55 protein-coding genes and 1 other RNA gene are annotated in these 55023 nt (G+C 65.6%); 23 read left to right on the top strand and 33 right to left on the bottom strand.

What is annotated here, in order from left to right; genetic code table 11:
• Positions 1–61: 61 nt before the first annotated feature.
• Both ACZBJS_RS20490 and cobS read right to left on the bottom strand, forming a co-directional pair.
• Positions 62–628 carry a histidine phosphatase family protein gene (locus tag ACZBJS_RS20490; protein ID WP_057016219.1) on the bottom strand — a complete coding sequence of 189 codons (567 nt, stop codon included), beginning with the start codon at positions 626–628 and terminating at the stop codon, positions 62–64.
• 70 nt (positions 629–698) lie between these two features.
• Positions 699–1451, bottom strand: a complete 753-nt coding sequence (cobS, locus tag ACZBJS_RS20485) for an adenosylcobinamide-GDP ribazoletransferase (RefSeq protein WP_253624966.1) — start codon at positions 1449–1451, stop codon at positions 699–701.
• A gap of 178 nt (positions 1452–1629) precedes the next feature.
• Here cobS and cobT point away from each other — a divergent pair, with 178 nt between their 5' ends.
• The 3 genes from cobT to ACZBJS_RS20470 all read left to right on the top strand — a co-directional run bounded on the left by cobT (position 1630) and on the right by ACZBJS_RS20470 (position 3649).
• Entirely contained in the window at positions 1630–2643 is a 1014-nt protein-coding gene (gene cobT, locus ACZBJS_RS20480; RefSeq protein ID WP_463439072.1) for a nicotinate-nucleotide--dimethylbenzimidazole phosphoribosyltransferase, read from the top strand.
• A gap of 178 nt (positions 2644–2821) precedes the next feature.
• Positions 2822–3148 carry a hypothetical protein gene (locus ACZBJS_RS20475; protein WP_316396503.1) on the top strand — a complete coding sequence of 109 codons (327 nt, stop codon included), beginning with the start codon at positions 2822–2824 and terminating at the stop codon, positions 3146–3148.
• Between the two features lie 78 nt (positions 3149–3226).
• A complete protein-coding gene (locus ACZBJS_RS20470; protein ID WP_316396501.1) occupies positions 3227–3649 on the top strand; it encodes a hypothetical protein in 423 nt (140 codons plus the stop codon).
• 277 nt (positions 3650–3926) lie between these two features.
• Here ACZBJS_RS20470 and ACZBJS_RS20465 read toward each other — a convergent pair whose 3' ends face one another.
• The 5 genes from ACZBJS_RS20465 to ACZBJS_RS20445 all read right to left on the bottom strand — a co-directional run bounded on the left by ACZBJS_RS20465 (position 3927) and on the right by ACZBJS_RS20445 (position 7590).
• Positions 3927–4337, bottom strand: coding sequence for a VOC family protein (locus ACZBJS_RS20465; protein ID WP_028343957.1), 411 nt, complete (start codon positions 4335–4337; stop codon positions 3927–3929).
• 118 nt (positions 4338–4455) lie between these two features.
• Positions 4456–4992 (bottom strand): SRPBCC family protein, encoded by a 537-nt coding sequence (locus ACZBJS_RS20460; RefSeq protein ID WP_057016262.1) that lies wholly within the window; start codon positions 4990–4992, stop codon positions 4456–4458.
• A 33-nt stretch (positions 4993–5025) separates the two neighbouring features.
• Positions 5026–5436 carry a DoxX family protein gene (locus ACZBJS_RS20455; RefSeq protein ID WP_463439071.1) on the bottom strand — a complete coding sequence of 137 codons (411 nt, stop codon included), beginning with the start codon at positions 5434–5436 and terminating at the stop codon, positions 5026–5028.
• A gap of 511 nt (positions 5437–5947) precedes the next feature.
• On the bottom strand, positions 5948–7225 hold the full coding sequence (locus ACZBJS_RS20450; RefSeq protein WP_316396498.1) for an RNA polymerase sigma factor: 1278 nt from the start codon (positions 7223–7225) through the stop codon (positions 5948–5950).
• Complete coding sequence (locus ACZBJS_RS20445) at positions 7222–7590, bottom strand: YciI family protein (RefSeq protein ID WP_028332829.1); 369 nt, start codon at positions 7588–7590, stop codon at positions 7222–7224. Before ACZBJS_RS20445 ends, ACZBJS_RS20450 begins: the two co-directional genes overlap by 4 nt.
• A gap of 553 nt (positions 7591–8143) precedes the next feature.
• Here ACZBJS_RS20445 and ACZBJS_RS20440 point away from each other — a divergent pair.
• The gene (locus ACZBJS_RS20440; protein ID WP_168859037.1) at positions 8144–9109 is read left to right on the top strand and encodes a 2-hydroxyacid dehydrogenase; all 966 of its coding nucleotides are present in this window, start codon (positions 8144–8146) and stop codon (positions 9107–9109) included.
• Positions 9110–9217: 108 nt separating this feature from the next.
• Here the strand turns inward: ACZBJS_RS20440 and ACZBJS_RS20435 are convergent, their stop codons facing one another.
• Positions 9218–9868 (bottom strand): dihydrofolate reductase family protein, encoded by a 651-nt coding sequence (locus tag ACZBJS_RS20435; RefSeq protein WP_316396496.1) that lies wholly within the window; start codon positions 9866–9868, stop codon positions 9218–9220.
• A gap of 90 nt (positions 9869–9958) precedes the next feature.
• Positions 9959–10618: a TetR/AcrR family transcriptional regulator gene (locus ACZBJS_RS20430; RefSeq protein ID WP_316396495.1), complete on the bottom strand. Its 660-nt coding sequence runs from the start codon at positions 10616–10618 to the stop codon at positions 9959–9961.
• 93 nt (positions 10619–10711) lie between these two features.
• Between ACZBJS_RS20430 and ACZBJS_RS20425 the strand changes: the two genes are divergently transcribed.
• Positions 10712–11356 carry a glutathione binding-like protein gene (locus ACZBJS_RS20425; protein WP_316396493.1) on the top strand — a complete coding sequence of 215 codons (645 nt, stop codon included), beginning with the start codon at positions 10712–10714 and terminating at the stop codon, positions 11354–11356.
• Between the two features lie 185 nt (positions 11357–11541).
• Here ACZBJS_RS20425 and ACZBJS_RS20420 read toward each other — a convergent pair whose 3' ends face one another.
• The 9 genes from ACZBJS_RS20420 to ACZBJS_RS20380 all read right to left on the bottom strand — a co-directional run bounded on the left by ACZBJS_RS20420 (position 11542) and on the right by ACZBJS_RS20380 (position 18734).
• Complete coding sequence (locus ACZBJS_RS20420) at positions 11542–11826, bottom strand: hypothetical protein (protein WP_229190975.1); 285 nt, start codon at positions 11824–11826, stop codon at positions 11542–11544.
• Positions 11827–12227: 401 nt separating this feature from the next.
• Positions 12228–12695, bottom strand: a complete 468-nt coding sequence (locus tag ACZBJS_RS20415) for a nuclear transport factor 2 family protein (RefSeq protein WP_057016209.1) — start codon at positions 12693–12695, stop codon at positions 12228–12230.
• 181 nt (positions 12696–12876) lie between these two features.
• Positions 12877–13326 (bottom strand): tol-pal system-associated acyl-CoA thioesterase, encoded by a 450-nt coding sequence (ybgC, locus tag ACZBJS_RS20410; protein WP_028332822.1) that lies wholly within the window; start codon positions 13324–13326, stop codon positions 12877–12879.
• A 100-nt stretch (positions 13327–13426) separates the two neighbouring features.
• Positions 13427–14044 (bottom strand): hypothetical protein, encoded by a 618-nt coding sequence (locus tag ACZBJS_RS20405; protein WP_076825032.1) that lies wholly within the window; start codon positions 14042–14044, stop codon positions 13427–13429.
• 189 nt (positions 14045–14233) lie between these two features.
• Positions 14234–15151: a metallophosphoesterase gene (locus tag ACZBJS_RS20400; RefSeq protein WP_316396490.1), complete on the bottom strand. Its 918-nt coding sequence runs from the start codon at positions 15149–15151 to the stop codon at positions 14234–14236.
• 235 nt (positions 15152–15386) lie between these two features.
• Positions 15387–16436, bottom strand: a complete 1050-nt coding sequence (gene ruvB / locus ACZBJS_RS20395; RefSeq protein ID WP_316396488.1) for a Holliday junction branch migration DNA helicase RuvB — start codon at positions 16434–16436, stop codon at positions 15387–15389.
• A 193-nt stretch (positions 16437–16629) separates the two neighbouring features.
• On the bottom strand, positions 16630–17247 hold the full coding sequence (gene ruvA / locus ACZBJS_RS20390; protein WP_463439070.1) for a Holliday junction branch migration protein RuvA: 618 nt from the start codon (positions 17245–17247) through the stop codon (positions 16630–16632).
• Positions 17244–17771 (bottom strand): crossover junction endodeoxyribonuclease RuvC, encoded by a 528-nt coding sequence (gene ruvC, locus ACZBJS_RS20385; protein WP_028343970.1) that lies wholly within the window; start codon positions 17769–17771, stop codon positions 17244–17246. The genes ruvA and ruvC overlap by 4 nt, the downstream gene beginning before the upstream one ends.
• 216 nt (positions 17772–17987) lie before the next feature.
• Positions 17988–18734 (bottom strand): YebC/PmpR family DNA-binding transcriptional regulator, encoded by a 747-nt coding sequence (locus ACZBJS_RS20380; RefSeq protein ID WP_016842553.1) that lies wholly within the window; start codon positions 18732–18734, stop codon positions 17988–17990.
• A gap of 213 nt (positions 18735–18947) precedes the next feature.
• On the opposite strand from ACZBJS_RS20380, the gene ACZBJS_RS20375 reads away from it, so the two are divergent.
• Together ACZBJS_RS20375 and ACZBJS_RS20370 are read left to right on the top strand one after the other, a co-directional pair.
• Positions 18948–20714 (top strand): methyl-accepting chemotaxis protein, encoded by a 1767-nt coding sequence (locus ACZBJS_RS20375; RefSeq protein WP_463439069.1) that lies wholly within the window; start codon positions 18948–18950, stop codon positions 20712–20714.
• 127 nt (positions 20715–20841) lie between these two features.
• Positions 20842–22266, top strand: coding sequence for a methyl-accepting chemotaxis protein (locus ACZBJS_RS20370; RefSeq protein ID WP_316396484.1), 1425 nt, complete (start codon positions 20842–20844; stop codon positions 22264–22266).
• Positions 22267–22360: 94 nt separating this feature from the next.
• Here ACZBJS_RS20370 and ACZBJS_RS20365 read toward each other — a convergent pair whose 3' ends face one another.
• The 5 genes from ACZBJS_RS20365 to ACZBJS_RS20345 form a co-directional block, all read right to left on the bottom strand.
• Complete coding sequence (locus ACZBJS_RS20365) at positions 22361–23188, bottom strand: TIGR00282 family metallophosphoesterase (protein WP_253624978.1); 828 nt, start codon at positions 23186–23188, stop codon at positions 22361–22363.
• Positions 23189–23190: 2 nt separating this feature from the next.
• Complete coding sequence (locus tag ACZBJS_RS20360) at positions 23191–23769, bottom strand: 5-formyltetrahydrofolate cyclo-ligase (protein ID WP_057016202.1); 579 nt, start codon at positions 23767–23769, stop codon at positions 23191–23193.
• Between the two features lie 171 nt (positions 23770–23940).
• A non-coding RNA gene (gene ssrS, locus ACZBJS_RS20355) (6S RNA) lies at positions 23941–24101 on the bottom strand.
• Between the two features lie 270 nt (positions 24102–24371).
• Positions 24372–24755, bottom strand: a complete 384-nt coding sequence (locus ACZBJS_RS20350; RefSeq protein WP_028332812.1) for a cell division protein ZapA — start codon at positions 24753–24755, stop codon at positions 24372–24374.
• Complete coding sequence (locus ACZBJS_RS20345) at positions 24752–25072, bottom strand: DUF4164 domain-containing protein (protein ID WP_018269681.1); 321 nt, start codon at positions 25070–25072, stop codon at positions 24752–24754. The genes ACZBJS_RS20350 and ACZBJS_RS20345 overlap by 4 nt, the downstream gene beginning before the upstream one ends.
• A gap of 332 nt (positions 25073–25404) precedes the next feature.
• Between ACZBJS_RS20345 and tkt the strand changes: the two genes are divergently transcribed.
• The 8 genes from tkt (at position 25405) to ACZBJS_RS20305 (ending at position 35272) form a co-directional block, all read left to right on the top strand.
• Complete coding sequence (gene tkt, locus ACZBJS_RS20340; protein WP_229190966.1) at positions 25405–27387, top strand: transketolase; 1983 nt, start codon at positions 25405–25407, stop codon at positions 27385–27387.
• A 160-nt stretch (positions 27388–27547) separates the two neighbouring features.
• Positions 27548–28555 carry a type I glyceraldehyde-3-phosphate dehydrogenase gene (gap, locus tag ACZBJS_RS20335; RefSeq protein WP_016842563.1) on the top strand — a complete coding sequence of 336 codons (1008 nt, stop codon included), beginning with the start codon at positions 27548–27550 and terminating at the stop codon, positions 28553–28555.
• Positions 28556–28734: 179 nt separating this feature from the next.
• On the top strand, positions 28735–29931 hold the full coding sequence (locus ACZBJS_RS20330; protein ID WP_057016200.1) for a phosphoglycerate kinase: 1197 nt from the start codon (positions 28735–28737) through the stop codon (positions 29929–29931).
• Positions 29932–30062: 131 nt separating this feature from the next.
• The gene (fba, locus tag ACZBJS_RS20325; protein WP_168859026.1) at positions 30063–31130 is read left to right on the top strand and encodes a class II fructose-bisphosphate aldolase; all 1068 of its coding nucleotides are present in this window, start codon (positions 30063–30065) and stop codon (positions 31128–31130) included.
• Between the two features lie 313 nt (positions 31131–31443).
• Positions 31444–32469 (top strand): class I fructose-bisphosphate aldolase, encoded by a 1026-nt coding sequence (locus ACZBJS_RS20320; protein ID WP_076825042.1) that lies wholly within the window; start codon positions 31444–31446, stop codon positions 32467–32469.
• Positions 32470–33159 carry a thiamine phosphate synthase gene (locus ACZBJS_RS20315; RefSeq protein WP_316396478.1) on the top strand — a complete coding sequence of 230 codons (690 nt, stop codon included), beginning with the start codon at positions 32470–32472 and terminating at the stop codon, positions 33157–33159.
• Positions 33160–33166: 7 nt separating this feature from the next.
• Complete coding sequence (locus ACZBJS_RS20310; RefSeq protein WP_316396476.1) at positions 33167–34249, top strand: HcpA family protein; 1083 nt, start codon at positions 33167–33169, stop codon at positions 34247–34249.
• A gap of 228 nt (positions 34250–34477) precedes the next feature.
• Positions 34478–35272, top strand: coding sequence for an inositol monophosphatase family protein (locus ACZBJS_RS20305; RefSeq protein WP_057016197.1), 795 nt, complete (start codon positions 34478–34480; stop codon positions 35270–35272).
• A 14-nt stretch (positions 35273–35286) separates the two neighbouring features.
• Here the strand turns inward: ACZBJS_RS20305 and ACZBJS_RS20300 are convergent, their stop codons facing one another.
• From ACZBJS_RS20300 to ACZBJS_RS20290, 3 genes are all read right to left on the bottom strand, one after another.
• Entirely contained in the window at positions 35287–36426 is a 1140-nt protein-coding gene (locus ACZBJS_RS20300) for an AAA family ATPase (protein WP_316396474.1), read from the bottom strand.
• Positions 36427–36542: 116 nt separating this feature from the next.
• Entirely contained in the window at positions 36543–39698 is a 3156-nt protein-coding gene (locus ACZBJS_RS20295; protein ID WP_057016195.1) for a multidrug efflux RND transporter permease subunit, read from the bottom strand.
• A 6-nt stretch (positions 39699–39704) separates the two neighbouring features.
• Positions 39705–40910 (bottom strand): efflux RND transporter periplasmic adaptor subunit, encoded by a 1206-nt coding sequence (locus ACZBJS_RS20290; protein WP_253604559.1) that lies wholly within the window; start codon positions 40908–40910, stop codon positions 39705–39707.
• 538 nt (positions 40911–41448) lie between these two features.
• Here ACZBJS_RS20290 and ACZBJS_RS20285 point away from each other — a divergent pair.
• From ACZBJS_RS20285 to ACZBJS_RS20275, 3 genes are all read left to right on the top strand, one after another.
• A complete protein-coding gene (locus tag ACZBJS_RS20285) occupies positions 41449–42435 on the top strand; it encodes a hypothetical protein (protein ID WP_057016194.1) in 987 nt (328 codons plus the stop codon).
• 16 nt (positions 42436–42451) lie between these two features.
• Complete coding sequence (locus tag ACZBJS_RS20280; protein WP_463439068.1) at positions 42452–43480, top strand: peptidoglycan -binding protein; 1029 nt, start codon at positions 42452–42454, stop codon at positions 43478–43480.
• 483 nt (positions 43481–43963) lie between these two features.
• Positions 43964–44239 carry a hypothetical protein gene (locus tag ACZBJS_RS20275; RefSeq protein ID WP_463439067.1) on the top strand — a complete coding sequence of 92 codons (276 nt, stop codon included), beginning with the start codon at positions 43964–43966 and terminating at the stop codon, positions 44237–44239.
• Between the two features lie 115 nt (positions 44240–44354).
• Here the strand turns inward: ACZBJS_RS20275 and ACZBJS_RS20270 are convergent, their stop codons facing one another.
• Positions 44355–44675 carry a PilZ domain-containing protein gene (locus ACZBJS_RS20270; RefSeq protein ID WP_168859137.1) on the bottom strand — a complete coding sequence of 107 codons (321 nt, stop codon included), beginning with the start codon at positions 44673–44675 and terminating at the stop codon, positions 44355–44357.
• A gap of 321 nt (positions 44676–44996) precedes the next feature.
• On the opposite strand from ACZBJS_RS20270, the gene ACZBJS_RS20265 reads away from it, so the two are divergent.
• From ACZBJS_RS20265 to ACZBJS_RS20255, 3 genes are all read left to right on the top strand, one after another.
• A complete protein-coding gene (locus ACZBJS_RS20265) occupies positions 44997–46511 on the top strand; it encodes an AMP-binding protein (RefSeq protein WP_463439066.1) in 1515 nt (504 codons plus the stop codon).
• Between the two features lie 144 nt (positions 46512–46655).
• Positions 46656–47627: a S1C family serine protease gene (locus ACZBJS_RS20260; protein WP_057016190.1), complete on the top strand. Its 972-nt coding sequence runs from the start codon at positions 46656–46658 to the stop codon at positions 47625–47627.
• 23 nt (positions 47628–47650) lie between these two features.
• Positions 47651–48733 (top strand): carboxylesterase family protein, encoded by a 1083-nt coding sequence (locus ACZBJS_RS20255; RefSeq protein WP_463439065.1) that lies wholly within the window; start codon positions 47651–47653, stop codon positions 48731–48733.
• A 114-nt stretch (positions 48734–48847) separates the two neighbouring features.
• On the opposite strand, the gene ACZBJS_RS20250 is transcribed toward ACZBJS_RS20255, so the two are convergent.
• Together ACZBJS_RS20250 and ACZBJS_RS20245 are read right to left on the bottom strand one after the other, a co-directional pair.
• Positions 48848–49747, bottom strand: a complete 900-nt coding sequence (locus ACZBJS_RS20250) for an SDR family oxidoreductase (protein WP_463439064.1) — start codon at positions 49745–49747, stop codon at positions 48848–48850.
• A gap of 56 nt (positions 49748–49803) precedes the next feature.
• On the bottom strand, positions 49804–50544 hold the full coding sequence (locus ACZBJS_RS20245; protein ID WP_057016187.1) for an SDR family oxidoreductase: 741 nt from the start codon (positions 50542–50544) through the stop codon (positions 49804–49806).
• A 119-nt stretch (positions 50545–50663) separates the two neighbouring features.
• Here ACZBJS_RS20245 and ACZBJS_RS20240 point away from each other — a divergent pair, with 119 nt between their 5' ends.
• Together ACZBJS_RS20240 and ACZBJS_RS20235 are read left to right on the top strand one after the other, a co-directional pair.
• On the top strand, positions 50664–51551 hold the full coding sequence (locus ACZBJS_RS20240; protein ID WP_463439063.1) for a LysR family transcriptional regulator: 888 nt from the start codon (positions 50664–50666) through the stop codon (positions 51549–51551).
• Between the two features lie 63 nt (positions 51552–51614).
• Positions 51615–51821 carry a hypothetical protein gene (locus ACZBJS_RS20235; RefSeq protein ID WP_016841536.1) on the top strand — a complete coding sequence of 69 codons (207 nt, stop codon included), beginning with the start codon at positions 51615–51617 and terminating at the stop codon, positions 51819–51821.
• Positions 51822–51894: 73 nt separating this feature from the next.
• Here the strand turns inward: ACZBJS_RS20235 and ACZBJS_RS20230 are convergent, their stop codons facing one another.
• The 4 genes from ACZBJS_RS20230 to ACZBJS_RS20215 form a co-directional block, all read right to left on the bottom strand.
• Positions 51895–52572, bottom strand: coding sequence for a DsbA family protein (locus ACZBJS_RS20230; protein ID WP_456777802.1), 678 nt, complete (start codon positions 52570–52572; stop codon positions 51895–51897).
• Positions 52573–52608: 36 nt separating this feature from the next.
• The gene (locus tag ACZBJS_RS20225) at positions 52609–53346 is read right to left on the bottom strand and encodes a sulfite exporter TauE/SafE family protein (protein ID WP_051003131.1); all 738 of its coding nucleotides are present in this window, start codon (positions 53344–53346) and stop codon (positions 52609–52611) included.
• Between the two features lie 216 nt (positions 53347–53562).
• Entirely contained in the window at positions 53563–54285 is a 723-nt protein-coding gene (locus tag ACZBJS_RS20220) for an LrgB family protein (protein ID WP_057016186.1), read from the bottom strand.
• Positions 54282–54668, bottom strand: coding sequence for a CidA/LrgA family protein (locus ACZBJS_RS20215; protein ID WP_057016185.1), 387 nt, complete (start codon positions 54666–54668; stop codon positions 54282–54284). The genes ACZBJS_RS20220 and ACZBJS_RS20215 overlap by 4 nt, the downstream gene beginning before the upstream one ends.
• Positions 54669–55023: the final 355 nt, after the last annotated feature.

Genomic DNA, 55023 nt, shown 5'->3' with positions numbered 1-55023 from the left:
TGTCGATGCGTTCCGACCTCTCCCCGCACGCGGGGCGAGGTAAAGCAGAGTCACTGCGCTATCAGCGCCCGTTCACCGCGACCACGCGCCAGGCATCCGGCAGCCGGTCGATCCGCGTCAATGACAGCGGATCGATGACGAAGCGCAGCGCGAGCTCCGGGGCAAGCTCGAGCGCGATCGCAAGGATCGCGCGAATGGTGCCGGAATGCACGACCAGTACGACGTCGCCGGACGGCAGACGCGCGAGCCCTGCCCGCGCCCGCGCGATCTGATCGGCAAAGCTTTCGCCGCGCGGCGGCCGGTTGCTGCCCGGCGATTGCCAGAACGCGCGATAGGCCGCGCCGAGCTCGGCTTCGATCTCGCTGTGACGCCGGCCGGTCCAATCGCCAAAATCCTGCTCGCGAAAGGCGTCGTCCTCCGTTGCCGTGAGACCGAGCTTTGCTGCGGTCTCACGGGTGCGCCGCGCCGGACTGCAGACCGCGCGAGCGTGGGCCGGCAGCCTCGCCTGCAACGACGCGAATGCCGCGGCATCGCCGAGGTCGGCGGGCGCATCCGGCGCGTGGATCACGCCGCGCGGACCGTCCACCGGCGCATGACGGATCAGCCAGAAACGCGTTTCGCGATCCATGTTCCGCTCACGCTTTCATTTTGACGCGTTTTCTTCACGCGAACCGGTCTCCACTTCGCTCGAAAACGCTCTAACCTAACCGCGCCGCGAGCAGTACCAGGATCGTGGTTTCCGCGACCTGCTCCGCACCGCCAAGCACATCGCCGGTCTGGCCGCCGATCTGCCGCTTTGCCACGAGCGCCATGACCAGCGCGCTCACAGCGGCCGCGATCGCCGCCAGCAGCGCGCTGCTGAACGGCAAGGCGAGGATTGCGATCAGCAGCGCGATGCCGGCCGCGACCACGGCAATGGTCCCATCAGGCCTTCCGGCATTGGCGGCGAGCCCGTCCTTGCGCGCGTAAGGCTGGCTGATCGCAATCCATGGCAGCACGCCGCGGCCCAGCGCGTGCGCCGCGATCAGGCTCTGCACCACGAGACCATTCGGAATTGCCGCGAGAGCCGCGAGCTTGGCGGCAAAGCTCACCACCAGCGCCAGCGCGCCGTAAGTGCCAAGCCGGCTGTCACGCATGATCTCGAGCTTGGTCGCGACATCGCGGCCGCCGCCGAACCCGTCGGCGACATCGGCGAGCCCGTCCTCATGCAGCGCGCCGGTGAGCAGCGCACCGCCGCCGAGCGCGAGCGCCGCCGCGGCGAGATCCGGCACACCGATCGCCCGCAGCAGCAGGCAAAACAGGCCGATCGCCGCCCCGATGGCGGCCCCGACCAGGGGAAACAGCCGCTGCGCCCGCGCAAAGCTCTCCGTCCGCGCGCCGTCCGGATGCGGCATCGGCAGGCGGGTCAGGAAGGCGGTCGCGGTCCGGAGATCGTCGAGCCATTGATTCATGGTGAAGGCCTGGAAATTGGGCTAAAGCGCGACGAGATCGGGCTCGACCTGATCGCGCTTTAGCTTCTTGTTAGGGCATGATCTCCGCGCAAATGCTACGCATTTGTCGCGAGGGAAAACCGCTTCACACGTTTCCGGATCATGCATTAGCTTGCGGCCCGCTCGACGAGGGAATCGCATGCAGTTCAGTACTCTAGACGACATCCGCGGCTTTTGTCGCGACCTGCCGCAGGGCGACGAGGCCAGTGCCGCGGCCGCCACGCAGCGCCAGCAGTACCTGACCAAGCCGCCGGGAAGCCTCGGCCGCCTGGAGGAGGTTGCGATATGGCTGGCGCGCTGGCAGCGGCGTGAGATGCCCCGGCTCGACCACGTCACGATCGCCGTGTTCGCCGGCAATCACGGCATCGCCGAGCGCGGCGTTTCAGCCTATCCCTCCGAGGTCACCGCGCAGATGGTGGCGAACTTCGCCGCCGGCGGCGCTGCGATCAACCAGATCGCCAGGCTTGCCGGCGCCGAGCTGCGCGTCGAGCCGCTCGAGCTGGCGCGCCCGACCCGCGATTTCACGACCGGACCGGCGATGGACGCCGCCGATTTCCTCGTCGCGCTCGATACCGGCTGGCGCACGGTGCCCGAGCAATGCGATCTGCTCGTGGTCGGCGAGATGGGCATCGCCAACACCACGGTCGCCGCGACGCTGTGCGCCGCCTTGATGGGCGGGCGCGGAGTGCGCTGGGCCGGCCGCGGCACCGGCGTCGACGATGCCGGGCTGATACGCAAGCGCACCACGATCGATGCGGCGCTCAAGCTGCATCGCGGCGCGATCGACGATCCGCTCGTCACCGCGATGTCGCTCGGCGGACGCGAGCTCGCGGCGATCGCGGGCGCCGTGCTGGCGGCGCGCGCACGCTGCATTCCGGTGCTGCTCGACGGCTTCGTGGCGACAGCGGCGGTGCTGCCGCTGGCGCGGCTTCAACCCGACAGCCTCGCGCATTGCCGCGCCGGACATGTGTCGGCCGAGCTCGGCCACCGCGAATTGCTGCGCGAGCTCGAGCTCGCCCCCTTGCTCGACCTTAACATGCGGCTCGGCGAAGGCTCCGGCGCGGGGGTTGCGATCCTGCTGTTGCGCGCGGCGCTCGCCTGTCATGGCGGCATGGCGACCTTTGCCGAGGCCGGCGTCTCCGACGCTGACTGAGGCTCCCGGGAGAGCCGGAGGGTTCCCTCAAAAAAGCCGGTGCATAGCGTCGGCGCGGGTTGACAATCTTCGCGTGTGTAGCATGACCTCTGCGCGTTGGAGGCCTAACCTTCGCGGCGGTGGGACGCCGGCTGGCGTCTCAGCCGTGCTGAACCAGATACCGGGGAGAAATCACCTCATGTCGGGCGTTCTCATCAATCTGATTATTCAGGTCATCAGCGGAGCCGTCGGCGGCAATGTCGCGGCGGGAGCGGCCAAGTACATCGATCTCGGCACGCTCGGTAACACCATCGCAGGCGCCATCGGTGGCGGCGCGGGCGGACAGCTTCTGGGCATGCTGATCCCGCTGCTCGCCAATTCCGGCGCGACGCCTGACATCGGCAGCATCATCGGCCAGGTCGCCGGCGGCGGCGTTGCCGGCGCCGTGCTCACGGCGATCGTGGGGGTCGCTCAAGAACCGCGCGGCCTGAGCCACCTGCTGTCGCGACCGGGACATCGGTCTTGACGATGCCCCATTCCGGCGCGAGCCTTCCAGCTTGAGATGCGGCGGCACCTCGATCGCCTCGTGGCAGGGATTGCGCGCATGAAAATACTTGTCGCGGCGGCAGCTCTCTGCGCAACGGTTAGCTGCGCGCAAGCCGAGGTTCGTATCCTCGCCAGCCCTGGCGGGCAGGTCGGCCCGTTCATCGAGCTGTTCGACAAGGTGCGCGAGTCGGGCGAGCGCGTCGTGATCGACGGGCCCTGCCTGTCCGCCTGCACCCTGGTACTCTCGATGGTGCCGGGCGACCGCATCTGCGTGACGCGGCGCGCCGTGCTCGGCTTCCACGCCGCGCGCTCGATCGACCAGCGCGGCCGCACCTATGCAGAGCCGGAAGCGTCCGTGGCGGTGCTGCAAGCCTATCCGGCACCGGTGCGCGGGTGGATCGCCCGCCGCGGCGGCCTGACCTCGCGCCTGCTATTGCTGCGCGGCCGCGAGCTCGCGGCGATCTATCCGCGGTGCAGGTGAGATTTGCAGCCTGTAAAGTGTCGTAGCCCGGATGAAGCGAAGCGCAATCCGGGGGACTGCCGGCGCGGATTGGGTGCCCCGGATTTCGCTGCGCTCCATCCGGGCTACGGCTCCCATCCCGTCATCCTGAGGTGCGAGCCTTGCGGTGCACTTGCACCGCTGGGCGAGCCTCGAAGGATGCACGGCCACAGCCGGGCCGTCGTGCTTCGAGACGGCCGCTACGCGGCCTCCTCAGCATGACGGGTAGGGAATGAGCTCGGCGGAATAAGCCGCCAGCCTACATCCCCTGCGGGCAGTTCACCATCCAGGGGATGCCGAACTGATCGACGCACATGCCGAAGCCGTTGGAGAAGAAGGTCTTGCCGAACGGCATCGTCACCGTGCCGCCCTCGGACAGCGCCTTGAAGCGGCGTTCGGCTTCCGCGGGATCCTCGACCTGCAACGCGACGTGGAAGCCCTGCGGCTTCTGGAAGTGGCCGGGCGGGGCGTCGGAGGCCATGATGATCTCGCCGTCGATCGTGAGGCGGGCGTGCATGATCTTGTCTTTCCAGCCGGGCGGCGTCTGCATCTCCGCACTGCCCTCGCCGTAGGGGAAGGTGTCCTCGATCCGGGCGCCGAGAACCTTCTCGTAGAATTTCAGCGCGGCGCCGCAATTGCCGTCGTAGGAGAGATAGGGGTTGACCTGCATCGCATGCTCCCTTGGGTCATTCGAGCCTCGCCCCGGTGGTACCGGAACGAGGGCTCCGGATTGTCATCTTGACGCGTTTTCCTGACACGAACCGGTAACCACCTCGTTCGAAAACGCGCTACTTTTCAGTCAGCTTCTTCAGATTGGCGAGACCGACCTCGAAATCCCTGCCGATCATGCGATCCAGGTTCATGAACACCTGCATCACCTTCGACATGAAGACGGCCGGACCATACATCGTCCATGTGACGCTGGTCGCATTTCCCTGCGGCAGCATTGTGAACTCGGCGGTGTTGTGGCCTTCGAACGGCTTGATGAAGTCGAGCTTGATGACGATCTTCGACGGCGCGGAGGATTGCAGGATCTCCATGCGGCCGGCGCCGACATTCTTGTTGCCGTCCCAGGCATAGGCCGCACCCTGCCCGCGCCCGGCGCCGCCATAGATCCGCTTCATGGCCGGATCCCGGTTCTCGTAGGGCGACCACAGCGTCCACTGATGGAAATCGTCGATCAATGGAAATATCCGCTCGGCCGGCGCGTTGATGCTGATCGCACGCGTGACGCGGAGCGTGCCCGGCTTGGTCGCCGCGAGGATGAGGATGACGGCGATCGCGACGCCGAGGACAATCGCGATGATGGCAATGGTCTCCAACATGACAGTCTCCACAAGGATGGATTGAACAATACCTCACCGGCGAAATGGAAGCATTGCGCGCAGATTGCCGTCGCGCAGATAGAGCCCGCCCCACAGCATCAGGCCGAGATAGAGCCCGAACAGCGTGTGGGTGAACAGCGGGCTGCCGATCCGCACATGCGATGCGATCGCGCCGCCGAGATACCCGGTGAGCAGGATGGCGCCGAGGAGCGAGGTCGGCGGCACCGAGTAGAGCAGCGTGCAAACGATGGTGATGATGCCGAGGCTGCGCGCCAGCGCATCACTCGCGCCGAAGCCCATCCTGTCCATGGTCTCGGTGACGACCGACAACGGCACCAGCTTGATCGCGCCGTCGAACAGCAGGAACAAGACGACCACGCCGCTCATGACGCGGCCGGTGATGCGGGCGGGCTTTGAGACTTCGGTGTCGACGATCGTCGGCATGACAGGCTCCGTAACGCTTGGTGATGCTCTCTGCCTTCATGACGAACGGCGGAGTACGGGGCCGACAAGGCGGGCGAAGATTTTTTCGGAAGTCAGGCAGAGTCGATTGAGAGCTGCGACGAGCTCCCTCTCCCGAACCAAGACGTGGATACCCGGCACCAGGCCGGGCATGACGAGTTTGTGGAGCTATCGAGCCCATATGCGACTGCCCTGCACTCGCGGGAGAGGCGTGTTGCCAAAATATCGAAAACAACCCCATGCAAAGTAGCCGGCGGCGGCCGGCGTTCGACCGGGCTGCGTTCGACCGGGCTGCTTGACACGTCGGGCAACCCAGGGATATATTTCCAATATTCCGAAATCGCGCAGACGCACGCTCGCCCCCCGGGGGCATACGGCATTCGCGCGCTTCTGTACGCGATGTTTCCCTGTCGTCATGACCGCCAGCCATATGCGATAGCCCTGCGCTTGCGGGGGAGGTGCAGCGAGTATGCCGGTGCGCTGTTGCTGACCGCTACTTCGCCTTCGCGTTGTGCGGCTGGCTGTCGCGCATCAGGCGGTCGATATGCATGCGGATGTGGGCGGCTTCGGCTGTGGTGTTGGCGAGCGCGATGGCGCGGTCGAAGGCGATGCGGGCGTCCTCGTTGCGGCCGAGCTGCATCAGGAAGGCGCCGCGGACGCCGAAATAGTGGAAGTAGTTGGCAAGCCGCGGCGCCAAGGGCTCGATCATCTCGAGCGCGGCTTCCGGCCCCTTTACCTTGGAGACCGCAACGGCGCGGTTGAGCGTGATCACCGGCGACGGCTGCATGACCTCGAGCGCGCCGTACAGCAGATCGATCTGGGTCCAGTCGGTATCCTCGGGCTTTTCCGCACGGGCGTGCAGCGCTGCGATCGCCGCCTGCACCTGATACGGCCCGCTGCGGCGGTGGCGCATCGCCTTGTCGATCAGCGCGAGGCCCTCGGCAATCTGCTTCTGATTCCACAGGCTGCGGTCCTGGTCGTCGAGCAGGATCACCTGGCCATCGGCATCGAAGCGCGCCTCGGCGCGGGCATGCTGCAGCAACAACAGCGCCGTCAGCCCCATGATCTCCGGCTCGCTCTGGAACAGCCGCAGCAGCAGGCGGGCGAGACGAATCGCCTCCTCGCACAGTGGCGCGCGGATTTCGGCGGTGTCGCCGCTCGCCGAATAGCCCTCGTTGAAGATCAGATAGATCATCGCCGCGACCGAGGCGAGCCGCTCGCTGCGCTCGACCGCACCCGGCGTCTCGAACGGTACGTTGGCATCGGCGACGCGCGCCTTGGCCCGCGTGATGCGCTGCTCCATCGCGGCTTCCGAGACCAGGAAGGCGCGCGCGATCTGCTTCACCGTGAGACCTGAGACGATGCGCAGCGCGAGCGCGATCTGCTGCGTCGCCGGCAGATCCTTGTGACAGCAGATGAACAGCAGCCGCAGGATGTCGTCGCGGTAATGCGAGCCGTCGAGCCGCTCGGCGATCTCGTCCTCGGCGTCGTCGAGGTCGGAGATCGCCTGGTCGTCGTCGGGCAGCGGCTGCTGCTTCTTGTTGCGGCGGACCTCGTCGATCGCGACGTTGCGGCCGACCATGATCAGCCACGCCGCGGGATCGCGCGGCGGGCCGTTCTGCGGCCAGCTCTTGAGCGCCCGCAGGCAGGCGTTCTGGAACGCCTCCTCGGCGGTGTCGAGATTGCGGAAGTAGCGCAGCAGGGCGCCGACCGCCTGGGGACGCGCGGACGTCAACGCAGCATCGATCCAGGCGGTGTCGGTCACGCTCACGCCTTGGTACCTCCCTGATTGAAGTAGCCGACCGGGCGGATCTCATAGGTGCCGCCGGGATTGGCCTCGCCGAGGTCGCGCGCGATGTCGAGCACCTCGTCGAGGTTCTTGCCCTCGACCAGATAGAAGCCGAGCAGTTGTTCCTTGGTTTCGGCGAACGGGCCGTCCAGCACCAGCGGCGGGTTTTCCTTGCGCAGCGTGGTGGCCGCGGTGGTCGGCAACAGCCGCGCCACCGGGCCGAGCTTGCCCTGCTTGGCGAGCTTGTCCTGCACGACGGACAGTTTCTGCATGACGGAGGCGTCGTGTTCCTTGCTCCAGGAGCCGACCATGTCTTCGTCATGATAGCAGAGGATGGCGTACAGCATCGAAAAGGCATCTCCGTTCATTGCAAGAACGAACGATTATGCCCGCTGCCGACAGGGGGCGCGAAAGAAATTTAGGTTCCGGATGCCGACGGTGGATTTTGATCGGGACTTCATGGCGAGCTTCGACGGACAGGACGTTTGTCGCGGCGACGGCGCGTCAGGCCGTCGCCGCGGCGATGAACGTGCGGTTACCAATTGACGCCGTCGCGGGCGGCGATCCAGCGTGCCTTGGCTCCATCGCTCTCGCGGTGGCGGACGTGGCTCCTCGTCAACGGACGGGATCGCCTGCCGCCGCGGAGACTCCCCGGGTTGCGCCTGGGCCTGCGATGGGGCCGGCTGGGCCTCGCTCTGCGTTGGAGCAACGGCCGGTCGAGCCTGAGCCGGCGTGCCGGCGTTTGCGAGCACGGGCGTGAATCGCGGCGACGGCGGAGCGGATGAAAGCCGACACCAGGATCAGTTTGCGCATGGAAGTTCTCCCCTGTTGATGGCAGGAGATGAGAGCGGGCCGGACCCGCTTTGTGACATACATCACATAGACGTTGGAGGTATCGGGATGGGTAAGGGCGCGCTCGCGCTGCTGATCAATGGCGGCTCGGAAAACTGGTCGTCGGCGCGCTGGAAGGCGCGGTTCGACGCGATCTGCCCGGACCGCCGCGTGGTGCTGCTGCCGGATGGCGCGCTCGATCCCGCCGAGGTGCACTATGCGGCGGTGTGGAAGCCGAAGCCGGGCGAGCTCGCGGTATTCAAGAACCTGCGCGTCATCTTCAATCTCGGCGCAGGGGTCGACGCGCTGATGGCCGATCGCTCGCTGCCCGACGTGCCGCTGGTGCGGGTTTCGGTCTCCGATCTCACCGACCGCATGACCGAATATGTCGTGCTGCACGTTCTGATGCATCACCGCCAGGAGCTCTATTTGCGCGAGTCGCAGCGGGTGAAGCGCTGGGCGCCGGACTATCAGTGGGCGGCGAGCGCGATCACCGTCGGCATCATGGGGCTCGGCACGCTCGGCGCCGCCGCGGCGAAGGCACTGCGCGCGCTCGGCTTCCGCGTCGTCGGCTGGAGCCGCAGCGAGAAGCGGATCGACGGCATCGCCTGCTATCACGGCGCGGACGGGCTCGACGCGTTCCTGCGCGCGACCAACATCCTGGTCTGCCTGCTGCCGCTGACGCCGGACACAAGGCATGTGCTGAACCGCGATGCGTTCGCGAAGCTGAACCGCGAGAGCCCGCTCGGCGCGCCCGTCATCATCAATGCCGGCCGCGGCGGCCTGCAGAACGAGGCCGACATCCTGCGCGCGCTCGATGACGGCACGCTGGGCGCCGCCTCGCTCGACGTCTTCGAGACCGAGCCGCTGCCCGAGGCGAGCCCGTTCTGGAGCCATCCGAAGGTGGTGCTGACGCCGCACAACGCCGCCGACACCGACGCCGACGAGATCTCGAAATATGTCGCGCAGCAGATCGCGCGCTTCGAGGCCGGCGGCGCGCTGGAAAACCTCGTCGATCGCAAGCGGGGGTATTAGCGCCGCCGCCCATCCCGGCAACGAGTTCGGCGAGCCGGTCGGAGGCGAGCTCGACGCTCTTCTCGATGCCGGAATTGAGGTGACGCTGCTGACGCAGGCGTGAGCGGTTTAGGATTTGCGCGCGAAGGTGACGTGGGTCGCGTGCGGGCTCGCGACATGCGCGACGACGGCATAGCCGAGGGCGGGCAGATCGATGCCCGCGAACAAACTCTCGCCGGCGCCGAGCACGACCGGCGGCAGCACCAGCTGCAGCTCGTCGAGCAGACGCGCCTGCAGGAATTGACGCACCACCGAGACGCCGCCGCCGACGCGGATATCCTTGTCACCGGCAACCGCGCGCGCCCGCTTGAGCGCCGCGAGCATGCCGTCGGTCACGAAATGGAACGTGGTGCCGCCTTCCATCTCGATGTCGGGCCGCGCGTGATGGGTCAGCACGAACACCGGCGTGTGGTACGGCGGATTGTCGCCCCACCAGCCTTTCCAGGCATGATCCGGCCATGGTCCGCGGATCGGGCCGAACATGTTGCGGCCCATGATCCAGGCGCCGATCCCCTCCATCGACTTGCGTGCGATCTCGTCGTCGAGACCGGTGGTGCCGCCGTCCTGGCCGGTCATCGCGCGAAAGGTTCGCGTCTCGAAGAACCACGCGGCAGGCAGCGCCAGGCCGCCGACGCCGAACGGATGTTCGAGGCTCTGATTCAGCGCCGCGCCAAATCCGTCGATCGAGACCGTGAATACTGAAGTCCTGACTTTTCCCATGATGTTCCGCTTCCGTGAGTGGGGGGACCTTACGGAAGACGGGCGGGAAAGCCAGCGGTCGACATTTGCCCGGCAAGAAAATTTGCGCGGCTATTTCGCGCCGCACAGCACGTCGATGGCGCCCTTCACGATCGCCTCGAGCTCCTTGCGCGGCACGCGGGCACGGGCGCGGATCGCGATGGTGTGGATGGTGGCGGAGGCCAGATGCGCAAGCGACGCCGGATCGGTCCCCTCAGGCAGTTCCCCGCGCTCCTTGGCGTGGCGGAAGCAGATGCCGAACGCCTTGTCGAGCTCGGTCAGGCCCTCGACCACCATGGTGCGGATGTCCGGATCCGACACCGCCTCGGACGCCGCCGTCATCACCGTGAAGCAACCGCGCGGGCCGGACTCGCCGGACAGATAGATGTCGAGCGCGATGCGATAGATGCGCTCGAGCCGCTCGCGCAGCGGCGCGTCGGCGCGGAAGATATCGACCATCGCGGCGCGCGCATCATCGCGATAGCGCTGGTAGCTCTTGATGTAGAGCTCGCGCTTGTCGCCGAACGCGCCATAGAGGCTCGGCCGGTTCATGCCGGTCGCAGCGCTCAGATCATCGAGCGAGGTCGCGGCGAAGCCGTCGCGCCGGAACAGATCGAGCGCCTTGCCGAGCGCGACATCGGGCTCATACGCGCGCGGCCGCCCGCGGCGCTTCGGCGCAACCGGCCCCGCGATTTTGGCAGCAGTTGGCGGCCTCTTACTTTTTTGTACCATTTCGCATTTAATTCCTTGACGCGACCAATATTATCCAAGACAGTACAAAAATCAACAACGGCCGGACCCCCGCGCCAGACCCTGGAGGCACCCATGGACCTTTATTTCTCGCCCCTCGCCTGCTCGATGGCGACCCGCGTCGCGCTCTATGAAGCGGGCCAGCCGGCCAACTATCTCGAGGTCGATCCGAAGACCAAGGCAGTGCGCAACGACGGCTCCGACTTCAGCAAGGTTAACCCGCTCGGCCTGGTGCCGACGCTGCGCACCGACGACGGCGTCGTGCTGACCGAGAACGCCGCGATCCTGCAATATGTCGCCGACCAGTTTCCGCGCGCCGGCATCGGCACCGCGTCGAACGCCGAGCGTTCAAAGCTGCATCAATGGCTGTGCTTCATCGGCACCGAGCTGCACAAGGGCCTGTTCCTGCCGCTGCTCGACAAGAAGGCGCCGCCGGAAGCCAAGACCTATGCGCTGGAGAAGTACGTCTCGCGGCTCGACTATCTCGAGGACCACCTGAAGGGCCGCGACTACCTGCTCGATCATTTCAGCGTCGCCGACGCCTATCTCGTCACCGTGATCAACTGGACCATGGCAACGCCGCCGATCGAGCTCGCGAAATGGCCGGCGCTGAAGGCCTATTACGAGCGCCTGCGCGCCCGTCCCTCGGTCGCGAAGGCGATCGCGGAGGAGTTCGAACTCTACAAGGCCGAGATCGCGCGGCATAAGGCTGCGGCGTAGGGTTTCTTACGACGGAGGCACTGTCTTCTCTCCCTCTCCCCGTTCTTACGGGGAGAGGGTTGGGGTGAGGGGCTGCTTCCGCGAGTTGCGAATGCGGTGAGACCTGTACCCCCTCACCCGGATCGCATCTTGCGATGCGATCCGACCTCTCCCCGCAAGCGGGGCGAGGTGAAGGGGTGCCGCGGTCAGCATCCTCGGCAAATCGAAAGCTTGCGCTTATCGAGCTCCCCGGCTGCAGGCTTCCCCTTCCCGCCGGGAGGGGACGGCATCTCTAGAAACACCGGCATGAAGTATTTCCATTCATCGTAGTATTCGGCCGGCAAGGAATATGGCTGGCATAGCGTGATCGCTTGCAGCGCGCTCTTGCGATAGGCTTGGGAGTAGTCTGACACGGCCGGACTGTTCTGCGACGACACCGACGGTTGCTCCGCCAGCGAGCCCTCGCGCGTCAGCCTGATCTCGAGAACCAACTTTATGTTCGCTGCCTCGTCCCCAACGGGGGCAGGTTTACGTCAACACTTGGTGACCTGAGAGCGAAACAGCGGCCCCCATTTTGCGGAATGGTCTGCGCTGCTCTGCGCAGCCGCGGGCTGGGCAAGGATGAGAGCAGTCGCGAGCAAGAGGCCTGCCAGCACTACGGCTGTAGAACGTTCAATTGGCATGTAATGGATCCGGCGGACGCGGTGAGGTTACAATCGCCGACCAGCATAAATCAGCCCTCTTCGAGACGCGCAAACGTTTTCGATGAGTCCCCACAACGACCCGTAGCCCCGGATGGAGCGCAGCGCGATCCGGGATCGACCGCACAACAGGAGAGATCGTCCCGGATCTCGCTTCGCTCCATCCGGGCTACAAGGCTACGGAGAGCCGATCAGAACGGCTCCTGCCCCAGGCCCGGCACGTCGGCCGGACGCGGGCCCGGGGCGGGCCAATGGAAGCGGCGGTCCTTCTCCGAGATCGCGATGTCGTTGATCGAGGCCTCGCGGCGGCGCATCAGGCCGTGCTCGTCGAACTCCCACTGCTCGTTGCCGTAGGAGCGAAACCAGTTGCCGCCGGCATCGTGCCATTCGTACTGGAAGCGGACTGCGATGCGGTTGCCGTCGAACGCCCAGAGATCCTTGATCAGGCGATACTCCTGCTCCTTTTCCCATTTGCGGGTCAGGAAGGCCACGATCGCTTCGCGGCCCTGAAACACCTCGGAGCGGTTACGCCAGCGGCTGTCCTCGGTATAGGCGCCGGCAACCCGAACCGGGTCGCGCGAATTCCAGGCGTCCTCCGCCATGCGCGCTTTCTGCGCGGCGGTCTCGCGGGTGAAGGGTGGTAGCGGCGGGCGTGACATTGGCGATCCCTCGTTGTTTACAGCGCAATCTAGCGCTGCGTCCCAAAGAGTCGATGGGGCGTTTCCTATCGCCCGATAGTTGGAGCCTATTCCGTTCCGATTGTATCGGAACGGGGCTCCGGATTCGTGTTTTGACGCGTTTTCTTCACGCGAACCGGTACCCACTTCGCTCGAAAACGCTCTAAGCCAGATCGGCCTTCATCAGCGCGCGAATAGCCTTCGGAATCGGCTGCGCGCGGCCGCCGCTGATGAAGGCGACGCGGACCTCGGCCTTCACAAGCACGTCATCGCCGCGCCGGACTTCCTGAGCGAGCATGATGGAGGCGCCCTTCACCGCGATCGGCCAGGTCACGACGTCGAGCACGTCGTCCATCCGCGCCGGCTTGAGGAAGTCGAGCGTCATCGAGCGCACGACAAAGGCGAAGCCGCCGGTCTCCTCCTGCGCTTCATCGAACAGCGCCTGCTGCTCGGCGCCCATCAGGCGGAGATGATTGGTGCGGCCGCGCTCCATGAAGCGCAGGTAATTGGCGTGATAGACGATGCCGGAAAAATCGGTGTCTTCGTAATAGACGCGGACCTGCATATGGTGGCGGCCGTCGCGGATCTGGCCGTCGAGAATGGGTGAGGTCATTTGCAGCCCCCGATTGCGCAAGACTTTGGTTCGTATTGCGCAAAATCGCCGGCCGACGCAAGCACGGTCGGGAAATCTTGGGATCGGCTGGCGATCTGGATCAGGCGACCTTCTGGAATACCTTGTTTCTGACGACCTCTTGGTACCGATGATCTGTTCTGACCAGGTCGTCAACGATCATCTTGACTTGAAAAGCGTCGATCTGCTCATCGGTATATTGATCGCCGATTGCCGGAATTTTCGTCGGATCGAGTGACGATCCCCTCAGACGCCATTCATAGTCGTCGAAATCCATGTAACCGCCAACCTTGAGCAGTTTGTCGCACAAGAAGTAGTTCAAAGCGTCGACTGCGACCGTGTGCGCGCCGTCGAGAAAGCAATAATCATAGATCGGAGCGCCCTCATACTGCCTGATCAGCTTCATGAGAGACCAGTTGTAGGAATCGTTGAACTTCTGGGTGTTGCCGAAATATGAGATCTTGTTGGGGTAGGCGCTGAGCTTTGTCTCCGCGCGCTGGACCGCATCGTTGAAATCAAAAAGATGCAGCTCACACTCGGGAAACAGCTGGCAGACGTTTCTTGCGGTATCCGCCATGTAGATTCCAAATTCGGCGTAACGGAACGGCTGCTCCCGGCCGAAAACGGTTTTCATGAACTCGTAGGTGCCTGTCGTCCCCTGAACGCCGACGACGAGCTTCTTGGGATACCAATCCTGCATTTTGCGCAATCCCTCCCGCTACCTTAGGGTGAAGGGTACCGCCCACAGAAATATGCGGCAACTTACCATCCTTCATCGCGGCCATGTCGAAAGGCGCCACTCCGGAACCGGAACGGATACAGCAGTTACTTTCGACGGAACCGCCGTCGGCCCGCATCCGATGCGCAGCTCTCGCCCACGCAAGCGCGCTCAGGACACCATTGGCCCCTTTGCGCCGAGCGTGACCTGCACGATCTCGGGCGGCACGCCGAGGCGGAACGGCATGATGCTGCAGCCGAGGCCGCCGGAGACGACGACGTCGCATTTCAGCTTGATATGGCCATAGGCGAGCCGCATGCCGTGCTTCACCGGCACCGCCGGCGACCAGCCGAGCAACCTGACCTGCCCACCATGGGTGTGGCCGGACAGCTGCAACGCGACGCGCGAGGGCACCCGGAGCGCGACGTCGGGCTCATGCGCGAGCAGGATCACCGGCGCGTCGTCTGTGACCTTGGCAAGCGTCGCGTTGAGATCGTCGACGCCGATGCGTGTGACCTGGCGATAGGGCCGCGCCGCCATGAAGGCGAGCTGGTCGCCGAGACCGGCGAGCCAGAACGGACGGCCGTCCTTGGCGAGCCGCACCGCGTCGTTCTCGTAGACCGGAATCCCCGCCCATTCCAGCGCGCGGCGCGCCAGCGGGATGCCGCGCCCCAGGCGCTGTACCGCCTTGTCTTCCCAGTAGTCGTGGTTGCCGAGCACGGCGTGTACGCCGAGCGGCGCCTTCAGGCCCTTCAGCACCGCGGCCCAGTCGGAGGCCGGAATGAAGCGGGTGACGTGGCGCAGCCCGGCGACATAGTCGCCGAGCAGCACGATGATGTCGGGGTTCAGACCGTTCGTCCGCTCGACGATCTCAGCGATGCGATCGAGCGACATCCAGGGATCGCAGGCGTGGATGTCGGCGAGCGCGGCGATCTTGAGCGGAAAATCCGCCGGCCATTGCCGCGGCGACAGATCGTAGCGCGTGAGCGCGAGGCGAACGACCGGCTCGCTCAAGCCATAGGCCGCGGTCGAAGCGCTGGCGGCGGTCAACCCGCCGAACCCGCGCAGAAAATGACGACGTGAAATCATGGACGTGTGATCGGTGATGCCTGGCGCTTGTCGAAAACGCTCTGAGTGATCATAGGCCCTTTGATTGGAGCGAAATTGGGCCGCGTTTGTGCAGACGGCCTGCAGAGATGACGCAATGGTTAGCGCGCAAGGTTACCGGCAAGTGCGATGCGCCGCATCAACACGTCTCTTCACGACTTCGGGAGCGGAGGCCTTTGAGCATGAAGAACCGCCTCGCGCTCTTCCAGATCATGCGTCAATCCTCGTCGCCATTGCCGCCGAACAGGCCGAACTGCGAGGGGTCGCGGTTCGGCTCGGCGAGGCCGAGATGGCGGAAGGCGTGCGAGGTCAGGAGCCGGCCACGCGGAGTACGCTGCAGATAGCCGCACTGGATCAGATAGGGCTCGATGATGTCCTCGATCGCATCGCGCGGCTCCGACAGCGCCGCCGCCATGGTCTCGACGCCGACCGGCCCGCCGCCATAGTTCAACGCGATGGTGGTGAGATAGCGCCGGTCCATCGCGTCTAACCCGACGCTGTCCACCTCGAGCGCGCTCAACGCCCGGTCAGCGATGCCGCGGTCGACGGAATCGGCATCGGCGGCCGAGGCAAAGTCGCGCACCCGGCGCAACAGGCGGCCGGCGATGCGCGGCGTGCCGCGGGCGCGGCGCGCGATCTCGTTGGCGCCGTCGGCCGTCATGCCGATGTTGAGCACGCGGGCACCGCGGGTGACGATCTTCTCGAGCTCTTCCTCGGTGTAGAAGTTGAGCCGGATCGGAATGCCGAAGCGGTCGCGCAACGGATTGGTGAGCAGGCCTGCGCGCGTCGTCGCGCCGACCAGCGTGAACTTCGACAATTCGATCTTGACCGAGCGCGCCGCCGGACCCTCGCCGATGATCAGGTCGAGCTGGAAATCCTCCATCGCGGGATAGAGCACTTCCTCGACCGCTGGGCTGAGGCGATGGATCTCGTCGATGAACAGCACGTCGCGTTCTTCGAGATTGGTCAGCAGCGCCGCGAGATCGCCGGCCTTCGCAATGACAGGGCCGGAGGTGGCACGAAAGCCAACGCCGAGCTCACGCGCGACGATCTGCGCCAGCGTGGTCTTGCCGAGGCCGGGGGGACCGACGAACAGCACGTGATCGAGCGCCTCGCCGCGTTTCTTCGCAGCCTCGATGAAGATCGAGAGATTCTTGCGCGCCTGGGCCTGACCGACGAACTCCGTCAGCGACTGCGGCCGCAGCGCGGTGTCACCGACATCGTCGGAGCGGCGTTCAGGCGAGACCATGCGCGAGGGCGTATTCATGATGCGAGACTAACACGAGATTGTTCTCCCTCTCCCGGCTCTTGCGGGGAGAGGGTTGGGGTGAGGGGCTGCTTCCGCGAGCGCAATGTGTGTCGAGACCTGTACCCCCTCACCCGGATCGCATCTGCGATGCGATCCGACCTCTCCCCGCAAGCGGGGCGAGGTGAAGAACAGAGGCGCTCCAATCCACTGATCACTTCGACAGTTCCTTCAACCCCAGCCGGATCAGCTGCGCGGTCTCGGCCTTCTCACCGGCGCTGCGCGAGGCGGCGGCGATGGCGGCGGCGGCCTGCGGCTGGCCGTAGCCGAGATTGACCAGCGCCGAGATCGCGTCGGTGACAGGACGTGGCGCGCGGTTGTTGTCGATCGCGCCTGACAGTTGCACCACCGCGGGATCGACATCGGCAAAGCCTGGCGCCTTGTCCTTCAATTCGCTGACGATGCGCTCGGCGACCTTCGGCCCGACTCCCGGCGTCCGCGCCACCGCCGCCTTGTCGCGCAGCGCGATGGCGTTGGCGAGATCGGTCGGCGGCAGCGTGCCGAGCACCGCGAGCGCGACCTTGGCGCCGACCCCCTGCACGGTCTGCAGCAGGCGAAACCATTCGCGCTCGTGATCGCTGCGAAAGCCGAACAGTTTGATCTGATCCTCGCGGACATAGGTCTCGATCGAGAGCACGGCGACGCCGCCTGGCGACGGCAACGCCTGCAACGTGCGGCCCGCGCAGTGCACCTGATAGCCGACGCCGCCGACGTCGAGGATCACGTAATCCTCGCCATAGGAATCGATCAGGCCCTTCAGCTTGCCGATCATAGGCTCGCCACCCTGAGCCGCAGCGCGGTGCTCTGGCGGTGATGGGCGTGGGTGATCGCGACCGCGAGCGCGTCCGCGGCGTCGGCGGACGGCGGCTCGGCTTTCGGCAGCAGGATCTTCAGCATCACCTGGATCTGGTTCTTCTCGGCATGTCCGGCGCCGACCACGGTCTTCTTGACCTGGTTCGGCGCGTATTCGGCGACCGAGATACCGAACATTGCGGGCGCCAGCATGGCGACGCCGCGCGCCTGGCCGAGCTTCAGGGTGGCAACGCCGTCCTTGTTGACGAAGGTCTGCTCGACCGCCGCCTCCGCAGGCTTGTAATCGCCGAGCACGGCGGCCAGCCCCTCATGGATTGCAAGCAGCCGGCTCGCCAGCGGCAGATCGTCCGGCGGCTCGACCGAACCGCAGGCGATATAGACGAGACGATTGCCTTCGGTCTCGATCACCCCCCAGCCGGTGCGGCGGAGACCCGGATCGATACCGATGATGCGGACGGGAGAGCGAATCGGCTGGGATGTCATGGGCTAGTGATACCGCCTGCGCCGGGAGAACGAAACACAAACGGAGCCTCATCCCCTGCCGCGGTCGTCGTACTCGACCCACTTGTCATCCCCGCCTAGTGCGCAATTGCGCACGGGAGCGGGGGATCCAGTACGCCGCGGCTTCTCGGATCAAATGCATGTCTCTGGAATGCTGGGTCGCCCGGTCCAGCCGGGCGACGACAGCAGTGCAAGCGACTAGCCGCCCATCTTCGCGATCAGCGCGTCGGACACCTCGAAATTGGCGAACACGTTCTGGACGTCGTCGTGCTCGTTGAGCAGGTCCATCAGCTTCAGCAGCTTTTCGCCGGTCTCGTCGTCGACCGCGACGGTGTTCTGCGGCTTCCAGGTCAGCGCCGCCTTGCGCGGCTCGCCGAACTTCGCTTCCAGCGCTTTTGCGACTTCGCGGAAGGTGTCCTGCGAGGCGTAGACCTCGTGGCCGCCTTCGCTGGAGACCACGTCGTCGGCGCCGGCCTCGATCGCGGCGTCCAGCATGGCGTCGTCGGAGGCGACCTTGGCGTCGTATTCGATGATGCCGGTGCGGTCGAACATAAAGGCGACCGAGCCGGTTTCGCCGAGATTGCCGCCCGACTTGGTGAAGAAGGAGCGGATATCGGAAGCGGCGCGGTTGCGGTTGTCGGTCAGCGCCTCGACGATGACTGCGACGCCGCCGGGGCCATAGCCCTCGTAGCGGATCTCGTCATAGTTCTCGCCTTCATTGCCGGCGGCCTTCTTGATGGCACGGTCGATATTGTCCTTGGGCATGTTCTCGGCGCGGGCCGCGACCACGGCGGCGCGCAGCCGCGGATTCATCGCCGGGTCCGGGGTGCCGAGCTTGGCCGCCACGGTGATTTCGCGGGCCAGCTTGCCGAAAAGCTTCGACTTCTGGGCATCCTGCCGGCCCTTGCGGTGCATGATGTTCTTGAATTGGGAATGGCCGGCCATGCGACGTCTCTTCGGAGCTTAGGGTCTGAACAGGGATGGAAAACGCGGCCTTATAGGCCCCTCACGGTCAAAATCAAAGGATCGGCGGGGCCCTCCGGCAGAGCAATACTACCGCAAGCCGGAATATGAGGCACTTGTTAACCATGACTTCATGCCCGGGTGCGAGGATCGCCCCGTCCCGCCGCAACTTTCCACAGCCCCCAAAGAGCCCACATGGCGTTCGGTTTGTTTCGAAAGCAAGTGCCGGAGCCGGCTGCGCCGGCCGTCGCGCCGCAGGTTCCAACCGCGGCCGCAACCCTTGAGGTCTCGACCGAGACTGATTCGGCCAAGGATTCCTCCAAGGAGATCCTGGAATTGCTGGAACTCGAGCTCGGCGCGATGATCCGCCAGCTCGAACGCGCCGCGAGCTCGGTCGCCGACGGCGCCGAGGCGACGGCAGCCAAGCTCGCCACGATCCGCACCCGCACCGACGCGCTGACCGGCCGCAGCAGCGATGCGCAGAGCACCGCGACGACGTTCTCGCAAGCCGCCGACCGCTTCACCCACTCCGCCGAGGGCATCGGGGCACAGGTGCGCAGCGCGAGCCAGCTCGCCGACGACGCCGCGGCCGCGGCGCGCGAGGCCACCGCCAATGTCGATCGCCTGCGCGAATCCTCGGCCGCGATCGGCAACGTCGTCAATCTGATCGCACAGATCGCGCGGCAGACCACGCTGCTCGCGCTGAACTCGACGATCGAGGCGGCGCGCGCCGGTGCCGCCGGCAAGGGCTTTGCGGTGGTCGCAACCGAGGTCAAGGCGCTGGCGGTGCAGACCCAGAGCGCGACCGAGGAGATCACCCGCAAGATCGAGGCGTTGCAGAAGGATGCCACCGGATCGGCGGACGCGGTGCACCGCATCTCCCAGGCGATCGAAAAGATCCGCCCGGTGTTCGAGAACGTCAACGGCGCGGTTGCCGAGCAGAATGAAATCACCGGCGAGATGGGCCAGAACGCCGACTCCGCCTCGCACTTCATCGTCTCGGTCGGCACCAGCGCCGGCGAGATCGACAGTGCAACGCGCGAAGCCGCCGCGCATGGCGACAATGTCGCCAGGGCCGGCAAGGCGGTGACCGCCTTCGCCCAGAAGCTGAAAGCGCGCTGCGCGGTGCTGCTGCGCCAGGACGAGCGCGGCGATCCGCGCAAGAACGAGCGCCTGCCCTGCAGCCTCAAGATCGAGATCACGACCGCGCGCGGCATCATCACCGCGCCGGTCTACGAGATCGCGATGGACGGCATTTTGATCGGCGGCGCCGATGCCGGGAAGCTGCCGGTGCAGGAGACCCTGAACGCGACATTGCAGGAGATCGGCGCGTGCCGGATCCGGGTCGGCGAGCGCTCCAAGGCAGGCAGCCAGGCCCGCTTCGAGGCGGCAACCGCCGAGCTGCGCGAAAAAATCGAAGACCGGATGTGGGCGATCCACGAGGAGAACGCCGAGCTCGTCACCCGCGCGATCGAAGCCGGCAGCACGCTGGGCAAGATGTTCGAGAACGGGCTGGCGAGCGGCGCGATTACGATCGCCGACATGTTCGACACCGACTATGTCGAGATCGCAGGCACCAACCCGGTGCAGTACCGCACCAAAATGCTGGACTGGGCGGAGCGCACGCTGCCGGCGTTCCAAGAGGCGTTCCTCGCCAGGGACAAGCGGATGGCATTCTGCGTGATGATCGACCAGAACGGCTATCTGCCCGTCCACAACAAGCTCTACTCGCAGCCGCAGCGGCCGGGCGACGTGGCTTACAACACCGCCAACAGCCGCAACCGCCGCATCTTCAACGACGCCGCGGGCCTCGCCGCCGGCCGCAACCAGCGCGCCTATCTGATCCAGACCTATGCGCGCGACATGGGAGGCGGCAACACGGTGATGATGCGCGAGATCGACGTACCGATCCGCGTGCGCGGCCGGCACTGGGGCGGGTTCCGCACCGCCTACAAGCTTTGAACGCTTCGTAGCGACAAAAGGCCCGAGTGCGCGCTCAGGCAAGACCGGCAGCGCGAATCACGCTTTAGGGTTGGAATGGGGAATGCTGCGGCGGCCGACGGGCCGCTGTAACGGAGGAAGCGTCGACATGTCGGCCGCGCAGCTTGCAGTTCTGGATACGTCATCGGACCGAACGCTGGCCGAGCGGCTGGTGGACCAGCTCGCCGACCGCATCGGCGGCCTGGGGGTGGAACTCGCCGACATCGCCGGCAACGTCCAGGAGGTCGCGAACCGCGTCAGCAGCCAGTCCGAGCGCTTCCATCATTTGCAGACGACGGCCGAGACGATGGTCGCCGCCAATCACGACATCGCCAACGCATCGCAGGCGGTGCAAACGACCGCATCCGCCGCGGTCGGCCAGATCGCGGAGTCGCGCCATGTGGTCGAGACGGCGGTCAGCCATATCGCGGAGCTCGTCGCGGCGGTCGGACGGATCGAGGCGCGGCTCGCCGCGGTCGGCTCCGCGCTGAGCCAGGTCGCCAAGGTTTCCGGTTCGATCGAGGCGATCGCCAAGCAGACCAATCTGCTGGCGCTCAACGCCACCATCGAGGCGGCGCGCGCCGGCAATGCGGGCCGCGGCTTTGCGGTGGTCGCGAGCGAGGTCAAGAACCTTGCGGAAGCAACCCGCCAGGCGACGCATCAGATTTCCGATACCGTGCGCGATCTCGACGGCCAGATCGGCAGCCTGATCGGCGAGAGCAGCGATGCCTCGTTGCGCGCCAAGAGCGCCGGCGAAGGCGCCCAGCAGATTTCGGCCATCATCATGCGCGTGCAGGAAGGCTTCTCATCCGTCGGCGCCGAGATCGGCAGCGTGGCGCGCGCCGCGACCTCCAATCTCGGCCATTGCGACAGCGTGATCGCGGAGCTGAACGAGCTGGCGAAGGGCGTCGATCTCTCCTCGCGCGACCTCAAGCACGCCGACAGCCGCGTCGCGAAACTGCTCGAACTCTCCGAGAGCCTGATCGTGACCATCGCCGACAGCGGCGTGCAGACCAGCGACACGCCGCTGATCCGCGTCGTGATCGACACCGCAAGGCAGATCTCGGAGCTGTTCGAGAATGCCGTGGCGCGCGGCGAGATCACGCTCGCGCAATTGATGGACGAGAATTATCGCGAGATCGCCGGCACCAATCCGAAGCAGTACCTGACCGACTACGTCGCGTTTACCGACCGCGTGCTGCCCGCGATCCAGGATCCGATCCAGAAGAGCGATCCGCGCATCGTGTTCTGCGTCGCCTGGGCGCGCAGCGGCTATCTGCCGACCCACAATCCGAACTACCGGCAGCCGCAGGGGCCGGACCCGGTGTGGAACAACGCCAATTGCCGCAACCGCCGCCTGTTCAACGATCGCGCGGTGAGCAAGGTCGCAGCCAACAAAAAACCGTTCCTGCTGCAGACCTATCGCCGCGACATGGGCGGCGGCAATTTCGTGCTGATGAAGGACCTGTCATCGCCGATCGTCGTGAACGGCCGCCACTGGGGCGCATTCCGGATGGGTTTTCGGCAGTCGTAGTTCGTAGCCCGGATGCAGCGAAGCGCAATCCGGATCAATGCGACCGCGGAGAGATTCCCGGATTTCGTTTCGCTTCATCCGGGCTACGGCAACCTCACTTCACCCAAAACCCCGGCACCGCAGGCTCGAGCCGCCCGCCGGCGCGCACCGGCGCGACCTTCACCGCGAGCCCGGTCGCATCGTCGGTCTCGACCGCGATGCCGCTCAGTGTTGCCACGCCGCCCGCCGGCTCGAAACGGCCGGAGGGAATGCCGGTGAGGAAGCGCTGCAGCGGCTCCTCCTTCTGCATGCCGATCACCGAGTCATAGTCGCCGGTCATGCCGGCATCGCTCATATAGGCGGTGCCGCCCGGCAGCACCTGATGATCGGCGGTCGGCACGTGGGTATGGGTACCGACCACGAGGCTGACGCGGCCGTCGCAGAAGAAGCCGACGCCCTGCTTCTCGCTGGTCGCCTCGGCATGGAAATCGAGCACGATGGCATCACAGCCCTCGCGCAGCGGGCAGGCCTCGAGCTCGCGCTCGATGGCGCTGAACGGATCATTCGAGGACGGCTCCATGAAGACGCGGCCGATCGCGTTGAGGACCAGCGCGCGCTTGCCGCTCTTGGTATCGACCAGCGTGGCGCCGCGGCCGGGCGAATGGCGCGGAAAATTCAGCGGGCGGATCAGGCGCGGCGCGCGCTCGATGAAGACCAGCGCCTCCTTCTGATTCCAGGCGTGGTTGCCGAGCGTGATCGCATCGGCGCCGGCGTCGAGCAGCTCCTGATAGATCGCCTCGGTGATGCCGAAGCCGCCGGCGGAATTCTCGCCATTGACGACCACGAGATCGAGCGACCAGTCCCTGATCATGCCGGGAAGGTGGTCGGCGATGGCGGTGCGGCCGGTCCTGCCGACGACGTCACCAACGAAGAGAATTCGCAAGGCTAGCTACTCCGGAAATCGAACGTCTTGCGCTCCGTTAGCACAAAATCGAGCGGGACGTCGTGCGACAGCGCCGGAATCGCCTTGGTTTCCTGTGCAGCAAAGGCAAGTCCGACCCCGATCACATGCTTGGCCTTGCGCAGATGCGCGAAGGTATAGTCGTAATAACCGGCGCCGTAGCCGATGCGGTGACCGAGCTTGTCGAATGCCGCGAGCGGCACCAGCATCACGTCCGGATGCACCTCGGCGGCGGCCGGCGACGGCTCGGGAATGCCGAGCGGCCCGAGCATCAGCCGGTCCTGCGGCGACCAGCTGCGGAAGGTCAGCGACTGGCCGCGCGCATTGATGCAGGGCAGCGCGAGCCGCGCGCCCCTGTCGGCAAGCTTCTTCATCAACGGCGCCGGATCGAGCTCGCTGCGGATCGGCGCATAGCCCGAGACGATCATGCCCGGCGCGATCTCGAACGGCGCGCCGCGCTTGGCGAGTGCTTCGGCAGCCGTCGCGCGCTGCTCGTCGCTCAGCGCATCGCGCTTGGCGAGAGCAAGTGCCCGGAGCTCGGCCTTCGATGGAGATGCGTGCATGATCCATCTTCCGCTGTCGTCGTCTGCGACAACGGACGATCCATCATCCCAGAGACGCTAGCTTTCGTTAAGGCCAGGCCGCGGCGCACTGGACGCCCCGTATCGCGGGGCACAACACTGCTAGACAATTCAACCGCCGCAGCGCGACGACAAGGCAACAGCAAAAATCAGTGCGAAGCCGCAGAGGCCGTTGGAGCGCTCGATCCCGGAGTTCCCTACGAAAGTAGGTGGGCACCATATGTCCGGGTCCACGGACCCGGCCAGGGACAGTTCCCTAAAGGATCGATAAGGCCCCGGGGATATATGGCTCCTGACGCACGACGCAGCTTCGCGGGGGCTAATCTAGCCATCGTTGCCCCAATCCGCCAGCGGTAAGGAAGACGCAGCCGAGACTCATGCACTTCTCTCCACCCTCCCCTGGAGGGGGAGGGTCGGTACGCATGAAGCGTAGCGGAATGCGAACCGGGGTGGGGTGATCTCTCAACGCGGGCGCTACACGTGTGGAAAGACCGTCACCCCACCTCGCCGCTCATTTCATGAGCGTCGATCCTCCCCCTCCAGGGGAGGATAAGATCACCCGATGCCGGAAAATAAAATATAGATCACCCGATCGCGATGCCGCCGCCGATGGTGCGGTTGAGCACCTGCGTGGTGCGCTCGATCCGCTCCGCGGCGGCGTTGAGCGCGTTGGAGACCGCGGTCTGGGTCGCGCGGGCGCGGTCGATGGCGGCAACGCGCGCGTTGCGCAGCTGCTCGACCTCTTCCTCGAGGCTGCGGATGCGTGCGCTGGCGTCAACCAGTTCGTCGCAGGCGGTGAGCGCCGCCATCACCGTCAGCCGCGCATCGCCGATTTCGCCGAACTTGCCGCGCAGCGATTCCACGCGCTGCTGGAGATTTTCCGCGAGCTTCAGGAGCCGCACCTCCTGGCCCTCCTCGCAGGCCATCCGGTATTGCCGGCCATTGATGGTGACGTTGATGTGGCTCATCTGCTGTCTCCGCCGTCGAGCACGGCGCGAATGCTGCCGATTGCCGCGTCGAGTTTTTCCGCGATCTCGCGATTGGCGCGCTCGAGCTTGCGCGTCTTCACCAGCGATCCGTCGAGTTCGTCGGCAAGCCTGGAGCGATCGGCGCCGAGCGCCTGGATGCGGCTCGCCAATTCGTTCTCGTCGCGGTCGGCCTCGCGGCGCCGCTCCACCGAGCTCTCCAGCGCATCAAGCGCAGCCATCAGCCGCTTTGTCGCAGCATCGATATCGGCAAGCGGTGCCTCGGTATTGCCAGACCCGTTGGCGAGACGATCACTCATGACACGCGGCGTGGACCTTTCAAGTCGGTTGGCTTGGTAGCCTGCGGAAGACAGGCCTGCCGCACGGCAAAACAGGCGGTTCGGCAAGCGTTTACGGGACGAAATTTACGTGGCAAGCGAGCCCAGCGCAACGGCGGCGGAGAACTATGCACCGTTGAATGAAATAGGCGATTTCGGGCAACTTTTCCCCGTTTTGAGGCGTTCCATCGCCTTGGACTTGCGGAATTGAGGTGCTAATCCACCCCCAACCCGTAAGGCCATCCACGCGCGTATCGCGGCTGCCCGCCCGATGCGTCCAGCATCAGCTCCTCATTTTAGGCGGACTTTTCATCATGACGCAGGTCGATCACACCCGTATGGCCAATGCGATCCGTGGCCTTGCCATGGACGCCGTCGAAAAGGCGAATTCCGGCCATCCCGGCCTGCCGATGGGCGCCGCCGACATCGCGACCGTCCTGTTCACGAAATTCCTGAAATTCGATGCGGCCGACACGGCGTGGCCCGATCGCGACCGCTTCGTGCTCTCGGCCGGCCATGGCTCGATGCTGCTCTATTCGTTGCTGTACCTCACCGGCAACAAGGACATGACGCTCGACCAGCTCAAGCATTTCCGCCAGCTCGGATCGCTTACACCGGGACACCCCGAGAACTTCCACACCAAGGGCATCGAGACCACCACCGGTCCGCTCGGCCAGGGCATCGCGACCGCGGTCGGCATGGCGCTCGCCGAGAAGATGCTGGCCGCCGAGTTCGGCAAGAAGATCGTCAACCACCACACCTATGTGCTTGCCTCCGACGGCGACCTGATGGAGGGCATCTCGCAGGAAGCGATCGCGCTCGCCGGTGTCTGGCGGCTCAACAAGATGATCGTGCTGTACGACGACAACGGCATCTCGATCGACGGCCCGACCTCGATCTCCGATTCCGTCGATCAGGTGAAGCGCTTCAAGTCCGCAGGTTGGGCCGCCGAATTGATCGACGGCCAGGATCCGCAGGCGATCGCCGCTGCAATCACCCGCGCGCAGAAATCCAACAAGCCCTCGATGATCGCCTGCAAGACCACGATCGGGTACGGCGCGCCGCACAAGGCCGGCACCGCCAAGGCGCATGGCGAAGCGCTCGGCGCCGACGAGCTCAAGGCGGCAAAGGAGAAGCTCGGCATCTCGCTCGAGCCGTTCTCGGTGCCCGACGACGTGCTGAACGCCTGGCGCGAGGCAGGCGCCCGCGGCGCCGCCGAGCACAAGGCGTGGGACGAGCAGTTCGCGCAGCTCGGCAGCCGCAAGCGCGCCGAGTTCGAACGCCGCATTCGCCACGAGCGGCCGCAGTCGCTCGCCAAGGGGCTGCGCGCCTTCAAGAAGGGGCTCCTGGAAAATCCGCTCAACGTCGCGACCCGCAAATCGTCGGAAGCCGCGATCGAGGTGATTGCGGCTGCGATGCCGATGGAATTCGTCGCCGGCTCCGCCGACCTCACCGGCTCCAACAACAACAAGGCGAAGTCGGCGACGGCGTTCGGCGCCAAGACGCCGAAGGGCCGCTTCATCCATTACGGCGTCCGCGAGCACGGCATGGCGGCATGCCTCAACGGCATCTTCCTGCATGGCGGCTTCGCGCCGAACGGCGCCACCTTCCTGGTGTTCACCGACTACGCGCGCGGCGCGATGCGGCTGTCGGCGCTGATGGGCACCGGCGTCGTCTATGTCATGACCCATGACTCGATCGGCCTCGGCGAAGACGGCCCGACGCACCAGCCGGTCGAGCATCTCTCCGCGCTCCGCGCGATGCCCAACATGCGCGTGTTCCGTCCCTGCGACGCGGTCGAGACCGCCGAGTGCTGGGAACTGGCGCTCAACCGCGTCGACGGACCGACGGTGCTGGCGCTGACTCGCCAGAACCTGCCGCAGCTCCGCACCACGGCGCCGAACGACAACCCGTGCAGCCACGGCGCCTATGAGCTGGTCGCGGCGCAGGGTGACGCAAAAGTGTCATTGTTCGCGTCGGGTTCCGAGGTCCAGATCGCGGTCGAGGCGCAGAAGCAGCTCGCCGGACGCGGCATCGCGACGCGGGTGGTCTCGGTCCCGTCGCTGGAATTGCTGCTGGCACAGCCCGCCGAACGGCAAAATGCCATTATCGGCAACGCCCCAGTCAAGATCGCGATCGAGGCCGCGGTGCGCTGGGGCTGGGATGCCGTGATCGGCCATGACGGCGAATTCATCGGCATGCACGGATTCGGCGCCAGCGCCCCGGCGAAGGACCTTTTCCCGCATTTCGGCATTACTGCTGAAGCCGTCGTTAACGCTGCCACGAAGCGCGTCTGACGCTGGCCTGACACCTGTCGGCCAAGGTTGAGCTTGTCGCAAAAAAGGATTACCTAAGCTCCATCTTTTCCGTACGCGCCCGGCCGAACCGGGCGTTCCGCCGTAAAAACCTCGTGGGAGCGCTCCCGCGGGGCTGACAACAGCATTAGAGGAGACGAGCATGGCAATCCGCGTCGCGATCAACGGGTTTGGGCGTATCGGCCGCAACATTCTGCGCGCCATCGCCGAGTCCGGCCGCAAGGACATCGAGGTGGTCGGCATCAACGACCTCGGCCCGGTCGAGACCAACGCACACCTGCTGCGCTTCGATTCCGTGCACGGCCGCTTCCCCGGCACCGTCACGGTCGACGGCGACACGATCAGCCTCGGCGACAACAAGATCAAGGTTTCGGCCGAGCGCGATCCCTCCAAGCTGCCGTGGAAGGCGCTCGGCGTCGACGTCGCGCTGGAATGCACCGGCATCTTCACCGCGAAGGACAAGGCCTCCGCGCACCTCACAGCCGGCGCCAAGCGCGTGCTGGTCTCGGCGCCCGCCGACGGTGCTGACGCCACCATCGTCTACGGCGTCAACCACGACACGCTGACCAAGGATCACCTGGTGATCTCGAACGGCTCCTGCACCACCAACTGCCTCGCGCCGGTCGCCAAGGTCCTGAACGACACCGTCGGCATCGAGACCGGCTTCATGACCACGATCCATGCCTATACCGGCGACCAGCCGACGCTCGACACCCTGCACAAGGATCTCTATCGCGGCCGCGCTGCGGCGATGTCGATGATCCCGACCTCGACCGGTGCCGCGAAGGCGATCGGCCTCGTGCTGCCCGAGCTGAAGGGCAAGCTCGACGGCGTCTCGGTCCGCGTTCCGACCCCGAACGTTTCCGTGATCGACCTCAAGATCGTCGCCAAGCGCGCAACCGACGTCAAGGAGATCAACGAGGCGATGAAGCGTGCGTCCGAGCAGCAGCTCAAGGGCATCCTCGGCTACACCAACGCGCCGAACGTCTCGATCGACTTCAACCACGATCCGCACTCGTCGACCTTCCACATGGACCAGACCAAGGTGCAGAACGGCAACTTCGTGCGCGTGATGTCCTGGTACGACAATGAGTGGGGCTTCTCGAACCGTATGGCGGACACCGCCGTCGCGATCGGCAAGCTGGTTTAAGTTCGACTGTTCGTGATGCCCGGCTCACCGCCGGGCATCTGCGTCTTTGCCGCTCCGTCATTCCGGGATGGTCCGCAGGACCAGACCCGGAATCTCGAGATTCCCCGATGCGCAATTGCGCATCTGAGGTTCGATGCTCCGCATCGCCCCGGAATGACCCCAGGAGTTCGACACCCCCCATGACAAAATCGTTCCGCACCCTCGACGACGTCAACGTGAAGGGCAAGCGCGTGCTGCTGCGCGTCGACCTCAACGTCCCCATGGAAAATGGCCGCGTCACCGACGCCACCCGGCTCGAGCGCGTGGCCCCCACCATCACCGAAATTTCCGACAAGGGCGGCAAGGTTATCCTGCTCGCTCATTTCGGCCGCCCCAAGGGACGCGATCCCAAGGAATCGCTGAAGCCGGTCGCCGAAGCGCTGTCGAAAGTGATCAAGCGCCCGGTCGGCTTCGCCGAGGACTGCATCGGCGAGCCTGCGGCCGCCGCTGTCGCGGCCCTCAAGGACGGCGACATCCTCTGCCTGGAAAACACCCGTTTCCATAAGGAAGAGGAGAAGAACGACGCCGGCTTCGTTGCAGAGCTCGCCAAGCTCGGCGACATCTGGGTCAACGACGCCTTCTCCGCCGCGCATCGCGCCCACGCCTCGACCGAAGGCCTCGGCCACAAGCTTCCCGCCTATGCCGGCCGCACCATGCAGGCCGAGCTCGACGCGCTCGGCAAGGCGCTGGAAGCGCCGACCAAGCCGGTGATCGCGATCATCGGCGGCGCCAAGGTCTCGACCAAGATCGACCTCCTGGAAAACCTCGTGAGCAAGGTCGACGCGCTGGTGATCGGCGGCGGCATGGCCAACACCTTCCTGCACGCGCAGGGCGTCGCCGTCGGCAAGTCGCTCGCCGAAAAGGATCTTGCCCCGACCGCGCTGCGGATCATGGAAAAGGCCAACGCCGCCAACTGCGCCATCATCCTCCCCGTCGACGCTGTCGTCGCCAACCAGTTTGCCGCCAACGCGCCGTCGCATGCCTATGGCCTCGATGCGATCCCGGCCGACGGCATGATCCTCGACGTCGGTCCGCAATCGATCGCGCGCATCCATGCCGCGATCGACGACGCGGCGACGCTGGTCTGGAACGGACCGCTCGGCGCCTTCGAGCTGACGCCGTTCGACCGCGGCACCGTGGTGTCGGCCAAGCATGCCGCCGAACGCACCAAGGCCAGGAAGCTGATCTCGGTCGCCGGCGGCGGCGACACCGTCGCGGCGCTGAACCAGGCGGGCGTGGGCGGCGATTTTTCCTACGTCTCGACCGCGGGCGGCGCGTTTCTTGAATGGATGGAAGGCAAGCCGCTGCCGGGCGTCGAAGTTCTGAAAAACCGTTGATCCAGAGCATGATCCGGAAAAGTGTGAAGCGGTTTTCCGAAGAGATCATGCTCAAACAAAGAGCAAAAGCGCGATGAAAATGAGCTCATCGCGCTTCACATCCACGAACTTGCACTACAGGGAGAAATGGAATGGCTCGCATAACGTTGCGGCAACTGCTCGACCACGCGGCCGAGCATGATTACGGCGTACCTGCCTTCAACATCAACAACATGGAACAGGCGCTGTCGATCATGGCGGCAGCCTCCGAGGTCGACGCGCCCGTCATCATCCAGGCTTCGCGCGGCGCGCGGTCCTACGCCAACGACGTCATGCTCAAGCACATGATGGACGCCGTCACCGAGATCTACCCGCAGATCCCGGTCTGCGTACATCTCGACCACGGCAACGAGCCCGCCACCTGCATGACCGCGATCCAGTCCGGCTTCACCTCGGTCATGATGGACGGCTCGCTGAAGGCCGACGGCAAGACCCCCGGCGACTGGGACTACAATGTCGGCGTCACCAAGACCGTGACCGGCATGGCCCATCTCGGCGGCATCTCGGTGGAAGGCGAGCTCGGCGTGCTCGGCTCGCTCGAGACCGGCATGGGCGACAAGGAAGACGGCCATGGCGCCGAGGGCAAGCTGTCGCACGACCAGCTGCTGACCAACCCGGACGAGGCCGTGAAGTTCGTCAAGGAAACCAAGGTTGACGCGCTGGCGATCGCGATGGGCACCTCGCACGGCGCCTACAAGTTCACCCGCAAGCCCGACGGCAACATCCTCGCCATGAACGTGATCGAGGAAATCCATCGCAAGCTGCCGAACACGCATCTGGTGATGCACGGCTCCTCGTCGGTACCGCAGGAGCTGCAGGAGATCATCAACGCCAATGGCGGCAAGATGAAGCCGACCTGGGGCGTGCCGGTCGCCGAGATCCAGCGCGGCATCAAGAACGGTGTGCGCAAGATCAACATCGACACCGACAACCGGATGGCGATGACCGGCCAGATCCGCAAGGTGCTGAAGGACAATCCGGAAGAGTTCGATCCGCGCAAGTACCTGAAGCCCGCGATGGAGGCGATGACCAAGCTGTGCAAGCAGCGCCTGCAGGAGTTCAACACCGCGGGCCAGGCCAGCAAGATCAAGAAGGTGCTGACTACGGCGGAAATGGCCAAGCGCTACGCCGCGGGCCAGCTCGACCCCAAGGTTGCCTGACGTATCTCTCCCTCTCCCCGCCCTTCGCGGGGAGAGGGTTGGGGTGAGGGGCTTCCACGAGCGGCGAATGCGGTTAGACCTGTACCCCCTCACCCGGATTGCATCTAGCGATGCGACATAGCCGAAGCTCGACTTCGGCGTTCTTTGCCGACGGCCGCCGAAGGCGGCCTATGCCTCTCCCCGCAAGCGGGGCGAGGTGAACAGAACAAGCCAAATCTACGCGCGATCTCAGCCGCGACGAACGTTTTCTAGGCATTTGCCCGAGAACCGCCTATTTTGGTTTGCAAAGGCAATGGCTCTGGAGGACGCCCCGATGAACCTCTCCGACCTCAACAAAATCGCGCTTGCCATGGTCACCCCGGGCAAGGGCATTCTCGCCGCCGACGAATCCTCCGGCACCATCAAGAAGCGGTTCGACGCCATCAAGGTCGATTCGACCGAGGACAATCGCCGTGACTATCGCGAGATGCTGTTCCGCTCGCAGGAGGCGATGAGCAAGTACATCTCCGGCGTCATCCTTTACGACGAGACGATCTGGCAGAATGCCAAGGACGGCACGCCGCTGGTCAAGCTGATCGAGCAGGCCGGCGCGATCCCCGGCATCAAGGTCGACGAGGGCACGCAGGCGCTGCCGAACTGCCCAGGCGAACTCGTCACCGTCGGCCTCGACAAGCTCGCCGAGCGGCTGAAGAAATATTACGAGCGCGGTGCGCGCTTTGCGAAGTGGCGCGCCGTGATCGATATCGGACCGCGAATCCCGACCCAGACCGCGATCCGTGCCAACGCCCATGCGCTGGCGCGCTACGCCGCGCTGTGCCAGGCCGCGCAGATCGTCCCGATCGTCGAGCCGGAGGTGCTGATGGACGGCGATCATGACATCGACCGCTGCTACGAGGTGACGCAGCGCGTGCTGAACCGCACCTTCCAGGAATTGCGGGTGCAGCGCGTCGCGCTCGAAGGCATGATCCTGAAGCCGAACATGGCGATCTCGGGCAAGAAGTGCCCGAAGCAGGCGCCGGTGCAGGAAGTCGCCGAGAAGACCATCCGCCTGCTCAAGAGCTGCGTGCCGGCCGCGGTGCCCGGCATCGCCTTCCTCTCCGGCGGCCAGAGCGACGAGGAAGCGACCGCGCATCTCGACGCCATGAACAAGATCGGCAATTTGCCCTGGCGGCTGACCTTCTCCTACGGCCGCGCGCTGCAGGCGGCGCCGCAGAAGGCGTGGTCCGGCAAGCCCGACAACGTCCCCGCGGGCCAGCGCGCCTTCTCGCATCGCGCCCGGATGAACGGGCTCGCGAGCACCGGCAATTGGGAAGCCGGCCTCGAGAAACAGGCGGCATAGTTGGCGACCAAGCCCGTTCCGCCGCGGCCGACGCCGCGCCTCTATCTGGCAACGCCGGCGGTCGATGAGCCTGCGCGGCTTGCGGCCGAGCTCACCGAGCTGCTTGCCGCGGCCGATGTCGCGGCCGTGCTGGTGCGGCTGCGCGAGAGCGATCCGCGCAGCATGATCTCCACCATCAAGGCGCTGGGGCCCGCGATCCAGAACGCCGGCGCGGCGCTGCTGATCGACGGTCATCCCGATATCGTGGCCCGCGCCGGCGCCGACGGCGCGCATCTGACCGGCGTCGCCGCGATGGAAGAGGCGATGCCGTCGCTGAAACCCGACCGCATTGTCGGCGTCGGCGGGCTCGCGACCCGCCACGATTCCATGGCCGCGGGCGAAGCCGGCGCCGACTATGTACTGTTCGGCGAGCCCGACGCCAACGGACAGCGGCCCTCGCGCGAGGCCATCGCCGAGCGGCTGGAGTGGTGGGACGAATTGTTCGAGCCGCCCTGCATCGGCTTTGCAACCTCGCGCGAGGAAGCCGAGACGTTCGCGGCGGCCGGCGCGGATTTCGTGCTGGTCGGAAACTTCATCTGGTCCGATCCGCGCGGCGCCAAGGCGGCGCTTGTCGAGATCGGAGAGGCGATTGCGCGGGCGCATGCCGGCACATTCGGCAAGGCCAAGGCCGACGGAAAGGCCGAGGGATGACGCCGGAATGAAATGCCTGCGTCCGATAGCTGTTGCGCTCGGCTGCACGATGCTGGCGAGCGGCGCGATGGCGCAGCTCTCGATCACGCCGCCGGCACAGACGCCGCCCGCGAAGAAGGAGGCTGCGAAGCCGAAGGTGCATTCGCCGGTCGCGAAGAAGCCGACGCCGAAGCCCGCCGCCTCCGCGACGCCGAAGCCTGCCGCATCTCCGACGCCCTCGCCGACCCCGACCCAGGCCGTCGACGATCCCAATGTCGACCTCGTCTACGGCGCCTATCAGCGCGGCATGTACAAGACCGCGTTCGATCTCGCGACCGCGCGCGCGCAGAACAACAACGATGCCAAGGCCATGACGATGCTGGGCGAGCTCTATGCCAATGGGCTCGGCGTCAAGCGCGACTACGTCAAGGCCGACGAGTGGTACAAGCGCGCCTCCGATGCCGGCGACCGCGAGGCGATGTTCGCGCTCGCCATGATGAAGATCGCGGGCCGCGGCGGCGCCGTCGACAAGGACGCCGCGGTCAAGCTGCTGGCGTCGTCGGCCAAGCTCGGCGAGCCGAAGGCGGCCTATAATCTCGCGCTGCTCTATCTCGACGGCCAGACCCTGCCGCAGGACCTCCGCCGCTCCGCCGAGCTGTTGCGCATGGCCGCCGACGCCGGCAGCCCCGAGGCGCAATACGCGCTCGCGACCTTCTACAAGGAAGGCACCGGCGTGCCGAAGGACCTCGAGAAGGCGGCGCGGCTGCTGCAGGCCGCCTCGCTGGCCGACAATGTCGATGCCGAGGTCGAATATGCCATCGCGCTCTACAACGGCTCCGGCACGCCGCGGAACGTGCCGGCGGCGGTGGCGCTGCTGCGCAAGGCGGCCCGGCAGAACAGCGCGATCGCGCAAAACCGCCTCGCCCATGTGCTGGCGACCGGCGCCGGCGCCCCGGTGGACAAGGTCGAGGCGCTGAAATGGCACACGGTCGCCAAGACCGCCGGCAAGGGCGACCCCGATCTCGACGACATCCTCGCCGATATGAGCCCGGAAGACCGCGCCAAGGCCGAGGCAGCCGCGCGAAAATGGATCGGAAACAACGTCAAATGACGCCTTGACGGCGCCACTTCCAGAGGGCACCCAGTCCGAAACCCAGGGCGCCACAGGCCGTTTCCCGTCATCCTGAGGTGCGAGCGGAGCGAGCCTCGAAGGATGCACGGCCCCGGACCGGGCCGTCGATGCTTCGAGACGCGCGTTCCGCGCTCCTCAGGATGACGGGCAGGGTCTTGCTACGCTGCCCGATCGATTTCCAACGCTCGAAAGCCACCAGCTTCCATCATGCTCTATTCCGCTCTCATCAATGTCATGGTCAAGGCCGCGCGCCGCGCCGGCCGCAGCCTCAAGCGCGACCTCGGCGAGATCGAACATCTCCAGGTGTCGCTGAAGGGGCCGGCAAACTTCGTCTCGCTCGCCGACAAGCGCGCCGAGGAGATGCTCTACACCGACCTCGAGAAGGCCCGGCCCGGCTACGGGTTCGTCGGCGAGGAAGGCGGCAAGCGCGAAGGCTCTGACAAGAGCCACACCTGGATCGTCGATCCCCTGGACGGCACCACCAACTTCCTGCACGGCATCCCGCAATTCGCGATCTCGATCGGGCTGAAGCGCGAGGACACCGTGATCGCCGGCGTGATCTACAATCCCGCCAATGACGAGCTCTACATCGCCGAGCGCGGCAAGGGCGCGTTCCTCAACGACCAGCGGCTGCGCGTCGCCGGCCGCCGCCAGCTCAACGAATGCGTTGTCGCCTGCGGCCTGCCGCATATCGGCCGCGGTAACCACCAGCTGGCGCTGCAGGAGATGGCGGCGCTGCAGACCAAGGTCGCGGGCTTCCGCCGCTTCGGCGCCGCCTCGCTCGACCTCGCCTTTGTCGCTGCCGGCCGGCTCGACGGCTATTGGGAGCGCAATCTGCAGGCCTGGGACGTCGCGGCCGGCCTGCTGATGGTCCGCGAAGCCGGCGGCACCGTCTCCGGCATCCAGGGCAATGACGACCCGCTGCAGACCGGCCACATCGTCTGCGGCAACGAGTTCGTGCACGGCGAGCTGATCAAGATCCTGAAGCCGCTCGGGCAGTAACGCGACGGCGCGATTTAATCGTCGTCGTCATCGTCATCCTGGTCGTCCTCGCGGTCACGAAATTCACCGCCCGCGGTCAGGCCCTCGATGGTGGTGGCGCCCTTCGTCTTGATCACCCGGCGCAGCGGCACCGCGCTCTCGCTGCGCAGCGCTTCCATCAGAGGCTCCGAATGGGTGACGATCCAGATGTCGGCACGGCGCGATGCCTTGGCGATCAGCCGCGCCAATGGCGCCAGCAGCGAGGGATGCAGGCTGGTCTCGGGCTCGTTCAGCGCGATGAACGGCGGCAGCCGATAGCCCATGAACACGGCGAGCAGGCAGATATATTTCAGCGTGCCGTCGGATAGTTCGTGCGCCTTGAATGGCCGCGGCATGTCCTCCAGTTGCAACTGGAATTCACATAGCCCATTTTTTTCCCAAGCCCGCAGTTCGGCGCCCGGAAATGCGTCCTCGATCGCATCCTGCAGATCGCCGGCATCCTGCCTGATCGTGAACAGGGTTGCCAACACGGCAGCCAGATCGTGGCCATCGGCGCTCAGCGAAGGTGTCGTGATCGCGAGACACGGCTTTCGTATCGGCGACGCCGGATCGGTCCGGAAGTCGTGATAGAATCGCCAACTCAGCATTGCATTTCGGATCAGGTCGATCTCGGGACTTCCCTTACCATCCGAAAATCCGGCCAGTGCGGTTTCCGACGGCAGCACCGCATCCTTGTGCTGGCTCCAGGTGCCGTTCTCATCGCGGACACTGACGAGTGAGTTGGTGCGCTCCAACATCAGTATTGTCTTCTTGCCGTGGGTCGCCTCGATCGTTTCGGACTTGATCATCGGCTCACCGGGAAATGCCGCCACGACCGGGCTCGGGAATCCGAGCTCGATGGAATATCTGACGTGGTCGAGCCTCACGGCCAACCGCAGACGCGCATCGTCTCCGCGTCTGCGATGGCCGGACCAGAAGACGGAATTCAACCCGCCTTCGTCGGAGATCGTGCGCGTGATCCGGCCGGTCGCAGCATCCCGCAACAGCGACAGCGACTTGTAGAGATTGGATTTGCCGACGCCGTTCTCGCCGACGAAGACGGACAGCGGCTGGATGGGCATGAAGAGCCGCCGGATCGAGCGATAATTCGAGATCGCAATATCGCTCGGCCGCATCGCATGCCCTCAATCCCCGGGTTGCCCAAACGCTTCCCGTTCAATCCAGAGCTGCAATCTGGATTGGTCAGCTTGCGAAAGCAAGCTGCTGATCTGAGCAGCACCGGTCCCTGATGTCAGTGACCGATCCTTGCCGGCGCGGGCGGGCCATATACCTCACCCTGCCCCGGCGCCGTTTCGCGATCGCCGGCCAGCACGCGCTGCACGCTGACGAAGAACACCGGCACCAGGAGCAGCGCGAGGATCACCACCGCGATCATGCCGCCCATCACTGACGTGCCGAGTGCCTGCTGGCTGGCGCCGCCGGCGCCGGTCGCGATCGCCATCGGCAGCACGCCGCAGACGAAGGCCAGACCGGTCATCAGGATCGGGCGGAATCTGAGGCTGCACGCCTCGATTGTCGCCTCGACCAGCGGCTTGCCTTGCGCGCGCAGATCCTTGGCAAACTCGATGATCAGGATCGCGTCCTTGGCGGCAAGACCGATGATGGTGATCAAACCGACGGTGAAATAGACGTCGTTGGAGAGCCCGCGCATCGTCGCCGCCACCACCGCACCGAGAATGCCGAGCGGAATGGTGAGCAGCACCGCGAGCGGAATGGTCCAGCTCTCATAGAGCGCGGCCAGCAAGAGGAACACCACCAGCACCGACAGCGCGAGCAGGAACGGCGCCTGCGAGCCCGACAGCTTCTCCTGCAGCGACTGGCCGGTCCATTCATAGCCGAAGCCGCGCGGCAGCTTGTCGGCGAGCCGCTCCATTTCGGCGATCGCATCGCCCGAGGTGAAGCCCGGCCGCGCCTCGCCGGAGATGCGCACCGCCGGATAGTAGTTGAAGCCCGCGATCTGCGTCGGCCCCTTCGTCCACTCGATGGTGGCGAAGGCCGAGAACGGCACCAGCTGGCCGCGGCTGTTCTTGACGTTGTAGTTGAGGATGTCGTCCGCGTTCATGCGGCTGGTCTTGTCGGCCTGCACGATGACGCGCTGCATGCGCCCGCGGTTCGGGAAGTCGTTGATGTAGTTCGAGCCGAGATTGGTCGAGATCGTGTTGTTGATGTCCTCGAAGGTGAGGCCGAACGCGCCCGCCTTCTCGCGGTCGATCATCAGATTGACCTGCGGCGCGGGCGGCAGGCCTTCGACATAGACCTTCTGCAGGATCGGGCTGGCATTGGCCTCCGCGATCAGGCGATCGGACGCGGCGATCAGCGCCGAATAACCCTTCTGGCCGCGGTCCTGCAGGCGGAACGAGAAGCCCGAGGAATTGCCGAGGTTGTCGATCGGCGGCGGCTGCAACGCCGAGATCCTGGCGTCGCGGATCGACGACAAATCGCGGTTGATGTCGGCAACGATGGCGGCGGCGGAATCCTTCGGGCCGCGCTCCGACCAGTCCTTCAGGGTGATGAAGGCCTGCGCGGTGTTCATGCCCTGGCCGAGGAAGCTGAAGCCGGTGAGGAACGTGACGTTCTCGATGCCGGCGCGGTCCTTGAGGTACTTCTCGACCTGCTCGACCGCGGCTTCGGTCCGGGCATAGGACGATTCCGACGGCGTCTGCACGTCGGTCGTGATGAAGCCCTGGTCGTCGACCGGCAGGAAGCCGCCGGGCAGCCGCACGAAGCCGTAGGCGACGCCAAGGAACAGCACGAGGTAGATCAGCATCAGGCGGCCGGTGCGCTTCAGCGAGCCCTGCACGGTGCGGGTATAGCCCGCGCGGCTGGTGTCGAGCACGCGGTTGAACCAGCCGAACACGCCCTTGCTGGCATGGCCGTGGCCCTTCTTGACCGGCTTGAGCAGCGTCGCGCACAGCGCCGGCGTCAGCGACAGCGCGAGCAGCGCCGAGAACGCGATCGCCGCCACCATGGTGACCGAGAACTGCCGGTAGATGATGCCGACCGAGCCGGGGAAGAACGCCATCGGCACGAACACCGCCATCAGCACCAGCGTGATGCCGATGATGGCGCCGGTGATCTGCGACATCGCTTTCTTGGTGGCTTCCTTCGGCGGCAGGCCCTCCTCCGCCATGATGCGCTCGACGTTCTCGACCACGACGATGGCGTCGTCGACGAGGATGCCGACCGCCAGCACCATGCCGAACATGGTCAGCATGTTGATCGAAAAGCCCGCGATCATCAGCGTAGCGCAGGCGCCGAGCAGCGCCACCGGAACCACGATCGTCGGGATGATGGTGTAGCGGATGTTCTGCAGAAACAGGAACATCACGACGAACACCAGCACGACGGCCTCGACCAGCGTCGTCAACACCTTCTTGATCGAAGCCTCGACCACCGGCGTGATGTTGTAGGGGATTTCGTAGGAGATGTTGGCCGGGAAGAAGCGCGACAGCTCCTTCATCTTGGCTTCGACCGCGCTCGCGGTCGCCAGCGCATTGCCCTTCGGCGACAGCAACACCGAGAGGCCGGCGGTCGGCTTGCCGTCGAGGCGGGTGTTGAACTGGTAGCTGAGGCCGCCGATCTCGATCCGCGCGACGTCGCGCAGGCGGACCGTCGAGCCGTCGGCGTTGGCGCGCAGGATGATGGCGCCGAACTCGTCGGGAGAGGACAGCTGGCCCTTCACCAGCACCTGCGCGGAAATCTTCTGGGTATCTGTGCTCGGCTCGGCGCCGATGCTGCCGGAGGCGACCTGGGCGTTCTGCGCCGTGATCGCCTTGTTGACGTCGTCGGCGGACAGGCCGTAGCCGACCAGCTTGGCCGGATCGATCCAGATCCGCAAGGACCGCTCGGTCGAATACAGCGTGGCGCGGCCGACGCCGGGGATGCGGCGCACCTCGCCCAGCACGTTGCGGATCATGAAGTCGCCGAGGCCCACTTCATCCAGCGAGCCGTCGGTCGAGTTCAGCGTGATGATCTGCAGCACGGCGGACGAGGCTTCCTCGACCAGGATGCCCTGCTGGATCACGGCGCGCGGCAGCCGCGCCTCGACGCGCTTGAGGCGGTTCTGCACCTCGACCGAAGCCTGGCTGGTGTCGGTGCCCGGCTTGAAGTTGGCGATGATCTCGACCTGGCCAAGCGAGTCGGAGGTCGATTCGAAGTTCAGGATGTTGGCGGCGCCGTTGAGCTCCTCCTCGATCAGCCGCGTCACGCTGTTGTAGAGGTTCTCCGGCGACGCGCCGGGATAGCTGGTCGAGATCGAGATCGAGGGCGGCGCGATGATCGGATATTGCGCGACCGCGAGCAGCGGAATCGAGATCGCGCCGATCAGACAGATGAACAGCGCGACGACCCAGGCGAAGATCGGCCTGTCGATGAAGAAGCTAGGCATATCGGATCACCGCACTGCGTGCGCGGTCTGGTGCGAATCCGTCGGTGCTGCAGCTGCGTCGACCTCGCGCCAGGCTTGCGGCCGGACCTTGTCGCCGGCGGCGAATTTCTGGAACCCCTCGACGACGACCTTGTCGCCGGCCTTCAGGCCATCGGTCACGAACCAGGAACCACCTTGCAGCGAGCCGGTGCGCACCGGCTGCACCGCGACGTGATTGTCGGCCTTGACGACGAACACCTCGCTGCCGCCGCCGCCATTGCGCTGGATCGCCTGCTGCGGCACGGCAATCGCATCGCTGTCGATGCCCTGCTCGATCAGCACGCGCACATACATGCCCGGCAGCAGGATGCGATGCGGGTTCGGGAACTCGCCGCGCAACGTCACCTGCCCGGTATAGGCGTCGACCTTGGCGTCGGAGAACAGCAGCTTGCCCGGCAGCGGGTAGATCGAGCCGTCGTCGAGCACGAGGCGCACCTTCATCGCGTCGGGCGCGATGCGGTCGAGATCGCCGCTCTCGAAGGCACGGCGGAGCTGGTTCATCTCGGTCACCGACTGCTGGAAGTCGGCGTAGATCGGATCGAGCTGCTGGATGGTCGCAAGGCTCGCGGCGTCGTTCTGCACGACGAGCGCGCCCTCGCTGACCAGCGCCGCGCCGATGGTGCCGTCGATCGGCGCGCGGATCGTCGCATAATCCAGATTGAGCTTGGCGCGCGCAACTTCGGCCTCGCGTCCCTGCACATCGGCTTCGGCCTGCTTCAGCGTCGCGATCGCCTTTTCGTTCTCGGCTTCCGGCGCCGCGCGCTGGCTGGTCAAGGTGGCGATACGGCGGGCCTGCAGCGCGGCCTGTTCGAGCACGGCCTTGGCGCGCGCCAGCGCCGCCTCGGTCGACTGCAATTCGACTTCGAACGGGCGCGGATCGATCTGGTACAGGGGATCGCCGACCTTCACCTCGCTGCCCTGATGGAACATGCGGTTGACCACGATGCCCGAGACGCGCGGGCGTACCTCGGAAACACGGGTCGGCGCGATGCGGCCCGGCAGCTCGCGCAGCATCGCGCGCGCCTGTGGCTTCACGGTGACGACACTGACGTCCGGCTCGGGTGCTTGCACGGCGGCGGTTGCGGTGTTCGGCTCGTCGCAGCCTGCAAGCAGTGGCGCCGTCACGGCCAGCATCAGAGCAATGCATGCCGATTGCGCGCGAAGTCCAGACATTGAGATAATCGCCCCTGAAAGGTTTGAACAAACGAACGGCGGTGTCACGGCGACACCGCTCGCGTTGCTGCGATGAAAATAAAATCTGCTTGCTGCGACGCAATGCGTTTTTGGGCGGCTCAATGTCACAGAATGCTATCACTCTGATTTCGCGGCATCTTTTGTCTTGTCACCGCATTGTGAGCGGGTTCCATCGCAGGCTGGGAATGCATTAAGGTCTGCGTGAGCGGGAACCCCGCCATTTTGCCTGCGCGGAATGCCGCACCTTGCAACATCGAGACAATCGGACCGAATCACCATCGTCGCGTTCGCCCACCGAATGACGCGTGCAAGCCGACCTCATTTCGCGATCTGCGGGTGGGGTGTGCAGTTCAGCGGATGGTGATGCGCCGAGCGGTCGGAAAGCCGTGCAAAGCGGCAACGGCCCACGAGATTCCAACTCAAGGTCCTGTTTGCTGCCCCTGGAATCGGCTTTCCTCACTCCGCCGCTGTGCCATATTGCTCGCAGATGCGGCCTTCGCGAACGGATGACCCGGCAATGCCTCCTTCCCGCTCCGACATGGAGATCGAATTGAGCAAGCTGTCCTCGCCTCGTATCTTCCTGGTGCGGATGCTGGTGTTCCTGGTGCTCTGCGGCCTGGTCGGGGTCGTGCTGTACAAGCAGATCGTCACCGCCTTCTTTGCCAATCCGGGGCTGAACGCCCTGATCGGGGCGGTGCTGCTGATCGGAATCATCCTGGCGTTCCGCCAAGTGATCCGGCTCTATCCCGAGGTCGCCTGGGTCAACAATTTCCGCATCGCCGATCCCGGCCTTGCGATCGAGCGCCGCCCGACGCTGCTTGCCCCGATGGCCGCGATCCTCGGCGGCGAACGCTCGGGGCGGATGTCGATCTCGCAGCAGACCATGCGACATCTGCTCGATTCGATCGCAACCCGCCTCGATGAAGCCCGCGACATCTCGCGCTACATGACCGGCCTGTTGGTGTTCCTCGGCCTGCTCGGCACCTTCTGGGGCCTGATCGAGACGGTGGGCTCGGTCGGCAAGGTGATCGACGGGCTCAAGGTCGGCGGCGACTCCGGCGCGCTGTTCGATACGCTGAAGGAGGGCCTCGCCGCGCCGCTCGGCGGCATGGGCATCTCGTTCTCGTCCTCGCTGTTCGGCCTCGCCGGCTCGCTGATCCTCGGCTTCCTCGACCTGCAGTCGAGCCAGGCCCAGAACCGCTTCTACACCGACCTCGAGGACTGGCTCGCCGGCACCGTGCGCGGCATTTCCGGCGATGAAGCCGGCGTCTCCGGCGACATGCAGGGCGCGATCGATCGGCTCCGCACCGCGCTCGAGGAAGGCGGCGGCGGCCGCAGCACCACGGCCGCGATGGCCAATCTTGCCGAGGCGATCCAGGGACTGGTTGCGCATATGCGCACCGAGCAGCAGATGATCCGGGAATGGGCCGACGGCCAGGGCGAGCAGAACCGCGAGATCAAGCGGCTGCTCGAACGCCTCGCCCGCCAGCCCGAGAAAAGCTAGCCGGGGAGAGACACCCATGGCCCTCGCCCGCTCGCGCCGCAGCGAATCCGGCTTCAACTACTGGCCCGGCTTTGTCGACGCATTGTCGACGCTGGTGCTGTCGATCGTGTTCCTGCTGTCGGTGTTCCTCGTCGTGCAGTTCTTCCTGTCACAGGAGGTCACCGGCAAGGACAAGGCGCTGGAACAGCTCACCGCCAAGATCGCTCAGCTCAACGACCTGCTATCGCTGGAGAAGCTCTCCAAGCTGACGCTCGACGACCAGATAGCGCAGCTGCGCGCCGGGCTCGCTTCCGCCGAAGGCGAGCGCGACCGCATGAAGGGGCTCTATGAGGGGCTCGCGAGTTCCGGCAGCGACGCGCAGGGCCGCGCCAACGAACTCAACAAGGCGCTGGAGTCCGAGAAGGCCGTATCGTCGCGCGCACTGGCGCAGATCGAGCTGCTGAACCAGCAGATCAGCGCGCTGCGCCGCCAGCTCGCCGCGCTCGAGGAGGCGCTCGACGCCTCCGAGAAGCGCGACAAGGAATCGCAGAACCGCATCGCCGATCTCGGCCAGCGCCTCAATGTCGCGCTGGCGCAGCGGGTGCAGGAACTGTCGAAATACCGCTCGGAATTCTTCGGCCGGCTGCGTGCGATCCTCGGCAACCGTCCCGATATCCGCGTCGTCGGCGACCGCTTCGTGTTCCAGTCGGAAGTGTTTTTCGACACCGGCCAGGCGACGCTGCTGCCCGAGGGCAAGACCGAGCTCGAAACGGTCGCGAGCGCGCTGATCGATCTCGACAAGCAGATTCCGCCCGAGATCGCCTGGGTGCTGCGCGTCGACGGCCACACCGACGTGCGGCCGATCAACAGCCCGCTGTTCAAGTCCAACTGGGAGCTGTCCTCGGCGCGCGCGATCTCGGTGGTGCAGTACCTGGTCTCGCTCGGCGTGCCGGCGCAGCGCCTGGTCGCCGCCGGCTTTGCCGAATTCCAGCCGCTCGACACCGCGCAGACCGAAGAGGCCTACAAGCGCAACCGCCGCATCGAGCTGAAGCTGACGGAACGCTAGGGCGACGGCGCCTGGCCAACCAGTCGTCATTGCCGTGTTTGCGTGAACCCGTGAGGACGGGCACACGGAGCTATCCGTTCGTTGTCCTGGCGAAAGCCAGGACCTATAACCATCCCACTTGATCCTGGACGGGATCGTGGCCCCAGCATCGCGCAGCAATTGAGATTTGGGGTAATGGGTCCTGGCTTTCGCCATGACGACATTGAGTGTGTGGCAAGGTCTGTGAGTCACACGTCCGCATTCTCGCGACATGAATGTCCAAACTTCATGTCGAAAGATCCGCAACACCGGCGAGGCGTCGCCGCGATCGGTGGAGACCGTTCATTACACGGATATTTGCTTCGTCCTGGCGAGGCTTCCGGAACGCATCAAATGCGGCGGACGTTATGTTGGTATCGCAATCTCGCGGGCTTGGCGGATCTCTCGTCTCCGTCGTGGCTGAGCCTGTCGCTCAAGCCTCACCGCGCCATCTCGGACCAGCGCATGTTCAAGACCAAATTTGCCATCGTCGTCGCCGCCGGCCTCAGCCTCGCGCCGGCCCAGCTTCTCGCGCAAAACACCGGCGGCACCCCGCTGCCGCCGAGGCCTGGCGACCGCGCCGCACCGTCGAACGGCGTCGGCGGCACTGCGCTCCCGACCCAGTCCGGCCAGCGCGTCGCACCGTCTTCGGGCACCGGCGGCGGCAGCGCCGCACCGGCGCTTCCGGGAGGCCCGACGGGCACCACCACCGGCAATGCCGACAATCCGCAGCGACGTTGACGTGAGCCACGCTTGCGCGGGACGTCCTGGCGTGAGCCATTGAACGCGCGCCCGATCCGATCGGCGATGGCCTGCGCCGAGCGTCCATTCGAACATTGATTGATGAAACGCCGCGCTAGGTCGCGCCGGCCGGCTCCGCGGCAGGTTCAACCGGCTCGACTTCGGCCGTCACGAACTTGAGCCCGTAGGTCTTGCCGCGACGCCAGACCACCTCGCAAGGGTAGCGCTTGGCGTGATCGGCGAGCAGCGTCAGCGCGAGGCGGTCATTCACCTCGAACTCGACCTCGGTGGTGATCTTGGCGCCGCCCGGCGAGATGTCGACCACGGCGCATTCGCTCTCGGTCGCGCCGTCGTCGACCGTGATCCAGGCCGCACGATTGTTGAGCTGGCGCCGCGGCTCGCGACTGACCTTGATCCGTGCTCCATTGCTCGCCATCGTCGCCGTCCTTGAAGCCATTGGTCATTGAAAGACATTGCACGCCGTGCACGTCGCTCGGCGCGCCCGGCACAGAACCGCAACGGCCACAATGCCGGCCCCTCGTAAAGCCTGGCTTAGCGCGATCGCTTGAACTTTACCGGAATCTTGACGCGGCTTTTAGCGAACAGGGATTCTGCAACTCCATCAGCGGGATACCGGCCGCATGGACAGCCGCCGGCTTGACACGGAGACTGCACTCTTGGTGAAGTGGCGGCCGTGGCCTTGGCCACATCCCTGCAACAAGAGCGCTTCAAGCCGCCTTTTCCGACGGAAACGACCATGCTGATCCCCCTCGCCGACGTGCCGCGCTGGTATGCCGAACGCAAGCCCACGGATGCGATCGCCATCAGTCATGGCGCGGATGCGCTGACCTGGCTCGAGCTCGAGCGCCGCGCCAATGCACGGGCGCGCGCCTTCGCCGCCAAGGGCGTCAAGCCCGGCGACTTCGTCGCGATCGGGCTGCCCAACAGCAACGCGTTCTTCGAGACGACCTTCGCGGTGTGGAAGTGCGGCGCGACGCCGACCTCGCTGTCATGGCGGCTGCCGCGCGGCGAGGCCGCTGCCGTGCTCGAGATTCTGAAACCGTCGCTGGTGGTCGGCGGCGAGGCCGACTGGAATGCGCCGAATTCGCTGCCGGTGAATTTCGTGCCGGACGGATTCTCCGAGGAGCCGCTCGATGCGCCGGTCGCGCGCTACTGGAAGGCGATGACGAGCGGCGGCTCGACCGGGCGGCCGAAGGTGATCCTCGATCACAACCCCGCGGTGATCGAGACCACGGCCGAGGCGACGCTCGGCATTGCGCGCGACACCTCGCTGCTCAATCCGGGGCCACTGTATCACAATGCGCCATTCATCCTCTCGCACTTTGCGCTGTTCGGGGGCGGAAGGGTCACCGGCATGGTGAAGTTCGACGCCGAGGAGACGCTGCGGCTGATCGAGCGCGAGCGCGTGCAATGGGTGAACTTCGTGCCGACCATGATGCACCGGATCTGGGCGCTGCCCGAGGAGGTGCGCAACCGCTACGACGTCTCCAGCCTGAACATCGTGTTTCACATGGCAGCGCCGATGCCGCCCTGGCTGAAGGAGAAATGGATCGAATGGCTCGGCCCCGAGCGGATCTGGGAGCTCTATGGCGGCACCGAGCGGCAGGGCGCCTGCGTGATCTCAGGCACCGAATGGATGGCGCACAAGGGCTCGGTCGGCAAGATCGGCGAGACCGCGAAACTGCGCATCATCGGCGAGGACGGCAACGACGTCGCGCCCGGCGAGACCGGCGAAATCTATTTCCTGCCCAATGACGGCGCCGGCTCGACCTATCACTATCTCGGCGCAACGCCGAAGCGGCGGCCGGATGGCTGGGAGTCGCTCGGCGACATCGGCCGACTCGATGAAGAAGGCTATCTCTATCTCGGCGACCGGCTCGCCGACATGGTTCTGCGCGGCGGCGCCAACATCTATCCGGCCGAGGTCGAGGCCGCGGTCAGCGAGCATCCCGAGGTGCGCTCCTGCGTCGTGGTCGGACTGCCCGATCCGGAATTCGGCCAGCGCGTGCATGCAATCCTCGAGCTCGCCGACAGCGCCGATGCGCAAGCGATCGCCGACGGCATGGGCGATTTCCTGAAGGACCGGCTCAGCCGCTACAAGCATCCGGAAAGTTTCGAGCGCGTCGGCACCGCGCCGCGCGACGATTCCGGAAAGGTTCGCCGCACCATGCTGCGCGACGAGCGCGCCGCGTGGATCAAGGACAACCGTGCCTTCCGCATCACGCCGGCGCGTGCGGCAAAAACCGAATAGGTTCAATTATCTTGCGAGGGGCAGGTCTGCACGCCACATGAGCTGTGCAGGCTGCCCTGCAAGGTATATCATTCCATCTTCTCTGCCGGCAGAACCTCGGTCTACCTTGAGGTTCCAGCGCCCTGCACGCCAGGAGATCCCTTGATGCCCTCCACGACCGAATGGAAAGTGCCCGCGGCCTTTCAGCCTCGCCCCGAAGATTACCGCTACGATCTCGATCGCGCGCTGATGAGTGTGGTCGGGCTGCACTCGATCATTCCGCCGGATGCTTTCAGCGCCGAGACGCTCGGCACCGAGCGCGCCGGCAATGGCGTCCTGATCGACGACGGGCTGGTGCTGACGATCGGCTATCTGATCACTGAAGCCGCCACGGTGTGGCTGCATCTCGGCGACGGCCGCGCGGTCGAGGGCCACGCGCTCGGCTTCGATTTCGAATCCGGCTTCGGCCTGGTGCAGGCGCTCGGCCGGGTCGATCTCGAGCCGCTGCGGATCGGCTCGTCCGCGGCGACGCAGGTCGGCGACAATGTGGTGCTCGGCGGCGCCGGCGGCCGCACGCGCTCGGTCGCAAGCCAGATCGCGGCGAAGCAGGAATTCGCCGGCTACTGGGAGTATCTGCTGGACGAGGCGATCTTCACTTCTCCGTCGCATCCGAACTGGGGCGGCACCGGGCTGATCAACAATGCCGGCGAGCTGATCGGCATCGGCTCGCTGCAACTCGAACGCGAGCGCTCGGGCCACGCCGAGCATGTCAACATGATCGTGCCGATCGATCTGCTCAATCCGGTGCTGGACGATTTGCGCAAGTTCGGCCGGGTCGACAAGCCGGCGCGGCCGTGGCTCGGCATGTTCACGACCGAGATCGACAACCGCCTCGTGGTGGTCGGCGTCGCCAGCAAGGGACCGGCGGCGCGCGCCGAACTGAAGACCGGCGACGTGATCCTCGCGGTCGACGGCGACAAGGTGACGAGCCAGGCCGGCTTCTACCGCAAGCTCTGGTCGCTCGGCGCGGCCGGCGTCGACGTGCCGCTGACCATCTATCACGAGGGCGTCACCTTCGACGTCACGCTGACCTCGATCGACCGCATAAAGCTGTTGAAGGCGCCGCGGCTGCATTAAGGCAAAGGGAAGAGGCAGCGGCGATGAGCGAGGCGGTGGTTGACGACATCGTGGCCGTGCTGCCGCCGCTGTTGCAGACGCTGGAATCGCTGTCCTTCGTCGCGCGCAACCTCAATCCGCCGGACTTCGATCGCGTGATGCAGATTGCGGGCGAGCCGGAGGAGGCCTTGCAGGCGGTGCGGCCGCGGCTCGCCGACTGGCCGGAGAAATTCGCGCACATCAAGACCGCGCTGGAAGCCGCGATCGAACCGGCGCTCGCCGGCTACGCAGGGCTGCGCGCCGTGCAGAACGGCGAAGGCGATCTGGTCAACGTATTCCGCGCGCTGCGCTATCTGCCGCGGGCGCAGGAGGCGCTCTATCCCTTGACCGAGTTGCCGCCGGTCAGCGGCTTCTTCATCGCGCCCGATCTCCGCGACGATACCGAGCTGCAGGCGAAGCTCGCCGCCAAGCCCAACGCCGACACCGGCATCTTCCACGAGCGCAACGAGCCGGGCAGCCGCGGCGGCTTCTCGATGTACGTGCCGGAGTATTACACGCCCGACCGCGCCTGGCCGCTGGTGATGGCGCTGCATGGCGGCAGCGGCAATGGCCGCGGCTTCCTGTGGAGCTGGCTGCGCGATGCGCGCAGCCGCGGCGCCATCCTGGTGGCGCCGACCGCGACCGGCCAGACCTGGGCGCTGATGGGCGAGGACACCGACACGCCGAACCTCAACCGCATCCTCGACCAGGTGCGCGCGCACTGGACGATCGACGAGACGCGCACGCTGCTGACCGGCATGAGCGACGGCGGCACCTTCAGCTATGTGAGCGGGCTCGACGGCGCCTCGCGCTTCACGCATCTGGCGCCCGTTGCCGCGACCTTCCATCCGCTGATGGCGGAAATCGCCGACGCGGAGCGGCTGCGCGGCTTGCCGATCTTCATCACCCACGGCCGGCTCGACTGGATGTTCCCGGTGCAGACCGCGCGGCAGACCCAAGGCCTGCTGTCGGCCGCCGGCGCGAGGGTGACCTATCGCGAGATCGACGATCTCAGCCACACCTATCCGCGCGAGATCAATGCGGAGATCATGCAGTGGATGAATGGTGAGCGAGCCGACAGCACCTGAGGGATCGTAACCCGTCATTGCGAGCCAAGCGAAGCAATCCATTGTCACCGAGCACGCGGGCAGACGGATTGCTTCGTCGCTGTCGCTCCTCGCAATGACGTTGCGGGGAGAAGATTACCCGTTCACTCGCGGCTTGAGCAGGTCGGAGAAGCCGACCCGGTGCAGCATCTCGTTGCGGACGCGGTCGATCACGCCGAATGCGACTTCGGCGCCGTCCTGCGTCGGATCGATGTGAACGCGGAACGGCCGCTTGCCGAACGTCGTATCGACGACCTTGACGATCGCGTCGGCGACCGACGAGACGTCGGCATCCTCGGGCACGATCGCCGCGAAGGCCTTCATGATCTCCTCGCCGAAGCCGGCATAGGGACCAGCCTCATATTCGGCGACGCGGGCCTCGTCGGCGGGACGGCCGGAATGCGCAAAGTGGTTGGTGCCGCCGGTGAAGGCGCCGGGCACGATGATCGAGGTCTCGATGCCCCAGCGCGTAAGCTCCCGGGCATAGATCACGGCCATCGCATCCATGCCGGCCTTGGCCGCGAAATACGGCGCGAGATAGGGCGGCGTGCCGCCGGCCGAAGAGCTGCTCGACACCCAGACCACGAGTCCCCTGCCCTGCTTGCGCAGTTGCGGCAGCGCCGCGCGATTGACGCGCTGTGTCGACAGCACGTTGACGTCGTAGAGCTCGGCAAGCTGCTCGGGCGTGAACGCCTCCGCCGGGCCGAACACCATGTGGCCGGCATTGTGCATCACGACGTCGAGGCGGCCTTCCTCGGCGACGATCTGCGCAATCGCCGCATCGACCGACGCCTGCGAGCCGACATCGAGCTCGAGCGCGCGCAGGTCGACCTTGTTGTCGCGCGCGAACTCCTCGATATCGGCGACCGCGGAGGCGTTGCGGCCGGTGGTGTGGCGCATCGAGGCATAGACGGTGTGGCCGGCCCTGGCGAGCGCGTTGGCGGTGAGGCGGCCGAAGCCGCTCGAAGCGCCGGTGATGACGATGACCTGTTTCATGACACGTATCCTTGTGAAGTCGGTTGAATGCGAGTTGGGTTGGAGATGTGCGGGCGTCAGACCAGGCCGCCATTGGCGCGGAGCGCCTGGCCGTTGATCCAGGAGCCGTCGGGGCCGGCGAGGAACGACACGACATTGGCGATGTCATCGGGCGTGCCGAGCCGCTCCAGCGGCACCATCTTGGCGAAGCGGTCGATCAATTCGTCCGACTTGCCGTGCAGGAACAGGTCGGTCGCGGTCGGCCCGGGCGCGACCGCATTCACCGTGATGCCGCGGCCGCGCAACTCCTTGGACAGGATCGCGGTCAACGACTCGATCGCGGCCTTGGTCGCGACATAGATGCCGTAGGTCTCGAGCTTGGTGCCGACGACGCTGGTTGAGAAGTTGACGATGCGTCCGCCGTTGCGCAGGCGGCGCGCCGCCTCGCGCATGGTGTTGAAGCTGCCCTTCAAATTGACCGCGACCTGCTGGTCGAACGCGGCATCGTCGCTGTCGGCGATCTTGCCGAGCTTCATGATGCCGGCATTGTTGACCAGCACGTCGACGCCGCCGAAGGCGGCTTCCGCCGCGTCGAACATGCCGCGCACCGCGTGGGCATCGCTGACATCGGCCTTCGCGGTCGGTGCCCGGCCGCCGGCGGCCTCGATCCTGTCGGCCACCGCCTGGGCGGACTTGGCGTCGCCGGAGTAGTTGATGACGACGGTGAAGCCGTCCTTGGCGAGGCGTTCGGCCACCGCCGCGCCGATCCCGCGCGAGGCACCCGTCACCAGAGCTACCTTGTTGGTTTGGTTGGTCATTTTCAGTCTCCCATCAGGTTGTGCGGCCGCGCCGCGTCGAAGGGAGGACACTAGGTCTTGGCGTCTTCCGGATAATCATGCATCATTCGACATCACTATTCGTTATTTCCGGACAATAGATGGACCGTTTCGACGCGATGCGCGTGTTCACCCGGGTGGTCGAGCGGCGCAGCTTTTCGCTCGCCGCCGAGGATCTGGGGCTGCCGCGCTCGACGGTGACGGACGCGGTGAAGGGGCTGGAGGCGCGGCTCGGCGTGCGGCTGCTCGAGCGCACCACGCGCACGGTGCGCCCGACGCTCGATGGCGAGGCGCACTACCGCCGCTGCCTGTCGCTGATCGCGGATCTCGAAGACGCCGAGGGCGCGTTCGGCGGCGCGCGGCCGAAGGGGCTGCTGCGGCTCGAGGTGCAGGGCACGCTGGCGCGGCACTTCCTGCTGCCGAACCTGCCGGGCTTCCTCGCCGAATATCCTGATATCGAGATCAACATGAGCGAGAGCGACCGCTGGGTCGATCTGATCCGCGAAGGCGTCGACTGCGTGCTGCGCTTCGGCAAGCTGCCCGACAGCGACATGATCGCGCAGCAGGTCACGATGCTGGAGCGGTTGACCTGCGCGACGCCGGATTACCTTGCGCGTTTCGGCACACCGGTCGACCCGTTCGCACTCGATGGCCATCGCATGATCGGCATCCGCTCGCTGACCACCGGACGCCTGCGGCCGATCGAGTTCGTGATCGACGGCGCGCTGAAGCAGTTTCCGCTGCCGGCGCCGATGTCGGTGACCGGCCCCGAGAGTTACCTGGCGAGCGCCAAACTCGGCCTCGGCCTCGTGCAGGTGCCGCGCTTCCACGCCGAAGCCGATCTGACAAACGGCACGCTGATCCCGGTGCTGCAGCAATGCCCGCCGCCATCGGTGCCGGTAAACCTGCTCTATCCGCGCAACCGCCAGCTCTCGCCGCGCGTGCGCGTGTTCATCGATTACGTGATGCGGGCGTTCGCGCGCAGTTGATCGATCGCCGGAACCACAGCGAGCCCGGCGACGTTATGCTTCCGACACCGGAGGGATTGAGCGATGCGGACCTTTTTCGGCATGATTTTGGGCGCGCTGCTGCTGATATGCGGCGTCTACGTCTACGATTCCATGCGGACGTCGAGCGTCGCCAATGGCGAGGTGGCGCAGGACACGCGCACCATCGTCAATTGGGACGTCGCAGCGCATGACTGGAACCTGCTGAAGACGCGCACCCGCGAGCAGTGGGACAAGATCGCGGCGAAGTAACGATTGTTTTCAAGCCGACACAAAAGCAAATGGCCTCTCGCCGGAGAGGCCATTTTCGTTGCAGGAAGCGCGATCAATTCTGCTCGGTCTTGCGACCCATATTGGCCTTGCGGGCGTCGGCGATCACCTGCTCGAACTGATCCATGCTGAGCACGCCTGGTACGCGGTACTTGCCGACGATGAATGACGGCGTGCCGTTGAAGCCGAACGCCAGCGCCTGCTCGTTGTTGCGGGAAAGGATCGCATCGATCGCCTTGGCGTTGGCGTCGTGATCCTTCTTCAGGCGGTCCATGTCGAGGCCGGCGCCCGAGAGCAATTCGGCGATGCGCGGCTCGGTGATGCGCGAATTGACCGAGATCATCGCCTCATGCGCGACGTCGAACTTGTTCTGGTACTTCGCCGCCAGCGCCATCCGCGCCGCGACCTTGGAAACCGGTCCGAGGATCGGCCAATCCTTCAGCACGAGGCGGACCTTGCCGTCGTCCTGCACCACCTGGCGCAGCTCCGGCGCGAGCTTGCGGCAATAGGGGCAGTTGTAGTCGAACCATTCGACGATGGTGATGTCGCCCTTGGGGTTGCCGATGTCAGGAATATCCGGATCGCGCAGCACCTGCTCCTCGGTCAGGACATTGTCGTCCTCGGCGCGTGCGGCGCCCGCGGCCATGAGCGCGATGCCGGCACCGAACAGGCCGAGCGCGCCGCGGCGGGTGGCACCGGCGTTGATCAGGGGCGATTTCGTCAGTTGGTTCATAGCTGGCTTTCGCAAGAGCTCTGCGCCCTTCTTCGTTCAAGACACATTGATGTTACGCAGCAGCATATAGATCGCCACCACGATAATCACAGTCGCAAACACGATATTAAGCGCGCCGCGCCGTTCCGACAGGTGGCGGGCGCTGCTTGTGCCGAGAAGGCCGCCCGCGATGCCGCCGGCGACGAATAGCCCCGCCAGGCCCCACGACACCAGCCCGGACCACGCATAGCTCAGGGCCGTGGTCATGCCGAACGCGGTGACGGCCACCAGCGAGGAACTGACCGCGTTCATGATCGGCATCCCGGTCGCCAGCATCAGCGCCGGCACGATCAGGAAGCCGCCGCCGATGCCGAAGAAGCCGGACATGGTTCCGGTGGCAAGTCCGAGGCCGATGATCGCGGGCATGTTGGACATCGAGATCTTGACGTCGGTCAGCCCGACCCGCGCGCGGTTCTTCAGCATCAGGCCCGCGATGACCAGCATCACCAGCGAGAACAGCGCGAGCAGCTTCTGCCCCTCCAGCATCTTGCCGAGGATGGAGCCGCCGAATGCGCCCAGCATGCCCGACAGCGCGAACACCAGCGCGCAGGACCAGATCACGGTGCCGCCGCGGGCGTGGTTGGAGAGATTGACCGCGGCGTTGGCGGCGACCGCGATCGCCGAGGTGCCGATCGCGACATGCGGCTCCGGCACGCCGACCACGTAGACCATCAACGGCACGGCAAGGATCGAGCCGCCGCCGCCGACCAGGCCCAGCGAAAAACCGACCAGCATGCCCGATGCCAGCCCAAGCACGCTTTGAGTTGCGGAGAAGACCAAGGGGAACAGACTCGCGTTTGAGCCGGCGACCCTAGAAGGATTTGCTGCTCAACGCCATACCAATAGCACAAAACTGCCCTGCAGCCGAACTCTCTATATCAGCATGATCTCCACGCAAACGCGTTGCGTTTGTCGCGAGGGAAAACCGGTTCCCACTTTTCTGGATCACGCTCAGCGCAGCAGATATGTCACAGCCAGCGGCACCAGCAGCGAGGTGACCAGCGCATTCAGGCTCATCGCGATCCCGGCGAAGACGCCGGCGACCTCGTCGACTTGGAAGGCGCGCGCGGTGCCGATGCCATGGGCGGCGATGCCCGCCGCAAAGCCACGGGCACGAAAGTCCGTGATGCCGGTGAAGTTCATCAGGGGCGTGACGATGATCGCCCCCATGATGCCGGTGAGGATCACCGACACCGCGGTCAGCGAGGGATCGGCATGCAGGGATTCGCTGATGCCCATCGCGACGCCGGCGGTGACCGATTTCGGCGCCAGCGACAGGATGACGTCGCGCGGCAGCCCGAACGCCTGCGCCAGCAGCACCACCGAGACGATCGCCGTCAGCGAGCCGATCGCGAGCGCAACCAGCATCGGCAGGATCGCCGCCGCGACCCGCCGGCGATTCTCGTAGAGCGGCACCGCGAGCGCCACCGTCGCCGGCCCGAGCAGGAAGTGCACGAACTGCGCACCGGCAAAATAGGTGGTGTAGGAGGTCCCGGTCAGCAGCAGGAATACGCCGATGATCCACACCGAATGCAGCACGGGATTGGCGAGCGGGTGCCGCCTCGTCTTCAGCGACACCGCGTCGGCCGCCGCATAGGTCAACAGCGTCACCGTCAGCCAGAGCAGCGGCGACTGCGAGAGATAGACCCAGAGCGAGAACGAATTGTCATTCACGGCCTCTCCTCCTCGCTCGAAAGCAGGCTGCTCGCCGCAACGAAGGTCGCAACCGTCGCCAGCAGGGTGACGATGACGGACACCGCGAGGATCACCAGGACCGCGATACCGTGCTCGGCGAGCAGATCGAGCTTCTGCACCACGCCGACGCCGGCCGGAATGAACAGCAGCGAGAGATTGGCAAGCATGCCGCGGCTCGCGCTCTCGACGCCGTCATCGCCGAGCGGCCCGCGCGCCAGCGCCGGAAAGCGGTCGCGCGCCAACAGCAGCAACAGCAGCAGCACGAGGCCAACCACCGGGCCCGGCACCGGTACCGCCAGCGCGCGCACGGCGACCTCGCCGACCAGCTGGCAGAGCAGGATCAGGCTGAGGCTGGCGATCATGGCAGGAAGCTCACGCGAGACATCCGCCTATCAGGTCGGTGTGGCAGGAGCTTGTCAATGCGCGGGTCTTGGATGCGTGCGCAGATCTTGGGCGCCGCCGCTCTCAAATCCGTCACACTTTCTCAGACCGTCATCCCCGCTTGTCGTCCCTGCGAAAGCAGGGACCCATAACCACCGCATTCGGTGATGACCGGGATCGTGGCCCCAGCCAGCGCAACAATTGAGATTCGGGGTAATGGGTCCTGGCTTTCGCCCATAGGCGCTAAAATAGGATTTGCGCCTTGGCTTCGCTTGTGATTCCAAGATGGAATGGCACACGAATCGCTTGTGAACAAAGATTGGGCGCGCGTTGTCG

The organism is Bradyrhizobium sp. KZN70725, from assembly GCF_055264925.1.
The sequence above is the reverse complement of the archived record's forward strand: the minus strand, read 5'-3'. Positions and strand labels throughout refer to the sequence as shown.

Excerpts from the sequence above, each read along its gene's own strand:
- ACZBJS_RS20380 (WP_016842553.1), bottom strand. The coding sequence starts at position 18,734 with ATGGCCGGCCATTCCCAATTCAAGAACATCATGCACCGCAAGGGCCGG.
- ACZBJS_RS20350 (WP_028332812.1), bottom strand. The coding sequence starts at position 24,755 with ATGAGCCACATCAACGTCACCATCAATGGCCGGCAATACCGGATGGCC.
- ACZBJS_RS20345 (WP_018269681.1), bottom strand. The coding sequence starts at position 25,072 with ATGAGTGATCGTCTCGCCAACGGGTCTGGCAATACCGAGGCACCGCTT.
- ACZBJS_RS20230 (WP_456777802.1), bottom strand. The coding sequence starts at position 52,572 with ATGAACCAACTGACGAAATCGCCCCTGATCAACGCCGGTGCCACCCGC.
- ACZBJS_RS20310 (WP_316396476.1), top strand. The coding sequence starts at position 33,167 with ATGAAATGCCTGCGTCCGATAGCTGTTGCGCTCGGCTGCACGATGCTG.
- ACZBJS_RS20260 (WP_057016190.1), top strand. The coding sequence starts at position 46,656 with ATGCCCTCCACGACCGAATGGAAAGTGCCCGCGGCCTTTCAGCCTCGC.
- ACZBJS_RS20490 (WP_057016219.1), bottom strand. The coding sequence starts at position 628 with ATGGATCGCGAAACGCGTTTCTGGCTGATCCGTCATGCGCCGGTGGAC.
- ACZBJS_RS20270 (WP_168859137.1), bottom strand. The coding sequence starts at position 44,675 with ATGGCGAGCAATGGAGCACGGATCAAGGTCAGTCGCGAGCCGCGGCGC.
- ACZBJS_RS20475 (WP_316396503.1), top strand. The coding sequence starts at position 2,822 with ATGTCGGGCGTTCTCATCAATCTGATTATTCAGGTCATCAGCGGAGCC.
- ACZBJS_RS20425 (WP_316396493.1), top strand. The coding sequence starts at position 10,712 with ATGGACCTTTATTTCTCGCCCCTCGCCTGCTCGATGGCGACCCGCGTC.
- ACZBJS_RS20455 (WP_463439071.1), bottom strand. The coding sequence starts at position 5,436 with ATGCCGACGATCGTCGACACCGAAGTCTCAAAGCCCGCCCGCATCACC.
- cobS (WP_253624966.1), bottom strand. The coding sequence starts at position 1,451 with ATGAATCAATGGCTCGACGATCTCCGGACCGCGACCGCCTTCCTGACC.
- ACZBJS_RS20415 (WP_057016209.1), bottom strand. The coding sequence starts at position 12,695 with ATGTCACGCCCGCCGCTACCACCCTTCACCCGCGAGACCGCCGCGCAG.
- ACZBJS_RS20435 (WP_316396496.1), bottom strand. The coding sequence starts at position 9,868 with ATGGGAAAAGTCAGGACTTCAGTATTCACGGTCTCGATCGACGGATTT.
- ACZBJS_RS20370 (WP_316396484.1), top strand. The coding sequence starts at position 20,842 with ATGTCGGCCGCGCAGCTTGCAGTTCTGGATACGTCATCGGACCGAACG.
- ACZBJS_RS20225 (WP_051003131.1), bottom strand. The coding sequence starts at position 53,346 with ATGCTGGTCGGTTTTTCGCTGGGCCTGGTCGGCGGCGGCGGCTCGATC.
- ACZBJS_RS20235 (WP_016841536.1), top strand. The coding sequence starts at position 51,615 with ATGCGGACCTTTTTCGGCATGATTTTGGGCGCGCTGCTGCTGATATGC.
- ACZBJS_RS20255 (WP_463439065.1), top strand. The coding sequence starts at position 47,651 with ATGAGCGAGGCGGTGGTTGACGACATCGTGGCCGTGCTGCCGCCGCTG.
- ruvC (WP_028343970.1), bottom strand. The coding sequence starts at position 17,771 with ATGACATCCCAGCCGATTCGCTCTCCCGTCCGCATCATCGGTATCGAT.
- ACZBJS_RS20375 (WP_463439069.1), top strand. The coding sequence starts at position 18,948 with ATGGCGTTCGGTTTGTTTCGAAAGCAAGTGCCGGAGCCGGCTGCGCCG.
- ACZBJS_RS20305 (WP_057016197.1), top strand. The coding sequence starts at position 34,478 with ATGCTCTATTCCGCTCTCATCAATGTCATGGTCAAGGCCGCGCGCCGC.
- ACZBJS_RS20290 (WP_253604559.1), bottom strand. The coding sequence starts at position 40,910 with ATGTCTGGACTTCGCGCGCAATCGGCATGCATTGCTCTGATGCTGGCC.
- ACZBJS_RS20440 (WP_168859037.1), top strand. The coding sequence starts at position 8,144 with ATGGGTAAGGGCGCGCTCGCGCTGCTGATCAATGGCGGCTCGGAAAAC.
- ACZBJS_RS20470 (WP_316396501.1), top strand. The coding sequence starts at position 3,227 with ATGAAAATACTTGTCGCGGCGGCAGCTCTCTGCGCAACGGTTAGCTGC.
- ACZBJS_RS20430 (WP_316396495.1), bottom strand. The coding sequence starts at position 10,618 with ATGGTACAAAAAAGTAAGAGGCCGCCAACTGCTGCCAAAATCGCGGGG.
- ACZBJS_RS20400 (WP_316396490.1), bottom strand. The coding sequence starts at position 15,151 with ATGATTTCACGTCGTCATTTTCTGCGCGGGTTCGGCGGGTTGACCGCC.
- ACZBJS_RS20280 (WP_463439068.1), top strand. The coding sequence starts at position 42,452 with ATGGCCCTCGCCCGCTCGCGCCGCAGCGAATCCGGCTTCAACTACTGG.
- ACZBJS_RS20465 (WP_028343957.1), bottom strand. The coding sequence starts at position 4,337 with ATGCAGGTCAACCCCTATCTCTCCTACGACGGCAATTGCGGCGCCGCG.
- ACZBJS_RS20265 (WP_463439066.1), top strand. The coding sequence starts at position 44,997 with ATGCTGATCCCCCTCGCCGACGTGCCGCGCTGGTATGCCGAACGCAAG.
- cobT (WP_463439072.1), top strand. The coding sequence starts at position 1,630 with ATGCAGTTCAGTACTCTAGACGACATCCGCGGCTTTTGTCGCGACCTG.
- ruvB (WP_316396488.1), bottom strand. The coding sequence starts at position 16,436 with ATGAATACGCCCTCGCGCATGGTCTCGCCTGAACGCCGCTCCGACGAT.
- ybgC (WP_028332822.1), bottom strand. The coding sequence starts at position 13,326 with ATGACCTCACCCATTCTCGACGGCCAGATCCGCGACGGCCGCCACCAT.
- ACZBJS_RS20445 (WP_028332829.1), bottom strand. The coding sequence starts at position 7,590 with ATGCTGTACGCCATCCTCTGCTATCATGACGAAGACATGGTCGGCTCC.
- ACZBJS_RS20300 (WP_316396474.1), bottom strand. The coding sequence starts at position 36,426 with ATGCGGCCGAGCGATATTGCGATCTCGAATTATCGCTCGATCCGGCGG.
- ACZBJS_RS20330 (WP_057016200.1), top strand. The coding sequence starts at position 28,735 with ATGACAAAATCGTTCCGCACCCTCGACGACGTCAACGTGAAGGGCAAG.
- ACZBJS_RS20285 (WP_057016194.1), top strand. The coding sequence starts at position 41,449 with ATGCCTCCTTCCCGCTCCGACATGGAGATCGAATTGAGCAAGCTGTCC.
- ACZBJS_RS20215 (WP_057016185.1), bottom strand. The coding sequence starts at position 54,668 with ATGATCGCCAGCCTCAGCCTGATCCTGCTCTGCCAGCTGGTCGGCGAG.
- ACZBJS_RS20360 (WP_057016202.1), bottom strand. The coding sequence starts at position 23,769 with ATGCACGCATCTCCATCGAAGGCCGAGCTCCGGGCACTTGCTCTCGCC.
- ACZBJS_RS20250 (WP_463439064.1), bottom strand. The coding sequence starts at position 49,747 with ATGAAACAGGTCATCGTCATCACCGGCGCTTCGAGCGGCTTCGGCCGC.
- ACZBJS_RS20320 (WP_076825042.1), top strand. The coding sequence starts at position 31,444 with ATGAACCTCTCCGACCTCAACAAAATCGCGCTTGCCATGGTCACCCCG.
- ACZBJS_RS20275 (WP_463439067.1), top strand. The coding sequence starts at position 43,964 with ATGTTCAAGACCAAATTTGCCATCGTCGTCGCCGCCGGCCTCAGCCTC.
- ruvA (WP_463439070.1), bottom strand. The coding sequence starts at position 17,247 with ATGATCGGCAAGCTGAAGGGCCTGATCGATTCCTATGGCGAGGATTAC.
- ACZBJS_RS20460 (WP_057016262.1), bottom strand. The coding sequence starts at position 4,992 with ATGTTGGAGACCATTGCCATCATCGCGATTGTCCTCGGCGTCGCGATC.
- ACZBJS_RS20240 (WP_463439063.1), top strand. The coding sequence starts at position 50,664 with ATGGACCGTTTCGACGCGATGCGCGTGTTCACCCGGGTGGTCGAGCGG.
- ACZBJS_RS20245 (WP_057016187.1), bottom strand. The coding sequence starts at position 50,544 with ATGACCAACCAAACCAACAAGGTAGCTCTGGTGACGGGTGCCTCGCGC.
- gap (WP_016842563.1), top strand. The coding sequence starts at position 27,548 with ATGGCAATCCGCGTCGCGATCAACGGGTTTGGGCGTATCGGCCGCAAC.
- ACZBJS_RS20295 (WP_057016195.1), bottom strand. The coding sequence starts at position 39,698 with ATGCCTAGCTTCTTCATCGACAGGCCGATCTTCGCCTGGGTCGTCGCG.
- fba (WP_168859026.1), top strand. The coding sequence starts at position 30,063 with ATGGCTCGCATAACGTTGCGGCAACTGCTCGACCACGCGGCCGAGCAT.
- tkt (WP_229190966.1), top strand. The coding sequence starts at position 25,405 with ATGACGCAGGTCGATCACACCCGTATGGCCAATGCGATCCGTGGCCTT.
- ACZBJS_RS20405 (WP_076825032.1), bottom strand. The coding sequence starts at position 14,044 with ATGCAGGATTGGTATCCCAAGAAGCTCGTCGTCGGCGTTCAGGGGACG.